Here is a 57,671-nt window from a genome sequence, read left to right on the forward strand (position 1 = left end):
CGATATATGGAATAAATAAGTAAGGAGCAACAATTTCTCCCTTCTTAGTGATCCATCGCGCCAAGACTTCGGACCCAATAATGTTACCTTGCTCGTCAACAATTGGCTGTAAATAGGGCTGAACGATGTTATTTCGAATACAGCGTGCGACCCAACACTTTTTAATATAGGCCGATAAAAGAAAAGTACACGTTATGCCGACAATGAAAAATAACAAAAGATAAACATAACGTGATGCAACAAACTCTTTAACCGCTAAAGTCGGATTAATCTCAACGAAGAATTCTGCGTCATCTAAAGTAAACTGATGTTCTTTACGGTTACTTAGCAGGCTATTTCTTAATAATTTATTATTGTCACCAATTTCAACCACGTCAAAAAGCGTAATATAACCATAACCAATATTATCAACCACGTTGAAACGAAACGGCTTAAAGTACACCTTTAAATAGGTTTCTGGGCTGACTTGCACAGTATAAGACAACGTAGGTTTATGGGTCAGTAAGCTTTTCATCTTAATGCTAAACCCTTCCTTCGCCGCTTTTTTTATTGAATACATGCGATTGCCAAAAGTGCTGTATACGTAATTATCCTTGTAGATAACTGATACACTACTTACGTCTTTGTTATCTGAAACATAACGTTTTAGCGCTCGTTGCTCAGTCAACGTTGGAAGCGTCATCTTTGAAAAATTAACAATTAACTCTTCTCGACTACTCACGACCGAATCAAACATCCTACGTTGTATTTGGTGCTCAGTTCTGACTTTTTTAGCAATAAAATGCTTATATAAAAGGGTCGATGATGTAGCGAAAAAAACCAGAAACAATGCAGAACATGCGGCTAAAGCACAAGGTTTCATATATTTAATATTCATAGAAATACAACCTGATTTCTGCCATTATTTTTTGCGTGATATAACGCCATATCCGCTCTCTCTAATACTTGTGAAAAACAATTCTGCTCTGCAATGGCAACACCAATTGAGGCTGTAATTTTCATATCAAGGGCACTTTGTTGCTCTATTGCCGAACGCAATTGCTCTGCTTTGTTTTTGACGACTTGAGCATCCTTAATATTTAAGATGAGCATAAACTCCTCTCCTCCCCATCGAATGCACTTATCCGCTTTTCTTATATTGTCTTTTAAAATTTCAGCAACAGTGGTGATCACTTGATCACCGTAATCATGACCATAGTTATCATTAATGCTTTTGAACCTATCAATATCCACCATTAAGATTGCTTGATGGTTCAGCATTTTCTTTCTAAGTTTAGGTTCAATAATGTCTCTTCGTATACATTGCGTCATATTGTCTTTTTGATAAAGATTAATAACAAAATTTAAGCTGTTAGAAATATAACCAATCACTAATGTCAGTATCAGCGAAAAAAGTAAACTGTACTTCCAGAGCAAATCATTATTGATATACACAGATAAATGATCATTTTTGGTATAAGGCAATGCAATTTTATTCAACAACTCACTGTTTACAGGCTTTTCAGTAGTAAAAACCGTAAATTGTTTATCGTTAAAATTCTCAGTCCACGCTTGATACAAGCTAGATTTAACATCTAACAGTAATAGAGCTTGTAACTTCCTATCAATATAAATTGGATAGTAAATACTTCTTACATATTGGTGATTAAAACTTTCTTTATAAGCTTCAGTTTGTCTAAATAGGCCATACTCTAATGATTCTTCATAAGTCGATGGTAATTTTTCTGTATTCAAAATGTGATTAAAAAAGTCAAAGTCACTATTTAGAAAAATCTGAATATGTGTCACCCTTAATGGTGAAAAATAAATAGTATTTGTTTTAGACTTATTGTTATCAATAATACCTAAACTCCATAATTCATCACCAATTAAATCCTTTAAGTTTTTTGATAGTGAATCAACACCTTTAGATAAAGCTTTAACATCACCTTTTTTAGGCGTATAAACACCTACATTATTAATATAATGCAAACCACAATCTAAAGTGACCGTTTCAGCATTGGCATAAAAAGATGAAACCAGTTCAAGGTTATCAAAAATATGATAGAGGTTAACTCTAATATATTCTTCTAACTCCTTATGCTTAATTTTATTATAGCTATAGTACAAACTATAAGTTAGCGTAAACACTAAGGCATTCATCAATAAAAAAATAGCCAACCGTTTTAAAATCATAATCATAAATAATGACTCTTATTGCGACCTAACTGTTTAGCTTGATATAACGCCATATCGGCACGGTAAATTGTTTGATGTATATGCTCTTGCTGCTTTTGCTCGCTCACACCTAAAGAGATAGTTACTTTTCTATCCTTTAACAAAGGCATTTCTTCTACAGCAACACGAAGAGTCTCAGCATAGCTCAACAAAGCTTGCTTATTGGTTTTAGGTAATAAAACTAAAAACTCTTCACCACCCCAACGAAAATACAAATGGTGCTTTTTCGCTTGCTGTTGGAGCATTTTACCCATAGCAATAATGACCTTATCTCCCACCGCGTGACCAAAATTATCATTAATGAATTTGAAATGGTCGATATCAAATAGAATGACTGAACGTGAATTCAATGTTTTATATTTCATATCAAACACATTACGCCTTAGACAGTGAGTCATCGAATCATACATAATCCTTTGATAAAAGAATAAATAAACACGATGAAATATTTGATAAATACATTCAATAACAATATATAGCTTCAGCACACAAATAATTATACAAAAGAAACTTAACCCTATATAAATATTCTCATCTTTCGTATAAGGTATCTTTATTTTTTGTGTTAATAACCCATTATTATTTCCCACCTCATAATGTGTCATCATTTCGTTATTATAGTTATCTACATATCTATCAATGTTACTAATATCAATATCAACGATAAAAATAGCTTCAATAAAACGCTTAATATAAATTGGCAATATAATAGATTGATTCTTTACATTTCCTTTATCATGATTTTTTATTGTAATATCGTCATCTCTAAATGCATTAAAACTTGAGCGAATATTTTCTTTTTTTATAATATCCTCAAGTTGGTTATGATTAATCACATAATTTTCACTATCAAATGGCAATACATATTGAGCATTAGGCATAATTAGAGATAATGACTTTACATAATCTTTAGGAAGAACATCTATTATCTTATGGTATGTATCACTTAAATCATTTGATATCTTAGAATAAGTACCATCTTTTAAGATAATAACACCACTATTACTTGTACCAGAAATAGGATAAGTACCTATTTTATAACTTTCATATTCTGCATTTAAATATCTATGATGAAAATGTCGAGTAATCGATATTATTTTTTCATAATTATTAGTTATTTTATAATCTAACGTATTAATGTTTATATAATTATAAATGATAACTAAAATTAATAATGTTATATTTAATAAAAAAGCTCTGATAATAAACGTTTTTTTCATTATATTTATATCTAAGTACGATTACATTTAATCAAATTTTTTTCTCACAACAAGAAAACTATCGAATTATAGTCAATATTTTGTGTGATCTTAATCACAATTAATCCCTTGGTAACAAAAATAAAAACACTGTTTTATCAAGGTATTACTAGAGTTATAGCTCTACAATGGCGCTAATAGAAACATATTGTTACAAATAACACCCCCAAGAAATGGTTAATGTTTGGTTATTTTTATTTCGTAAAATGGCGTTATAGCTTTGCTTTTGTTGATTTTTTGTTGGTTAGACTAACAACATCAACTATAGCAGAAGGGAAATATAAGAAAAATTTTTATTAACTTGTAAATTAAGAGATAAATAATGTTTTAAATAACCATTTTGTAATAAGCAGTGCTTTACTTATCGATATAATAAATAAGTAAAGCAGTCATATAGATAACAAAAATAACTAGCACTTTGTTGCTTGGATAAACAAAAAATTAGGCTTAGTGGTAAGGTATTGATAAGTCTTTTCACAAATCGCTTTAGCTTCTTCCAATACATCACCTTCACTTAATGCTGTAATGACAAAGCCATGAGCCGTTAACGCCTGAGTGATTTCCGCCAGTGAACGACGATAAAACACCACTTCGACAGGCTCTCCTACCGTGTCCCATGTTTCACGAATAAACTCACGCTCGAAGTAGTTACCAGAGTGTGAACATTCAAAATCAGCGAACGGATGATGGGTTGAAAAAACAAACTCTCCATCTTGCTTGAGTACCCGATGGACTTCTTGGCAAAGTGCAGCTAAATCTTCAAGATAATGGATCATCAATGCACTGACGACCAAGTCTGCACTTTGATCGGCAACGAAAGGCAGACCTTCAGCTACATTGTGCGTGTAAGCATTCACCCTATTACCCAGCTTGTTTTTCACTAATTCGATCATCTCTGCAGAATAATCAATACAGGTTACTTGCCCTGCTTGCTGCTGAACAAAGTAGTTGGCGTAAACCCCAGATCCACAACCAAGATCGATAATATCTTTGCCTTTCACCTCACCAATTAGTGTCTTCATCGTGGGAAAGTCATACATGGCATTGTAGATGTTTGCTTGGATCACCTGATCGTACTTAACGGCATGTTTTGAATAAAGTTCTGACATTGGGTAATACTCTTTAATAAATAAAAGAACAAGGCTGCCACTTGGGTATATAAACAACAAAGCCGACTTTATCAGTCGGCTTTACAAAAACACATTCAATGATGGTAACAAACAATTACTGAGCCTGATCGGACTCTTTGTCACAAAACATCGTCGCTGCAAGGCGAGCCAAGTTATACGCATCCACATAACCTGAATGCTGACGCCCTTCCCACTCAACACCTGCAATTTCCATCGCAGCACGTTGACCTAAACGCTTATTGGTTACATGGCGCTGCAGTTTAAATAAGGTTGCTAAGTTCAAATACTCTCGAAACGGCACTTTTAAATCTTTCGCTAAGCACTCTTTTTTCAAAATACGATCATCATGTCCCCATGCGGCATAAATTTTATGGCGACCACCAAATTTCTGCTCGATCGATTTTAAGATCACGGAAAGCGGTTTACCGTTCTTTTCCACAATCTCAGGCTTAATGCCGGTTAGCTCAGTACAAAACGGGGAGATTTCATCTTTGGCAGGTCTCACATAATGCTGTGCCCTGCGAACGATTTTTCCTGTGTTGAGATCCAGCTCGGCAACTCCAATCTCGATGATTTCACAGGTTCTGGATGTGCGGCCATCATTCCAACAACACATTTCGAGGTCGAAACACACAATACGGTCAAAATTCATTACTAATCCAAGTATCACAGGCAAAATAGCCGATAATCATACCACTATGCACCAATCTGTTCATCCGTTTAGCAGCAAGACTGTCTCATTCTTTTTATTTAACAATAAACTAAATATGAACCAGACTTACATTTGATCCCATACGGTATTGCAAGCACACGAAATATTTCAACAGGCTTAATCATCCATCCCAAAACAACACATACTGCTATTAAGTCACTTGGATCTTGCTTGTTTTCACTATAAAGCTGAAGCATTTTTTTGGCATGCATAGGAAGCATTACACTATGACCCAACAGCAAGCCTCATTATCCCCACTCAAGCGCGCTAATCCGTCTGATAGCGACGCTCTTATCCACTGTATTTATGACAGCAGCCATGAACTGATGCAGTTTATGTTTGGCGATAAAGCCACAGCATTAGCGGTATTGCGAAAACTCTATTCACATTCTAGTGGTTTGTTTAGTTATCGCTTTGGTTGGACGTATTCACAACACAGCGAAATCAAAGGCGCGGTGCTTGGCTATTCTCGCCACCAGCTTAAACAACAAGAATTTATGGGCGCCATCCAGCTATTGATAGCAGTGCCACTAACATTGAAAGCTCATCTGCTCACAACCGTACGTAACGCGCTAGAAGGCTATGTACCTTTACCCTCAGAAGGAGCGTTTTATATCAATAATATTGCGGTGTGTGAGTCCGCCCGGGGGCAAGGGATCGGTACGGCGATCCTTGATACTCTTTGCCTGCAATTAAAACAACAAGGTTACCGTTATATCGAGTTAGATGTAACAGAGTGCAATCAAGGTGCTATTCGCTTCTATAACGATTACGGCTTTACGCAAGTGTCACAATCAGGCTCTGAAGCGCTCAATCAACAGCATGGCTTACCTATCTTGCTGAGAATGCGTTATGTCTTAGGCGATAAAGCTCACGCAGGCCAGCAGCCTAGCTATACCAATGTCATCAAAGAAGTTTCACGGCTTTACCCGATTGCGGTGGATGAGGTTTATAGTCCAGGGACAATAGAGCAGCTACAAATAATGTTAAACACCACCACTAAACCCATATCCATTGGTGGTGGACGTTATAGTATGGGGGGACAAATCGCCCATGAAGGTTCTTTGCATATAGATATGCGAGGTTTAAATCGCATTCTTGATCTTAATGTCGAAGCCAAAACAATCCGTGTTCAAGCTGGGGCTCGTTGGCGAGATATACAAGCGGCAATTAAAGATGATGGGCTGGCGGTCAAGATCATGCAGACCTATGCTAATTTCACGGTGGGCGGTTCACTCAGCGTCAATTGTCATGGTCGCTATGTTGGTTTAGGACCCTTGGTTTTATCGGTTAATGAAGTCCTACTGTTATTAGAAGATGGCACCGCCGTTGTTGCCTCTCCCACTCAGCACAGTGAGCTATTCTATGGCGCCATTGGTGGTTACGGTGCGATTGGGATCATTGTTGAAGTCGAGTTATCGCTCACCACTGATAGTCATATAGAGCGGTTACATACTAAAATGCCGCTTTCTCAATATCCTGCTTTCTTTAATCGTAATATTAAAACCAACTCGGATGCTGTTTTTCATAACGCTGATATGCTGCCGCCTCATTTTGATAAGGTGCAAGCGATCACATGGGAAAGCACTGATAAAGCTGTTAATGCTGCACCAAGAAAAGCCCATAAGCTGTATTTAGCAGAGAAATATATGCTATGGACCATCACAGAAGCGCCCTTTGGTTACTGGCTGCGAGAATACATTTATGAGCCTTTGCTGTATTGGCGTAACAAGATCACGACTCGCAATGATGAAGCCAATTATGATGTGGCAGAGTTAGAGCCAATCTCGCGAGAGAAAACCACCTACGTCTTGCAAGAGTATTTTATTCCAGTCGGTAATATTGAAAAGTTTACCCCTGCCATGACGGAGATCTTAAAGCGCTATGCGGTAAACACAGTCAATATTTCAATTCGTCATGCCAAACAAGATCCGGGAACCCTGCTTGCATGGGCAAGAGAAGAGATGTTTGCCTTTGTGCTTTACTACAAACAAGGGGCAAGCCCTGCCGATCAAACCCGTGTTGCGATTTGGACCCGAGAACTTATTGAAGCCGCTATTCATGCTGGTGGTTGTTATTATCTGCCTTATCAACCCCATGCTCGGTTTGATCAGTTTCATCGCGCTTACCCTAATGCCACAGCACTGTTTGCGCTAAAAGACAAATGGGATCCCAACTATCGCTTTCGTCATTGCTTATGGGAGAAATACTATCGCCAGAGTGACGATCAGAGATTATTTAGCCCTGACGAGATTAATCAGTCTGAATTTCGTCAAGTCTATAACACGATTTCAGGTCGAGATAATTTCTATCTGTTTTTGCAAAATATCTATCACTTATATCCAGAGCATCAATTCCACCAGCTGATCCTCGATACATGTCAGCAATTTAATAACGATGAAGCTATCTATGAAGAACTTCAATATGCGCTAGTTGATATTAAACCAGCACTGGGCGATATACGTTATGCGCTGCCAGCTTTAGCTAAACAAAAACGGGAAATGATCAAACAAACCCAAGCGATATTACCAACCAAGCGTCATCTTGAGGGGTATTTAGAAATCGGTACAACAGGTCGTTATGTTAATGGATTAAAGAAAGCACTGAAGCTCTCAGGCAAGGTCTTAATCTCTAATGATGTAACGCCCGATCATTCATTAGCAGAGATCGCTGAGCGTGGCAGTATTAAGCCTGTTGGGGAGTTTTTCTCTCTCGATGATTATGAGCCTATCCCTGACAATATCATTGCAGATAATAGTTTAGATCTGATCACCTGTTACATTGGACTTCATCACTGCCCGCCAGATAAACTCGATGTTTATATTGCTTCGATTTGCCGGGTACTCAAACCCGATGGTTATTTTATCTTACGGGATCACGATGCGGGTACAACACAGCAACGCACGTTTTGTTCGTTAGTGCATACCATGTTTAATGCCGGGATCAATGTCAGTTGGCAAGACAACCAAACAGAACTGAGAAACTTTCAAGGCATTGATTATTGGATAGCTGCATTAGAAAAACACGGGCTTTGTGATAGCAAACAGTACTTATTGCAAGACCACGATCCGTCGTTAAATACATTGATGTGTTTTCGCAAAACATTTAAAGGGAAGTAGATAGAGTAAAAAGTCCAAACGTAAAAAAGCCCGCAATTGCTTGCGGGCTTTTCTATTTGGCTCCTCCTGCTGGACTTGAACCAGCGACATACGGATTAACAGTCCGCCGTTCTACCGACTGAACTAAGGAGGAATTGTAATGGTGGTGGGGGAAGGATTCGAACCTTCGAAGGCAGTGCAAGCAGATTTACAATCTGCTCCCTTTGACCACTCGGGAACCCCACCGAAATAATGGTGCCGACTACCGGAGTCGAACTGGTGACCTACTGATTACAAGTCAGTTGCTCTACCTACTGAGCTAAGTCGGCACAAAATTTCGTATATTTAACGTTGCCGTTAAATCTCAATGTTGGCGGAGCGGACGGGACTCGAACCCGCGACCCCCGGCGTGACAGGTCTGTATTCTAACCAACTGAACTACCGCTCCAATTCTTTAACGAAACCCGATAGCATCGAATCTCTAGAATATGGCGGAGAGATAGGGATTTGAACCCTAGATACGCTATTAACGTATGCTAGTTTTCAAGACCTATGCTTTCAACCACTCAGCCATCTCTCCGTAAGTGCGGCGAATATTACCGACACATTGAGAAGCTGTAAAGCCTAAATTTACAAAAAAATGATCGCTAGATTAACAAATGTGCACTTTGTTATTAATTGTTGCAAAACTGATATTTATTAAGCGGTTATCGCTAGTTTCAATAAAATAGATAATACAAATAAAGCCCATGAACTCGTTCAGTCAAACTCATAGAGCACAACAAATGAAACTCAGTGAAAAGCAAAAACATGCATTTCAATTACAGAGGATACGACAAGAAAATCCAAAGAAAGATAAGTAAGTAGGTAAATTTCAGCGCAATCTTAGACAGTCCAAATGTAAAAAAGCCCGCAATTGCTTGCGGGCTTTTCTATTTGGCTCCTCCTGCTGGACTTGAACCAGCGACATACGGATTAACAGTCCGCCGTTCTACCGACTGAACTAAGGAGGAATTGTAATGGTGGTGGGGGAAGGATTCGAACCTTCGAAGGCAGTGTCGGCAGATTTACAATCTGCTCCCTTTTACCACTCGGGAACCCCACCGAAATTATGGTGCCGACTACCGGAGTCGAACTGGTGACCTACTGATTACAAGTCAGTTGCTCTACCTACTGAGCTAAGTCGGCACAAAATTTCGTGTATTTAACGTTTCCGTTAAATCTCAATGTTGGCGGAGCGGACGGGACTCGAACCCGCGACCCCCGGCGTGACAGGCCGGTATTCTAACCAACTGAACTACCGCTCCAATTCTTTAATGAAACCCGATATTCATCGAATCTCTAGAATATGGCGGAGAGATAGGGATTTGAACCCTAGATACGCTATTAACGTATGCTGGCTTTCAAGACCGGTGCTTTCAACCACTCAGCCATCTCTCCGTAAGTGCGGCGAATATTACCGACACATTGAAAAGCTGTAAAGCCTAAATTTGCAAAAAAACGATCGCTCGACTAACAAATGATCAGAGTGTTTATCTCTTTAACATGTTAGCGATAAATTACGCATTATCGTGCCCAATGATAACGATCTGATTGCTTATGGCGACTTATCACTACCTATCTCTTAAAGCTTGCATATACTGAAAAGAAGTGAGGTCAACGATATTACGTTTACGATCACAAGGATGCTGTATGCCAAAGTTTATAATAACGCTACCACTGCTCTTATGCTCCGCTAGCTGCGTAGTCATGTATCCCGCACAATGGGGAGCCATTACGGTTGTAGATGAATTAACAGGTGAGCAAACTTGTCGGGTTCGTGCGTTATCGCCAATGCAAACCCACAGTAGCTTTTATCCCATGGTTGATATGGCAAATGGTCATATTCGTGTTGGTATGCACAGCCCTGATGAAAACCCGCTTCCGGTCAGTGATATTCAATTACAGATAGATAACCATTATCGTTTTTTGATCAAGCAAGCCGATATGCCTTATTACTTACAACAGCAAATCAATATCACCCCACAAATATTGGCAGGTCACGGTCCTTATTTAAATCACAGTAAACGAGCGCAGCGGGAACAACTGCAATTAAGCTTTAGCACTGCAACAGCGAAAGCAATAGCCAGTCGCTCCCCTTACACAGTAGCCACGGGCAATAATGCAAAATATCTTTTTGATCTCATGCTAATGGGCGATTTCTTAGAATATAAAATCTTAGCAACAGACCTACATGCATCTACCTCAGGGCGTTATCCCTTAAATCGCGATTTTCTTAACTCATTGCAACAATGTGGGATCAGCTGGCATCAGTTGCACATCTATACCCAAGTGACTTCAAGATGCCTGATTTAGAGCGAGGTCACTGAGTTGAATTCAAGGAAGGCAACGAAGCGGAATAGCGAGCTCTTTCCAAGTTGTCTGACGCAAGAAGTCGGCTCAGTGACACGCTCCCAAAGGGCTAGCGTCCTTAGCTCTCAGACTTTGTTAACAATTCTCAATGTAGAACCACCATATCTACGAATCGTTACCGCGCCTGAGAACTAAGGTCATCTCGCTGAACATAGCATCTTGAAGTTACTTGGGTATAGACCTAGCCGATCTTATAAAAAACTGCGTATACTGCATCACGTCTTAGCGCAATACAGTCACAGCTTATGAAAAACGTCTACCAACCATTATTTGATGATAATAATCCACCCAGTGAGATTTTCTTTGGTCATACGATTTTCTTACCCAATACAGGCACAGAAAAACATCGCCACCCTTGGGGACAACTACAGCTGATCAGTGGCGGTATTATCGAACTGGCAGCCGAGAACAAACATTTTCTTGCGCCGCCTCAGTACGCATTATGGGTACCACCAGAAATTGAGCACCAAAGCTATATTCGTCGCAGTTTAAATTACTGTTCGATGAATATCACCAAGCCACTCGCGAATGCATTACCAAGCTATGCCTGTTTATTGGAAGTCAGTCCTTTGATGCAAGCCATGGTACAAGATCTGCGAGAGCGACGTATTGTTATTCCAGAAACGCCACAAGATAAGCGTTTAGTGAAGGTGTTGTTTGATCAAGTCTTGATGAGTAAGGAGCATGAGCAATACCTACCGACCACGGATGATAAACTGCTGCAATCCATGCTGATTGAATTGGAAAAAAATCCAACCAATAATCGCAGCTTGGCACAATGGGCAAAACAGCTACACACCACAGAGCGAACACTCGCTCGTCACTTTAAAGATAAATTAGGCATGAGTTTTACCGAGTGGCGACAACGACGTAAGTTTATTTACTCGCTGCATCTGTTACGCAGTGGTTTATCGGTAAAAGAAATCGCACTGACACTGGGCTACCATCAAGCCTCTCCTTTCATCACTGCGTTTAAAAAGCAATCTGGCAGTACGCCTGATCAATATCGCCAACGTTTAGGTGATGAAGCCATGCCTCCAAAACTATAAACGTTATTTATTCCAGCCTAAAAATAGCAACTTACTTAATAAACTAATGCTTGTATTGCATTCGCCGTCATGAACATAGTCGGACTGAAAATCTGCAATACTATTTTGTGCTAGGCTTTTAACGTATTGTTTATTATCGACTATAACAATTTTGGTAAAACCACGAGAATATGGTGACACATCGTGCTTTAAAAATTGTAGTGCTCTTTTTGGATCATGTGTGGTGGTAATAATATCCGGATGGCGTGATAGCCCATGGGTAATTTTTAACTTGAAAAAAGCCATGTTCAGTTATCCATAACAAGAATTTTTGCCATGGTAAGCAGCTTATATTGTTGGCGCAATCAATAACATTAGGCTATTCATTCCCTGTTACAGTTCATTACGCCTATTGATGATTGAGACATGTTTCGATACAGCTGTTTTTAAGATGTTAAACCAGCTTACATCGATATTAAGACAAATCAATATGCAGTCCGCCCTATTATTGCAATGACAAAATTTATTAGATTGGAGATACCTAGCACACAGGAGTAAATACTCATCCTTACCGATACTATCGGTGGTATATGGCTCACCTATCGAAAAAAAACACCCTAAGTCTGACGACCTAGGGTGGGCAAAGCATATAGTTAATTCAGCAAATTGCATGCTGATTTAGAATATTCATTCAAGCTCTGACATACAGGTTACAAATGAAGGCTGATTGTTTGCTCCTCTATAATTAATGTCGAGACTAACAGTATGGTGATAGTTGTATTCACCGCCAGCACTGGTACTTGAATAATAGCTAAATTTCAAAGGCCAATCACGTGTTGTGTACATGTTCTCGAATTTAGGGAAGGTAATAGCGTTATTGTCAGCAAATTGTTCTAACTCATCCTTTGTAGGTAAGCGCCAATTATCTCTACCGTTGATTTTGATTGAGCTGTAAGTATCGCACAATGTGTTTGCTGCTTCAGGACTAAACATGGCATATTCACCATCAAGTCCATGTGATGTGAATTCTGAAAATGCTGTAGATGTAAGTACAGAATTGTCAACAGTCGTTTGCCAAGTTGCTAGATCTGGATCGATGTTATCAACATATATTTTTGACGGAGAACTGGTAAATAAAGTTCCATTACCTGCATCGAAGATATCAATACAGGTGTCCGCAAGTGAACATACATCGATGACGATCGGTTCGCTTTCAATACCATCCATCTGAGCTGTAACAGTGGTTGTACCTACTTGATTTGCAGTAATCTCCCCCATCATCGATAGTGTTGCTACAGACTGGTCAAGTGATACCCACAAAGCAGAATCTGTAACCGGAGAGGTACTATCATCTGTATATGTCGCTATCGCACTCAACTGATGACTATTCCTTTCTGTTTTACCTTTAACTAGTTCAAGTGAGTTAGGCTTTACTTCAATTTTAGTAATTAACGCAGGCGTAACGTCGACGTTCACTATCTTTCTAACATTATCTATTTGAACTGTAACAGTCGCTTCGCCTTCTTGAAGGCCTTTAATTTCACCCGCTTCTGATACAGATATAATATCTTTGTCATTTGAAGTCCAAGTCACAGAGTCTGATACTGATCCATCGCTATAGGTAGCTGTTGCACTCAGATTTTGTGTAAGACCTTTAGGTACAGAAACATAAGTGCTTGAAACATTAATTTCTTTGACCACAGGTTCGATTGTGATGTTCAACTTATTACTGGTGACACCAAACTTCCTGACAAAGATAACGACTTCTCCAGAAGCATTACCGCCAGTCAAGATGCCAGGTTTATTGAAATAACCTTTGTTATCGTCGCTAGTTTTCCAGTTATTCAAAGTTAGATCAGCATCAGTCAATACTCTCGAAGAGCCGTCGGGTAAATAGCCAACAGCAACAAATGCTTGTTCATTACCTGAGGATAACGTTAATTTAGGTGTTGTAGGTGAAGCTGGTCTAATCTCGATTCGCTCTAACCGACAACCAGTCAACAGAATAATTATGGGGACAAAAATCACTAAGAATAGGTTTCGTACAGATAAAATCATATTGACACCTTTATTAATTGTCGTGATAACACTTGTAATTTAGTAGTTATATTTAATATTCGCCAATTTAATTCTTAATATTGAGAAATTTGTTAGAAAAATGATACCACCTATAAAAAATATAATGCTCTTTCTAAAAAAATTATTTATTCAATGACTTATATGATTTTATTTATACTTATAACATCAGAAATACTTAGTTATCTTCTCCTTGAAATAGAGTTCAACATTTGAACGTAAAATATTAATTCTATTAGTTTTTAATTTTAATTAAAGGTTAAATTAAAGACGAGAGTAAACCGTTTTATAATCTTAAAATATTTTCGGTAAGTGTTAACCCATTTACTTTCAGTACTATAGTAATAGGCAAAAGTAGTTGCTTTATAGGATAATTAACCGCAAAATAATGTGGTAATTTTCTAGACCATAAGCTTGAATAATCTTTATTATATTCAATTCATTAGCTACATTTAAGCAATCTCTATAACTTGTCGAAGAGTTGATAACAATACGAGATATTGTATCAACTATCACTAACGGCTTGGTTATTGTTACCATCAACAATCACGAATTGAAAAAGAGCTATCTCCACCGCTAACTTTGCTAATCAAGATAGTTAACTAATAAATATCTGAATTATCTTTCATGGTTCACATCAAATTATCACTATATTATTATTTAATAGATGGCATAAATTTGACATTGTGAGTATGGAGAAAGAGATTTATTTGTCATTTTAAATACAAATAAACTTTTATAAAGTTCGTCATATATTTATGATTAATAAAATCAAATAAGATTTTTATTAAAAAAAAGCGAGCATAAAGCTCGCTAAAAAATTATTCGATACAAAATGTCATTAATATTCAATATCCTTACTGAAACTATTAATAACCTGCTCGAAAAGACAAAGGTTATATCGCAAATGATTTTGTCACACTGATAGATATATTTGTCATGTGAATGTAAATAGATGATTTATTTTCATTCCCGGTTTCAGATAATAAGTGCGACACTTATGGAAAGGAATAGAATAGGAAGCCAACTGCTGAAAGTGGTACGCTCTTCTCGCCAAAGAAACAAGCAGTACTACCATGAGTTATCAGCAGTTGACCGAGGGGAGAAGATACCAGATTTCTACCCTTTTGGAACTGGGAATTTCAATCTCTGAAATTGCCCTAAAAGTGAAGTGCCATCGTGCAACGGCTTATCGTGAGTTAAAAAGAAACCGAATACATAACCAATATTGTCCCACACATGCTCACGCGTCTTCCGTTAGCAGGCGTAAGACCGCTCATAAATATCGGATACCTGTTGAGCATGTTGAATTTGCCCGTCTATTAATCAGCATAGATTGGAGTCCTGAGCAGATTTCGAGTGTTCTAACTAAGGCAGGAGCATCAATCAGCCATGAATGGATTTATCGCTATGTTGCTCAAGATAAACGTCAAGGTGGCAAGCTCTATCGCCACTTGAGGCAAGGACATAAGCGATACCGTAAAGGACTGAAAGAGAAGGCTCCAACGATTAAAAATGCAGTATCGATTGATGAGCGTCCATCGATTGTCGATAACCGAGAACGGTTTGGAGACTGGGAAATTGACACTGTATTAGGCAAGCACGGCACTGGCGCAATCGTCACCATCTTAGAGCGAAAGAGTCGATTCTATTTAGCTAAGAAAGTAGCGTCCAAATCGGCTGCTGAGGTAACGAAAGCAACGATAGATATGCTCATGCCATATAAGGATTACGTACATACGATTACCGCCGACAACGGCAGAGAGTTCGCAGGTCATCAGGAGACGCAGAGGCGATGGATGCAGATTTGTATTTTGCTCACCCGTATAGCTCGTGGGAGCGAATGAAAATGCTAATGGTCTACTAAGACAATATGTGAAGAAAGGGACGGACTTGAGAACGGTGACGGATGACGATATTCAGTTTGCTCAATCAAGGATTAACAATCGTCCTAAAAAGTGTCTAGGGTTCAAGCAACCAGCCGTTATTTTCAAAGAAATGGCAATGGCTGCTTGATATTAGAGAGTGTCGCACTTCGAAGTTGAATTCGGGGGTAATATACCTAGCCTTTTATGTATTCTTCCGCTACCAGCGACCACCTAAAGAGAGGTAAAACGCGCTTTGTCCACCTTCCGCTAAGCCATAGCTAAGGTAAACAGGTCCCAAAATAGAATCGACCGCAACATAAACACTGCCAGCTGAGATAGAAGAGCTCCAAGACACATTAGAAGATTTATCCCAAACACCACCTTGTTCAATAGAGCCCCCAGCATAAACAGGCAGCTTAAACGCACCGAAGTTATTATCAAGTAAACGATAACGGTATATCATGCTCGCAAAAGCGCTATAACGGCCATTCAGCTCATAACGATGGTAACCCGATAAATTAAACATTCCCCCTAATGCCTGCGCATAAATCGGTAGCATTTCTTCAGAATCAGAGCCTGCAACCTTTGCGGTAAATGCAATCGTATGGCGATCAAAACTGAATGGTTTTTTCACTTCCAAATCATAGAAATAGGTCTCACCATCTACCTTGCCACGCTGGTGGAACTCACTCGTGGTTTGGTTATAACCCACTTTCGCATTGGCATAGAGCCCTGATGATGGAAAGAAGAAGTTATCGAGATCATCATAGGTCATATTGATATAAGGACCATGTAAGAAATAATCCTCTTTCTGCTCCATGGAAAGTACGTTTATCGATCCTTTTTGAGCGTTATAACCTAAGCTAATTTTTGCTGCTGATTCAAAATTCCAGCCAATAGCCGCATACACATTAGTATGTTTATATTCGGTTTCAATATTATGGAATGTATTTGTCTCATTATTGATGTAATCAAAATTGAAACGATCAAATTTACGTATCTCATTGTTAATGCTGACACCAAATTCTGTGAAATATGTCTGCTCATAATCCAACGGAAAGTAAAATTCGGTACTAACATTTTTCCAACTGCCTAATGAAAATTCAGTTAGCCACTCACCGCCTTTATCTGTTAAATCGGTATATAGGTACTGTGCACCAAAAGAAAAATTAGAGCGGTTGACGAAATCATCTTCAAACGCAAGGGTAAAGTTTAAATAGCCCGGTCCCCATGATTTTTCATTGATATCCATATCAAGGATATTTTTACCGTCAACTTGATCGATTTTATAAGTAATTCGGCCATAAATATCTTCACTTTGTAAACGCTTCACCGCCAGTTCAAGTGATTCATTTGAAATCACTTGACCGATTTGTAACGCCAATTGTGCACGCAATGTTTTATCTGGAAGGCGAGTATTATTTCTGATCTTAATTTCATCAATGTAGTAAGCCGTTGCTGATGATAACTGGCTACGGCGACTCTGCTTTTCCTTCACATAAGCCTGATAATCCGCTTTAGATAACTGAAAACGAAGTAACTGTGGTAAAGCATCCTCAGCGACTTTCTTACCCGCTTCATAGGCTTTGGTCATCTGATCAAAATCTGCTGCTGTCATAAAGGACACGTCAGGCTGTAAATAAACATCGCCTTTTTTCATCAGGCCTTTTTGCTCATCAGCACTGGCATTGGTCATGTAAGTGGTCAGCTGAGCGACAATGTTTAATGCGCTATCTAAGTCTTTACTTGGCATCAAGTTATCACGCAAATCGACCGCAATGATATTCTCTGCACCTAAGACTTGGGCAACATTCACTGGCATATTATTAACCACACCACCGTCGACTAATAATTTGCCTTTTAAGTGAACTGGTTTTAGTGCACCAGGAACGGTCATCGATGCTTGCATCGCTGTAGCTAAATGCCCAGAGTTTAAAATCACAGGTTTGAGCTTCGCAATATCTGTAGCCACACTACGATAAGGGATCGCTAATTGATCGAACGATTTCAGTGACGGTAAATTATCAGTAACTTGACGTAACAGCTTAGCAAAACCTTGACCTTGGAATGCCCCTGAGCGAGCTTTGAACTCACCATTGAGATCAAGGCCGATATCGGTATGAAGCTGATAGTTATCATTTTGCTGTTTGCGGCGTAGGGTTAAATCATTGCGATTAACACGATCAAGGTAGCCTTCCTGCCAATTAACATTAAACGTGCGACGTTTCACTTCCTTGGCACTAAATCCCATCGCATACATGCCTCCCACATAGGCGCCCATACTGGTCCCCGTGACGATATCGACAGGAATACGGTTTTTCTCTAAGACCTCAAGCACACCAATATGTGCCGCACCTTTGGCGCCACCACCACTTAAAACTAACCCGACCCGTTTGCGATCAACCTGTGGGCGATCATCTGCGCTAGCATAAACGGTTAACGTTTGTACACTTAACGTAAAACACAATAACGTTTTGAATAATTTATGCTTTTTAAACACCTTTACCATCCCACAATCAATCCATTGGCAATTAAACCGTTAACACCTTAGCGCTAACGTAAACATTCAGCTTAGTTATAGATAGCTTTATCAAAATACACTATTTTGACTTTATTCCGTTAACAAAATGAAAAAAGAGCATAGAAATCTACACTCTTTGTTTTGAAATTATATCAAGTTATATGCCCTTTGCGACATCATCGAGCGCTTTGAGTACCTGCTCGTTAATATGCCCTTGATGAACTAACTGACAGACCTTTCGCCGTACCGCGAGTCCTGAAATTAAACGTTCAATCGATAAGTGGCGCTCATCTTGGCGGCTATTGTACAGCTCAACAGTTTTACTTAACGTCTCATAGCTAACTTTCTCACAAGCAACATATAACCAATCGAGCTTCTCTAAATACCCCTTACACTCTTCTGTTATTACAGATGAAGAATGTCCTGTCATCGCCGATAACGCTGTGATGCTGCGTTGTAGCGCCTCTGGAGAGGTATATTTAGATAAAACTATCGTTAGTTCATCGGCATTAATTTCAACTAAGTGCTTTCTCAACTTAATACGACGCCCTAATCGCCCTTTCGGTCGTGCAGGTTTACGTTGGATAGGCTCAAATTCCCCATCAATGATCGCAGAGAGCTGATCAAGCTCTTGTTTTGGCAAGATCTCATTACGTAATGGGTTTGGCATCGTTGGTGCCATCGTGCGCTTACCTTCATTGTAGGTTTTCGCACGAGAAAAACGGATCACTTCATCAGCATCACACTTAATATCAATCCGATAGTCGGTATAGCGTTTGTCTAGATCTTCGGCACTGATCGTAAGATGGTAACCCCATAAATTCACGGCAAACAAGGTATCCGTAACTTTACCTTCCGCCAATTTTTTCAACTCGCGGATCAGATCAGACGAAAAACGACGCCATTCAATATTTCTAGCAAGCTTTTGATTTAGCTCACTTAAAAGCATGGAATCATTAACACGACGAGACATTCTGCTTCGGAAGAAAGTGTATAACTGGAATACCAATGTATGTTGACGCAAAATCTCTGGTGGAAATAAGAAAAAATAATCGCGCGTTAGCAGCTCATCAAAGAACGAAGGTTCCCATACTAAAATATACAGATTCGGTTTGATCCTGATCTCACCGTCTTCACCCTCTTGAGGCGCTTCTTCCGATGCTGTTATCGTGCGTGCAATAAAACGGAAACGATCACTTTTAAAACCTTCTGGCATATTTTCGCTTAACCAGCGGCCAGTTAATTCATGTAATTGAAAATCAGTAAATTCAATGCGATCAATACTTTCGCGGATAGAATCACGTGCAGGCCCACTGTCTTTCTTACCACGTAATGCCAAAATATCGGTGATATAAACCGGTGTCTTATTGGTAGTTGAACGAGCTTGGATCTCATAATCAGCAATATGGTGATCGTGGTATTGCACCGTCAACGTAAACAATGCAAACAGTGTCATCAGATCGTCAACGGTCATGATCGACTTAGAAGATCGTGTTTCAATGATCGCTTTTGTGCCACTGATCGCCACCATCGACTTTTGATAACTTTTCTTAGTTCTTGGTGGTGCTAATGCCTGATCAATGATCCCTGCCCAACTTGTTGGTGAAACCACAATTTGATCCGCCTCATCTGGCATTGATGGCGGTGTACCTAAGCCATGCTCAGTGAGTAAACGACGATTAACATGATTTTGCGCTAGCGCTTTTGAACGTTTTTGCTTTTCTTTTTCTTTAAAATGATCAGATTGTAAACTACCCGTGCCAAGTTGGGAGATCAGCAATGCTGGATTGATGAAGTGATGTAGCATGGTTTTCCCTGCCAACCCTTCTTCAAATTTAACAGGTTGTTGATTAAATAAACCGACATTAACCGCAGCGCGCAGACGTTGCTGGATCGCCGCTCGAGTTAACTGACCTTCTGTCGCTTCAACCAATTCAGTGGTTGAAACTAAGCCGTCTTGGCTTGATAGCCCACGTAACGAAATAATATTGAGTAATTCAATAATACTTTTGGTGACACCTTTAAAGTGTTGATACTGAGGAAGCCAGTCTACCAAGCTTGCTGGGATCGCAAATAAATGGCCGTCTTTGTGTGATCGTGGCGCTTCGATCAATATCTTTTCAACGGGGGTATTGTCACTATTACGGGGTGGTTTCATCTGTCATTGACCGTAGATCCATCATCTTTCCGCAAAGATTAATGGAAAAAGATCAAGAAATAAAGTTTTTTGTTTAAAGATTTTTAATACTGATCTTTATGTTTAATTCTGATCTTATTGATTAAGTGATCTTATGATCTGGTTTGGAAATTAAATATAACTATATGTTTTTTAAGTTTATTATAAAACAGGAGGCTGGAACAATGATCAAAGCGCTATCGGAAGTGTGATCAAAATATCCTCGAAAATATGATCATCATAGGGTTGGAAAGATGATCATCAGAGAACTGAAACGATGATCATCAATGGTTTGAAAGCATGATCATGAATGTTTCAATGATTATATACAGAGTTATCCACAGGGCGTGGCATAAAGTGATGGTTCACTGGCTTTAAAATCGCTTTATAAGGTCTTTTTGCCATGGAAAGATGATCATGTATTTGCATTTAGAGTGTCATTTCCTTGATATTGATGTTTTTTACATCAATTTTCTATTTATCGTTATCGTTCGCTGTTAGAGATTGAAATTACAACGCTGATGCGTGTGTCGTTATTTTGCGTTGAATCTGGACTTTATTGTACGGAAAAATGATCAAGTTAGCGTGGGTGAATTTCAATTTTCCTTTGTTTTTCCATTTCAGCATCCCCTTCGAGTGTTTTAGAGGCTTATTTTGTCATCTAAACCCTTATTGAATCTACATTCTCCGTAAATTCTCAGCTATTTATCATGCTTCCGTATATTGGCTTGGTCGGAATGATATACCACGTTTTAGCTTGATCATTTTTCCAAGAGAAGACGATCTTTTAATCCTGTAAATCAATGCTATTACAGCGATGAGATTATCTTGATCATCGTTTCAAGATCTTAGCTATTTTGGCGGAACAATGATCAAGTATAAGTCTGATCAAATAAAGCTTGTTTGTGTGAATGGGTCTAAAAGCAATGTGATTTCAGCCTTGATTTTAGTTTTAATAATGAAATGACTATGAAATTGAGTAATTTCATCATATCTTTTATTTAGCTGTGTTTTTATCCAATTTTTTCCTATGTTGATATTGAAAATACAAGCTCCGTAAATTAGACGATATTTATCATGCTTCTGGGTATTTGTAATTTACATTGTAAATAAGTGACGTTGTAACAGTTTGAATCTGGACATAATTTAGAGGCATTATCCGTTAAAAAATCACACCTCTTTTATTGGCTAATATTAAAATTGAGTGCTTTTTATTAAAAATTCGCTTTTTGACTTGAGATTGACATCACACTGAATGTTCAGCTTTTTATTGTTGAAAATTATATTTGCTGTACAATGTGAGGCAATCAATCATCATGGCGAAGAGTGATAATGAATAGGGAACAGACGATCCAAAATTTGCTCAATATTGCTGAGCAAACAAAACAAGTACAAGCGGACCGAATTGAGATTGTTTTAGAAGAGCGTCGTGAGGAATTATTCCCTCCGATGTCTAAAGCATTAATGGAAACACGTTCAGGTTTAACCCGTCGTAAATTAGATGATGCGATTTCTCGTATGGAAGCGGATGGTCACCAATTTACGAAAAACAATGCTAACCACTACTCTATTACCTTAGAAGAAGCGCATAAGCTAATGCAAGCGGCTAAAAAACCCGCTTTTTATGAGCGCGAAGGTGCTGGTCGTAAACCTTGGGTTGTGAATGTGCAAAACCAAAAAGGTGGCACGGGTAAATCAATGACAGCAGTTCACCTAGCTGCTTGTTTAGCTCTTGATTTAGATAAGCGCTATCGTATTTGTCTTATCGATCTCGATCCACAGGGTTCACTACGTTTATTCTTAAACCCTTTAATTAGTGTGGGTAAACAAGAGACGATCTATTCTGCCGTTGACGTTATGCTAGATAACGTGCCTGCAGATGTGCAGATGGACAAAAACTTTGTGATGGATAATGTGGTGATGCCAACCCAATATCCTAACTTAAAAACCATTGCCGCTTTCCCTGAAGATGCGATGTTTAATGCTGATGCATGGCAAGATCTCGCTGTAAATCAAGATCTTGATATTGTTCGATTACTGAAAGAAAAAGTGATTGATCCAATTGCTGATGAATTTGACATTATTATGATTGATACTGGTCCTCACATCGATCCATTGGTGTGGAATGCGATGTATGCATCGAACGCATTGATCATTCCGTGTGCTGCGAAGCGCTTAGACTGGGCTTCAACTGTTAACTTCTTCCAGCACTTACCAACAGTTTATGAGATGTTCCCCGAAGAGTGGCACGGTTTAGAATTTATTCGTTTAATGCCAACGATGTTTGAAGATGATAATAAAAAGCAAGTTTCAGTACTGACTGAAATGAACTATTTATTGCGTGATCAGGTAATGATGGCAACAGTACCAAGAAGCCGTGCATTTGAAACCTGTGCTGATACTTACAGTACGGTATTTGACTTAACTGCGGCAGAATTTGAAGGGGGTAAAAAGACCCTTTCAACAGCTCAAGAAGCTATTCAACGTGTTGGTTTAGAACTTGAACGTGTGATGCATAGCCATTGGGCAAACCTTAACGAGGAGTAATTAACAGATGGCAATTAAAACGACTGATCTTAATGCTCGTCTGTTTGGTAAAGCTGACAAACGTCGAGCAACCAATGTTACAGAAGCGCAAACAGCTGCACGTGATAAAGCGGCTGTGATTGAATTAGCGGTTGCGGGTGAAGAAACAGTCGCGTTTGAATTAATTAAAATCAATGCTGATGATGTAAGTACAAAAACCACGGTATTTGCAGAAAATGCTCGTGAGCAGGCGTTTTTAAATGAGCACGCACTGGCTGATATTTTATCAACCTTAAAAGATCGTGGTCAGCAATATCCAGCGGTTGGCCGCTGGTTAGATGATGGCCGTATTGAAGTGCTCGACGGTAGTCGTCGTCGCATGTCCTGTATTTTAGCTCATAAAGATTTTCTTATTTATGTCGCTAAAGGGATCAATACGGAACATGCTAAGTTTCTTTCTGATGTTGCTAACGCACATAAACCACTAAGTTTATATGAGCGTGGTAAAGAGATGCAGCATCTACTTGATAGTGGGAAAGTGGCTGATCAGAAAGAGCTTGCCCGTTACTGTCAATGTAGCGAAGCGCTAGTCAGTGGTGCATTAAAAGCAGCAAGCTTACCGATGGAGTTGTTGATGGCATACCCAAGTGTGGGTGAGTTAGGTCGTCCAACCATTGTTAAGCTCCATCGTGTATTTTTTGGTTTGGCTCCTGATCAGCAAAAGCACATGATCCAAGAGTTAAGCTCGGATAAAACCGCATTATGGAAGACCATTAACGCGCAAGGGATCAGCCGTATTACACGTGAAGTAACGGTAAAACTTGAAGAAATGGGGGATGCACTACAGCCTAAAGCTGTTGTAGAAAAGCCATCATCTCAAGAGTTGATCAAAGGTAAAGTGAGCTATACCCGTGATGGTGATAAGCTTCAGCTTCGCTTGAAAAAAATGAGTGATCGCCAAGTGAGCGATATTCTTGCTTATTTAAATGACTACTTAAAATAAGCATTCAACAAACCACGCTAACTAGCGTGGTTTTTTTTACCTTGCTCATTCCTTTCACATGTTATGATCGTAGCCAATCTGTGTTGCTTGGATCATTTTATGTTGTCTTCACTTCCTACTTTTATTTCTCAATTACGTGATAATTCTGTTCAATGCCATTGTCGACGATTAGTGATTGTCGAGGGGGCTTTAGATTGGTCAACAAAGATCGCTATACAGTTTTCTCAACACTATCCAAGCACGTTATGGGTAGGTGAAACGGCACCATCTTTATTATCCAGTTGCCGTTTTAAAAATGCTAAGCAATGGCTAGGACAAGAAACCGATTGTTTAATTATTAATGCTCACGATGGCATTGATGCGAATGTACTTGGTGCTTTGTCTGGTACGATCCGTGGCGGTGGTGTGCTGTTATTGTTGCTACCTTCCGCTTGGTTGTCACTTGAACGGTGCTCGCGATTTTCTCAACATATAGCCAATGTTTCGACTTTGGCTGATGTTATTCGGTTGAGAGAAGATCTGCCATTACCACCACTAGTGCTTCAATCTGTTTATGAACGATGCGTTGAAAGCTTTGTATCAACGGCTCCCCGCTTGTGTCTGACTGCGCAGCAAGATCAGGCCGTTGATGCTATTTTGAAAGTGAGTACTGGTCATCGTAAGCGTCCTTTAGTGCTTTCAGCTGATAGAGGTCGAGGAAAATCGTCGGCTTTGGGGATTGCAGCTGCTGAGTTAATGTCTTCTCGCAAGATTAAAATTGCGGTTACGGCTCCATCTTTTGCCTGTGCTGCGACTATTTTTGCACATGCTGCTCAACGAATAGAAGATGCTGATTGTTCTCATCCCCACCGTATTCTCGCTAGTAAAGGAAGTGAGTTAGTTTTTGTCGCAGCAGATATGATCTGTCAAACAGCGCGAGAATATGATCTTATCTTAGTTGATGAAGCGGCCGCTATTGCCGCAGATACATTATCTCAGCTGCTTGATGTTCATAATCGTTTAGTGTTTGCCACGACTATTCATGGTTATGAAGGTACTGGTCGAGGCTTTGAAATTAAATTCAAACAAGCTTTAAATTTAAAAATGCCACAATGGCGAGGGTTGCATCTTGATCAACCTATTCGCTGGGCAAATGATGATCCGCTTGAAGCCTGGGTATTTAAAGCTCTCTTACTTGATGCTGAGCATTCAACGTTGGCAAATTTACCAAAGAGTAAAATTCGATATTGTTTGATTGATAAAGCGGAGTTGACACATTCACCCAATCTACTATCTCAAGTTGTTGGCTTATTGATCCATGCCCATTATCAAACATCGCCAAATGATATTCAGCAACTGCTTAATGACGATAGCCAACAATTAATAGTGGCTTGCGTAGGAAATGATGTTGTTGGCTGCTGCTTAGTCGTTAAAGAGGGGGGCTTTGATGACGCGCTTGCATCAGATGTTGTTCAAGGAAAGCGTCGCCCTAAAGGACATTTGCTTGCACAATCGGTGGCTGCACATTTAGGTTTTAAATCGGCAGCAATGCAATCGTGTTATCGTATTTTACGTATTGCTGTTTTACCGACATTACAACATCAGGGAATTGACCAACAGTTAATTCATACTGCTGAGCAAGTTGCGAATGAACAATCTATAGACTACATTGGTACAAGTTTTGGCGCGACACAAGAGTTAGTTTCTTTTTGGAGTCGATGCCAGTTCGAAGCTATTCGTTTAGGTATAACGAAAGACAGTGCAAGTGGTCATCATTCTTTGTTGATGGTAAAGGCGCTTAACAATGCATGTCATCAGCTATGGCTTGATGATGCCAAAATGTTATTTTCAGCAACGTTTGGGGCTCAACGTGTTGAGCAGTTTTCTGACATATCACCGTTACTGTTTATCTTTCTATATCGTCACATCTCGGTTAAACCTATTAACTATTTATTATCTGCTTCATTAGTTAAGATGCAGCTAACAGGTTTTTCTAATGGCTCGTTTGGCTATGACACGGTTGTTGCTAGTTTAGAAATGAAGTTAAGTGAGTTTATATTGAATAACACAGCTTATTGTTCAGATGATTTATTGCTATGCACAGCAAAAGTATTACAAAAACAATCCTGGGCTGATATGGTGACCCGCTTCAATTTAACTGGAAGAAAGCAAGCTGAGGCTGAGCTACGTTCATTTGTACGTAAACATCTTATTCCGGATAGCATAAATACTGTTAGTTCATTAGGATGATGAGACTGTTTACAGTGTAAATCAGTTTTCTTAATCATTTACAGTGTAAATTTATTTACTGGTTTACACTGTAAATCTGACCGTTAAAATTTTTTGCTTACTGCTTACTGCTTACTGCTTACTGCTTACTGCTTACTGCTTACTGCTTACTGCTTACTGCTTACTGCTTACTGCTTACTGCTTACTGCTTACTGCTTACTGCTTACTGCTTACTGCTTACTGCTTACTGCTTACTGCTTACTGCTTACTGCTTACTGCTCAATACTCATTACTCATTACTCAATACTCATTACTCAATACTCATTACTCAATACTCAATACTCAATACTCAATACTCAATACTCTATGAGAGCTGGTGATGTCTAATCTCATCTACTAAATTACGGTTCTCGCTTCTAGCTTAGAGTAATATATATGCATGTTAGTGCTTATTTGGTTTACACTGTAAATTATTTATGAATAGAATTGTAGCTAGCTATGTGAAATGAATTTGTCTGAGGGTTTACAGTGTAAATTAATTTCAATCATGTCGTAATAGAGTTTTTTAAGGTTGCGATTTAAATAAAGTATTCGTTGATACCAGCTATCTCATAACATCATGTTATGCAGTAAGAGATTTTCAAGGCTTAATTACAAATATTGATAAGACTGCGCCTAATCGGTCGGCAATAACTCTTTGTTTGAAGATTAAAGATAGATGGTTAATGGATGCTAGTAAATTAAACTTATGTCACTTTGTTTTATTAACTTATATCTAAGTCGCTTCTAGATACAGCAAGGATGCATTACCTGGTAGATAGAGATTTTTTGAAGCTTGTACCTTCATCATATATACCCAAGCGACTTCAATATGCCTGATTCAGAGCTAAGTCACTGAGTTGAATTCAAGGAAGACAACGAAGCGGAATAGCGAGCTCTTTCCAAGTTGTCTGACGCAAGAAGTCGGCTCAGTGGCACGCTCTTAAAGGGCGAGCGTCCTTAGCTCTCAGACTTTGTTAACGATTCTCAATGTAGAACCACTATATCTTCGAATCCTTGCCGCGCCTGAGAACTAATGTCGTCTCGCTGAACACTGCATCTTGAGGTTGCTTGGGGATATCACGATTACATTTATTGTTTTACGTTAAGAACGGTCAACGTTCTTACTATTATTGTTTGAAGTGACTTGTGAAGATGATTATTTCGGGAATAAAAAAACCAGCGATATGGCTAACACCTATCACTTAAGGTGTTTGGAACGAACTGGATAACGAGTTTTATTGATACGAACGGCTCTCTGCTTGGGCCGTTTTTTTCGTTCAGGTAATATGTAACGCTTTACTTGTTTTCTCATTGCTCTCAGTTTTTGAGGAATAGAACCTGGCGAAGCGATGGCACACCACATTAATTCATCTTGAATATCTCTTAACGCCATCATAAAACTTATCCGTAATGGTGAAACATTCGCTTCTGCCGCTATTCTACTTATTTCTAAGCGAACAAGATTATAAGCTATCAATATTCCCCATATTTCTTGCTCAATACCTTCTACTGATTGACTACGCAATAATATTTCATCTTCAAGCATGTCATGTTTTATTTCACCATAACTGTTTTCTATCTCCCAACGTTCGAAATAAACATCAAGCAAAGCTTGATAGCTATAATGCTCACCAACTAAGGAAGTAAGAAGCCCTTGGATATGATTTTTTTGAGTTTTTTCTGGATAAAGCACTAATCGAGGCTTGCCATTTTTCAGGAAGGCTTGGGTCTTTAGCTCTTGCATATTTGGATACATCCATTTCTACAATCAAATCTCGTCCTGCTTCATCAAGCTGCTTAATGACGGTATATCGCGTATTTGACTTAATTGGAGTCATCCAATGACTCGAATCATGCTGACGTTGCCAATTAATCATCAACTCGGCGCCAAGATAACATAGGTCAAAAATAGTTAAAGAATCTGGCGTTATTGAGGATATAAGCTGTTTAGCATAGTTCTCTTCACCAATATTGCTGGGACCAAATGCTACGTTGTGTATTAATCGACTACGAAGGGAGCATAAAGCACATAACCTGACGATAGGGTATTCTGTATGCTGTATCTTACCGTGTTTGACATACTGAAAGTGACTCGCTAATTCTGGAGTATCATGACTTCTAAATTGAGTTCCATCGACAGAGAAAAGGCGTAAGCCTTTCCATGTGTCTCCGCTATCTTCGGCTTTCGTCCAATATTTGGCAGTGAGTGAGAAAAGTGCTTTTAGAGGCTGTGCTGTCAATCGTTTTCGTGCCTGAGGGATAGCACTTGGTGCAATAGAATCACCTTGTGATCGCGATAATTGCAAATCAAGTTTATTCAAGACATCGGTTATCGATCTATTACGATATAGGCCAATTCCAACGATTAACCAAACAACCAATTCCGCAGGTAATTTTCGTCTGCGTATACTGGCCTTATTGGTTTCATCTAATGCTTGTTGAATCCACTCAAGAGGTAAGTCTCTTTGAAATAATGAGAGTGATTCTGGTGCTGCAAACGCATCTACATCAATGAGCCAATGTGACAACATAAAAAATACCCCCAGTTTTGCAAAACTGAGGGTATTTTTAACTATCTGAAAGATCGTGCAACCAATCAATTTCTTAAGTGATAGGTGTTAAGCGATAAGGCTGGCTTTTGTTTTTAAATTTACACTGTAAATATTATACCTTTTCTAGTTGGGTATATTTTTCTGTAATAAATCCTTGGTAACCACTGACAAACAAATCAGATAGACGTTCTAACTGGGTTTCTGTTTCTACTCGAGTTGCTATCGCTTTTATGTCTAAGCTATGTGCGGTGCGGCAAATAGAAGAAAGAACAGCCGACTTTGTTTGGTCGTTCAATTGATAGGTATAAGCGTAATCAATTTTAACGTAGTCAGGATTGATCTCTTTTAGATAAGTAAGTGATTGGAAATGGCGACCGTAATTATCGATACCAACACCAAAGCGATGACGCTTGATTGTGCTACATAAAATACTGGTGGCATCAGTATTTCGAATACAGCTGATCTCTTGTAACTCAAAGAATAAGCGAGAAGCCACTTGAGTATTGTTCGCTAATAGCTTGTCTAACCAACGAATAAAACTTGGATCAGCAATACTACTATTGGTCACGTTAATGGCAAATGGACCTATGGTTCTATCAGCATTCAAGCGGTTGATAATCGTTACTATGACATGACGGTCAAACCAACTACCTATTTTTAAATCTTCAATTGCTCCAAGGAATTGATCAACAGAGTAGAAGTCTTTGTTTTTCTGTATACCAGTGAAGACTTCATAATGGTAGATACTACGATTTTCTAGCGTTGCAGGCTGAAATTTGTATTGGAATAGATCTTCATTAATGGCTTGCTCAAGCAACTGCTTCCATTGTTGTTTACCTAAGGTGTCGTGACTGGTTGGATCTTTGATTAAGGCAATTGACTCATGTGGAGTAAGCTTTGCTTGGGTTAACGCGTTGTCTAACTGAGTTAATAGTTGACTTGGCGTTAAACGCGCTTCGTTATAAACCAAACCAATGTCAGTCGTTATTGCACTGTCAATATCTGAATTACGTTCAATGTTGGTGAAAATTTTTAAAATCATTTTTCCGAGTAGAGTCAGTTTTTCAGAGGAAAGGTTAGGGATTAAAACAGCAAACTCATCACGAGATAGACGCGATATTGTGGCATCGTTATAGATGATCACTTCATTTAATCGTGCTGCAATTTGTTTAATTAATTTATCATAAGCTTGGTAGCCTTTATGCTCATAATAATCACTGATCAGTGTCGTTTGAATCAGCGCTAACCCACCTTTATGTGATTCATCGAGCCAAGAACTAATTTGATGAATAAAGAAACTACGGTTACCTAATCCTGAAATAGGATCTAAATATGCTTGCTCACGTAATTTAACCGCTTCATTTGCTTGGTTTTTGAAATTCACATCCAATTGATACGTCAGTTTATTAAACGCACGCACAATGGTTTTTATATCAGATTCTTCAGGGAGTGGCATTGGTGCCTGATTTAAATTATCTATATTCTGAGCGCGCGTTGTGAGTCGTTGTAATGATGCGAAGTGCTTTTTACTAATGATGTAAATAAGACAGCCACCCGCTAGCATTAAAAAAAGATGCGAAATAAGTGTGTTACTGAATAACTGCCAGTATTTAGTATAAGCCCAACGAGAAGATGCACTGACTTCAATAATACCTACATCATAGTTATTATTATTTACCATACGCTTTTCAATATGTTCAGGGATAGTGATTAATGATTGAAACCACTGTGGAACATTGGTAATACTACGTTGATTATCAATTCGAATAAGCGGTGTCGAATCTGCAAATAATAATGCGCTATGATTGTAGTGCTGAGCAGGAAAGAGGTAATTTAATATTTCTATTAATTCACTTTCTTGGCGGCGTGTAATAATTTGATTATCAAGAATAGATAATGTTGCAGGTAATGTGTCTAATGCGCGATTAATATCTTCACTTGTTCTAGAGATATGTTGATCGCTCACAGCGTTATAACCCGTATACAGTTGCACTCCTGTGGAAACGCCAAGTACGGAGCACATGAGTGTTGTAATACTGATTATTTGTCGTTTAAAGAGTGTCATAGTCTGAGCACCAAGGTAGAGTACTAGCCCAACATAAACGCGAAAAGAAAAGGATACTTATGCTGACTAAATCTTAATTGTTGTTCAGTTTAATTTATCAAATCTGCCTAAATGCCACTGTACTCTTTGTCATTTATTGTTGAAATTCGATAGATGTGTCTATTTCTTTTTGCAAACGAATCCTGTATTCATAAGAAAATAGTGTTTGCTTCCAAAAGGATATTGATAAGATTTAAGCATTAACAGATTTATACTATTGGAGATTGAAATGGAATTAGCTGATATTCGAAGAGAGTATGTAAAAGGAGGCTTACGTCGAGATGATTTACCCGCCGATCCTCTGGTGTTATTTGAAGCTTGGTTAAAGCAAGCAGTTGATGCTCAATTACCTGATCCAACCGCGATGACAGTGGCTACGGTTGACGAGAATGGTCAGCCATTTCAGCGTATCGTTTTACTTAAACACTTTGACGAAAAAGGTTTTGTTTTCTATACCAATTTAGGTAGTCGTAAGGCGCAGCAATTAAAACAAAACAATAAGATTAGCTTACATTTTCCTTGGCATATGATTGAACGTCAGGTGCATATTACAGGTGTTGTCGAAGAGTTATCGAAGCGTGAAGTGCTAACCTACTTTTCCTCTCGCCCGAAAGAAAGCCAAATTGCGGCATGGGCAAGTAAACAAAGTCAGCGATTAACAGCGAGACAAGCACTTGAAGGTAAATTCTTTGAATTAAAACAAAAGTTTTTAGCAGGAGAAGTACCACTGCCAACATTTTGGGGCGGCTTTAGAGTTAAAATTAATTCGATCGAATTTTGGCAAGGTGGTGAACACCGACTACATGATCGTTTTCTTTATCATGATAAAACCGAACAATGGGAAATTGATCGTTTAGCACCATAAAAATAAAAAGAGCAGGAAAATCCTGCTCTTTTTATTTTTGTTAGTCTTTTAATACAATTGAAAGTTGTGTTCTTAACATACTTTCTGGAATATTCGAACCATAGCCTAACTCTAATGCTAAATCTAAAAGTTCGCCTTTAGAATTAGCATTAAATTTTTCACGTAAGCGTAGAACATAATTCTCAATTGTTTTTACCGCGACCCCTAGTGTTTTGGCTATGTACTGGGGTTTCTTACCGTATAAAAGAAGAAATAAGACTTCTGACTCACGTGTATTTAAGCCAATATCTTCTTTTTTGATATTAATTTTTAACTGTGATGGATCTTGTTGCTCTTTTGTCAGGCCAATTGCACGGCAAAGCCAGTAGCTAACTTCTAGAACGGCGGTATCTTTTAGCTCTATGCCTGAAAATATAGTGCCAATAATATGGTTATTATGGTCGCGCCATGGTGTTTTGGTAAAAAGGTGAGCACGCCATTTCCCATCATGATATGGGTGGATATCTAGTACCCTGATAGTTCTGCCTGTTTCAACAACCATTGAATCTTGCTCAACGTATTGTTCGGCAGATTCGGCTGTTGTAGCTGGCATTTGATGATCAGTTTTCCCTATGCAATCTAAATGATTATCAAAACCGATCATTTTTGCATATTCAGGGTTTGCATAAACAAATGTCGAGTTTATGTCTTTACACCCCCAGCAACCAGGTAATTGGTCGAATATTTGGGGTGAAAAGGGGGCGTTTTTATAATTCATATATTGCCTAAAAATACAGCCAACACTGACATTTTAATAATTAAATTGATTTTGTAAATATATAGGTGTCAAGGTGCTTATATATTAGGCATAAAAGCAAAAAAAGCTTAGTCGTAAAGACAAGCAAAACAAGAATTGGCTCAAAAGAGCATAATTCTGTACGACGTGTAGAAGAGGTAATCAGAAAATATAATTGAGGGTACATATTATAATTTTCTGATTGATCCTTTCGGATAATGCTGGTTTTTCAGATGAAAACACCTGATAACCAACGCCGATAACTATAACTAAGCTTCTATTAACAAAATAGGGGGGAAATCACCTATTGACAAATACATAAAATTGAAATCTATGCTTTTGAAAAATAAATGAAGCTAATTTCTTTGCCAACTAAGCTTAAATCCAAATTTTATACGATTATCTGTCATTTTTAATTCATTTAGCGTTATTTTCCAGATTTTTGATGGGATATTTTTTGCGATAGGAAAATGTTGATTGTAGATATTTACAGCAGTTTCCTCTTCGTTATTTTCCAGTAAATCTATTTTCCCCGCAAACTGAATGCCCTGAATATCTGCGATGTTATCGGGTTCTGGTGCGATAGTACCTGATATAAATTTATTACTTATCATTAACTTACCATGTCTGCTCTCTGGCGAACTCATGATATATAACACCATGGTTTGAGCGTCGAAAACATAATAGCAATTAGCGCACCATAGCTCGTTGTTGAAGGTAGCGCATAGTGTTAGTAGGTGGTGCTGCTTAATGAATGTAGCAATGTGTGCTTGAGGATCCATACTCTGCGCGTTTCCTTAATCGTGATTTTTTGGGGTTTTATTTAAAATCGACTTTACCATTAACAGTTAATGGTATGCGATAACTGAATACTTGTGCTTTTACATGATCATGGCATTGATAGTATTAGAGCGTCATTCTTAACTTGTTGTTTTTATAACGGAACGATGATCATGAGTGACTAATTAACGGGTGATGTAAAATGGATTGGAAAGATGATCAAGGGCTGATCCATTGCTTTTTTGGCAAAAAATAGCTAAAAATCAATAGATTTTAATCAGCCATTAGATGTTATGAAGATCATTTTTACTATTATTATCGGAAGCATGATCAAGGTTAATTTTGAATAATGAGTTATATCTTATAACTATATGATTTAAATAAATCTTTAGAATAAAACATCACTGTAAAAATACGATGATCTTTCTCTTTTAACTCTATTTCTTGAAATAATGCTTCCTTGATCATTGTTCTGAGGATCTTCTTATCTATTTATTCAACATCTCACTAATGAGATACGTTCGTATGGTTAGGATAGTAAAGTAACTCGATCCTCAATGTGATTTTTTATTCTGCCTCATGTCCAGTAAGTTAGGCGGTGGCGATATTTTGTGGTCACTGAATGGCGCATTATTAGGCGGTGAATCCGGTTTAGTGGTTTATCGGGTGAAAATTAATAATTAGCCTGTTGGCTAGTTTGCAATGGTGTGAGCATCAATCACGGAACAATGATCAAGGTCTAATGCTGACAGTCAAAAGCTTTAGTTTATTGGCTGTTAGCCGATAATCATCAATAGTATTCCACCATATGATAGAGGATGTATGTCTCATCTAATTTGGCTGTTTATTATTCCGATTATCATTCTAGGGTGGTTGATTTCACGCTATTTTGTGACGCAAAAAACACAGCAAACAGAAAAGCAGCAGCAAGTTGTTAAAGATATTAAATACCGACAAGTATTGGAAAAAGCAAAACAAGCAGAGCGTGAAGAAAAGATCTATAAAGCCAGTACGGGGCATATACCTAGCCAATTATCGTTAGCAAAAGAATATGAGATCACTAACGTTAAAGAAGCATTAGTTTGGTATGAAAAAGCGGCAGAACAAGGTAATGAAATTGCACAATACGCCTTAGCACGTTTATATCGTCGCGATAGTACAGATAAGCAAGCAACACTAAAGGCTAACTATTGGCCTGTCTCTTATACACAAATCCCTAAGCCAATGCTTGGGGATTTTTTTGAACTAATTTTATGTTTCATGATCTGATCATCTAAGCAATGATAAGGATGATTATGATGACCTATATAGAACCAACTCTTTGGGCTCAAAAACAATTCGGTCAAGCCGATCTTAATGACCCAAGACGCACTCAAAGACTCGTTGCTCTAGCTACCTCTCTGGCTGAACAACCTGGTATCCCTATCTCAAAACTCATCATCTCCCCAGCCGATATGGAAGGGGCTTATCGCTTTATTCGTAATGACCAAATCAAAGCAGAAGATATTGCAGAAGCTGGATTCTATGTCACAGCACAAGAAGCTTTTGAACAACAAACACTGCTTGCATTGGAAGATACCACTTCTCTAAGTTACTCACATCACAGCATACAAGATACACTCGGGCATTCCAATCAAGGTAATCGACACCGAGCAATGTTCGTTCATTCAACGTTGCTTTTTGCTCCCGAAACTCACACTGTAGTTGGTTTAATCGAACAACAACGCTGGACCCGAGATATTGAAAAACGTGGTCAAAGACACCAGCATGCAACTCGACCATACAAAGAAAAAGAAAGTTATAAATGGGAACAAGCATCTCGCCATGTTGCAGAGCGACTAGGCGAGAAAATGTCAGAGGTTATTTCTGTATGTGATAGAGAAGCCGATTTATTCGAGTACCTCACTTACAAGCACGAGCAACAACAACGATTTATCGTTCGCTCAATGCAAAGTCGCTGTATCGAGGAGCATGATAATCGTCTTTATGACTACGCTTCCAAGTTGTTATCAGCAGGAAGCAAAGAGCTAAAAATACCGCAAAAAGGCGGTCGTAAGTCCCGCACGGCTCATCTAGACATCAAATATGCTCCCGTGACACTTAAGTCTCCCGCTAATAAAAAAGAGTTCGATAATATCTCTCTCTACTATGTTGGATGTATAGAGCAAGGTGAGAGTGACGACAAGCTCGCATGGCATTTACTGACATCAGAGCCTGTAACGAACAAAGAGGAAGCACTTAACATCGTCAGTTATTATGAGCGTCGTTGGCTGATAGAAGATTTTCACAAGGTTTGGAAAAGTGAAGGCACGCAAGTTGAACAACTGAGAATGCAAAGTAAAGATAACTTAGAAAGGCTCAGTGTTATTTTGGCATTTATTGCTACTCGTTTACTCCAGTTAAGATTTATGAACGAATCTAAAGAGTTATCTAGTAGCTGTTGTGAACGGGTGTTAAAAGGTAAAGCGTGGAAGCTTATGTGGTTAAAATTGGAGAAGAAAAAGCTGCCCAAAGAAGCACCAAATATATCGTGGGCTTACAAAAGTATTGCACGGTTAGGTGGTTGGAAAGATACCAAGCGGACGGGTCGCGCTTCTGTAAAGACATTATGGCAAGGATGGTTTAGGTTACAAACCATCCTTGAAGGATATGAACTAGCTAAGTCTCTTGAACACAATGACTTGTGATCAAGAGACAGAACTATTGGCAGGCTTTAATTGATGCGAAACAAAATACGCCTGAAACATTATTTTATTTTGGCCTGCTTTTGATCCAAGGCAAAGGGGTAGAAGCGAACAGTGAATTAGGGATTGAGAATATTTTGCAAGCAGCGGAATTTGATCACCTACCTGCCTTATTGTTTCTATCTGAATGGTACGCGGTTGAAGATACTGATCATTATTTGCCGCAACAAGCCTTTCATTGGCGATTGCGTGCTGCTAAGCAGAACGATGTTGACGGCATTATGAAAACTGCGTTTTGCTATCAAACTGGCTTAGGTGTCGACACTGATCCGCTAAAAGTTAAGTATTGGTTAGAGCGAGCCGCTGAGCATGATCACCCTGAAGCGCAATATTTAGTAGGGAAGATGCATTTAGGGGCGACAGCGAATGATGCTGCAGTCGCGTATATTTGGTTTTCGATGGCGTATGCAAGTGGCTATCAAAAAGCGAGACAAGCAAGGGATCAAGCGGCACCACATATTGGTATAGAGTCCATTCTCAATGTGCAAAATATTGCCAAAGAAGTGTATAAGGCTTTAAAGCAGCAACCTGTTCCGCCACATACCATTATTGCGCTACTTGATAGTGTTTATGCTCGTGATGGCTATCGTCCAACCATGGCTGATATTGATTTACTGTGTGAAGAAGCATTATTTATATGTCCTACGGCAGGTGCAATATTAGATAATACCGAAACCAATGTTGAAGATAATATAGAAGCAGTGAAAGAAGATGTGGACGATGAGAAAGCGTCCACTGTTGCGCCTAAACCGCTAAGTACCGATGATTGGGGCGCACAATGGTCAAGCCCATCATTAGATATTCCAAGTTCTTCTCAAACCATAAAAGAGACAGAAACAAAAACAGCCCAACCGTAGTTGAGCTGTTAGCTAATAAAAGAAGGAGCAAGGGGGAAGTGCTCCCTTCTTTTATTTAGGTATTACCAAACTTTGTAGCCTTTCTTCTTGCTACATTTGTGGTGGTAGAAATCGTGTAGCTCACAAGTGGTACCCCATTTAGTGAACTTACAAGAATTACCCGTTACGTAACCACCTTTGTTGATACAGTGCTCAACCATGCGCTGCTCACGTGTTTTACCTGATGGTTTACACTCACCACGCATAAAAGCGAACTCTTCACATGCGCTACCGTCGTTAAATACACAGTAACCCACTTGACCGTTACCACCCATAGGTGTGCGCAGTTCAACACGACCGCCATGGTGTACACAGTACTCAGACGCTGGGTTGCCATGTGCAAAAACAGAGCTTGAAAGTAATAGACCAACAACTAATAGTAACTTTTTCATGCTTACCTTCCGATATTTGTTATTCAGTAATGAAAGTGATTATTTATTGTGTCGCGCCATAAACGATGGGTGCATCTGCGCCTGCTTTACAGGTACCGCGTTTAAATGCCCATGCATCACATTGGCTTCCGTCGTGGAAACGACATAAACCAGTTTCACTTCCATCCATATTTTTTCTCGTCAAGAACTGACCGCCATGATCGACACAGTAACTAGCAGCGGGATTCGCCATATTTGCATTTGATGGAATCGGAAGCGCTTTACAGCCGATTAACGATGTTGAAGCGAGTAGAGAAAGTAATAGTAATTTCTTTTTCAAAATCAGATCCCTTAGTTAAACCGTGGCTGGGTGTTAGTAACGAGTTATTCATTGGGTGAATAAGTTGAGGGTATTCTCGTTTTAAAACACTGTTCTTTTGTCAGGAAAATGAAAGAGTATAGTTATTAAACTGTTAGAAATAGAGTGTAAAAGTGCTTAGGGGATATGGTTTTATTCTATTTATCAATAGGTTGATAAAGCAAGGTTTGAGTGTAAAACCTTGCTCTTATAATAGGTTATGCGTATTTTTTGATAAATGCAGTCAATACATCAAGGCTGTTTTCCTCATTGCGTTGCTCTGCTAACAAATAATCATAAATAGCATTTTCATGATCCGCGACAAGGGTAAAGAGGGCTTGGTGCTCGGTCGCTTCATTGGCTTGCTGTTGGTAGCGTTGTTGATAAGGAGCTACCCACGGCACCATGGTATCAACTAATTCTTTCCACGGTAGTGATAACCATTTTTCAGCATCTGCTAAGCCTTTCTCCGCCATTGCTTGATCATAGTCTGCGCAAGGGTGTCCCAGTGCTTCAAGTCCTAATTTCAGTCGCTTGGCTGTAAGCTCTTCTACTTTTATTAATGTTTGCCATTTGTCGTTATGGCTATCGTCACTATACTTTTCAGCAAAGGTTTTAAAAAAAACAATACCGTAAAGTTCACCTAAATAAGCGGTATAAAGTTGAGCAATCATTGTTATTAGATCCTAAGTGATTTTTACAACGAGATAATACGCTGTTTATTGAAATAAGAACAAAGAAGGTTTGATATGGAATCGACTATTTTTCCCTCTTGGTTAGGAGGGTACGAGATCAAACGCCACATCACTAATCCTAATATAGATGTTGGTGACTATAGTTATTATTCTGGTTATTACCATCAACACCATTTTGAAGATCAATGCGTCCATTACTTACTGGGAGATAAATCTAGTGCAGAAGTGTGGCAATCAGGGATCTTTGGTGAGGTTGATAAACTCATTATTGGTCGTTATTGCTCCATTGCTTCAGGCGTGGTGTTTATGCTGTCTGGTAATCAAGGTCATCGGCACGATTGGATTTCCACCTTTCCTTTTGATTACCAAGAATTTGGTGAGCAGGTGCAATCGGGGATCAAGCGAGCAGGTGATACCGTCGTCGGTAATGATGTATGGCTTGGTGCGGAATGTGTCATTTTACCGGGAGTGAAAATCGGTGATGGTGCGGTTATCGGAACTCGGGCTGTAGTGACGAAAGATGTTGAACCTTATGCTGTGGTGGTCGGCAATCCAGCACGTTGCGTGAAAAAACGTTTTGCAGAACCACAAATAGCGATGCTACTTGAAATGCAATGGTGGCATTGGTCTAAAACTGAGTTAAAAGGTGCAATGTCACTAATGTGTAGCGAGCAAGTCGATGCGCTTTATCAATATTACTTAACTCACATCAAAAAAAATTGAATTTAGCAAAAAATCTCACAAATATTCTATCAAGGATTAATAATTCCCTTGTGGAGCGCTCTTCTTATTCTCTTTCGTTATTATAAGTCACTAATACAATGCAAGATTACATCAAGTTACAATTCTTAGATGCTTGAAAGTGCTTTTTTATGGTTTACTCTACGGTAAATACTCAACTAAATTTGAATGATTGGTGCATTTTTATGCGGCTGAAATCAATTTCTAGTTAAAAAATTGATCTAAACCAGTAAAAAATCAATTTTTGAGTTTTTTTTAAAACAAAAGTTGAGATTTTCAAATAAAATTGAGTAAGATGGTTAGGCAAGCTTGTTGATAGATATATTTTTCGACATTTTCAGTAAGCTGGCTTCAAGGTGGATAGCAATATCCGAAATTTGCCCTTAAAAATTCTGATGAGATAACCATGAGCAATTCTTTAGTTCTTGTAATCAATTCTGGTAGTTCTTCACTTAAATTTGCTTTAATTGATACTGTCAACGGTGAAGCTACGTTAAGTGGCCTTGGTGAGTGCTTTGGCCTCCCTGAAGCAGTAGTAAGCTGGAAAGTAAACGGCGAAAAACACGAATTCAAATTAGACGGTTTAGAAAACCACCACCAACAAGCCGTTGACCGTATCGTAGCGCTTGTTGAAGAGCTAGGTCTAAAAGAAGACATCGTGGCTGTAGGTCACCGTGTAGTTCAAGGTGGTAACCTATTTGCTCACACAGTAAAAATTGATGAGCAAGTTATCGCTGATATCGAATCACTAAGCGATTTAGCACCGCTGCATAACCCAGCCCACGTTATTGGCATGCGTGCAGCAAGCAAAGCATTCCCAACATTGTCTCAATATGCGGTATTCGATACAGCATTCCACCAGACAATGCCTGAAAAAGCATATACTTACGCTATTTCTCAAGAAGTTAGCAAAGAGTACAACATCCGTCGTTACGGTTTCCACGGTACTAGCCACTACTTTGTAACGCGCGAAGCGGCAAAAGTGGTTAACAAGCCTGCTGACGCATCAAGCTTTATTTCTGTTCACCTAGGTAACGGCGCATCTGTATGTGTAGTTAAAAACGGTGAAAGTATTGATACCTCAATGGGTTTCACACCGCTAGCTGGCCTAATGATGGGTACACGTTGTGGTGATATCGACCCAAGCGTACTTGAGTACCTACTAAAGAAAGGCTGGACTAAAGAACGTCTAGAGAAAGAGCTAGTGACTAACTCTGGCTTCCTAGGTGTATCCGGCTTTACAAGCGATTGTCGCGGTATTATTGAAGCGATGGAAGATGAAAATCATCCACACCACCACGGTGCTAAGCTTGCGTTTGAGCTATTTACTTACCGCGTAGCAAAATACATTGCATCATACATGGTTGCGCTTGATGAGCTAGACGGCATCATTTTCACTGGTGGTATCGGCGAAAACGCAATGCCAATCCGTAGTGAAATTCTTCGTCTAATGAAGATCTTCGGTTACCAAGAAGATGTTGAAGGTAACGCTGCAGCACGTTTTGGCGCTCAAGGTATTATTACTAAGCCAAACACACCACTTGCAATGGTGATCCCAACAAATGAAGAGTGGGTAATTGCAAAAGAATCAATGGCATTATTGCACGCATAAACTGCAGTAACGCAATGATTTTCCGAGTGGAACGGCTCGGGTGATACTTTGGTTTGGAACCCCAAAGTATATGGAACGGAGAAACGGCTCTTTGCTTAGGCATCGAGCCGTTTTTTCGTTTTGATTATTACCAGAAAATACTATCTATCTTTTAAAAGCTATACATACCCACAGCTATACATACCCATGAGCTAAGTTATTTATGGACAAAAGCTTCTTAGATAAGTTGCTCTATTAGGGCTGGTAGGTATTAGATAAAATAAGGATAGGTATCGGCTACGTGACACTTATCCTTATTTGTTAAATGGCTGCCTAGTCGCTTAACTTAATGTCTTCGCTAATTAACTTTTCAATTTCAACTGATAAGGCTTTAGCAACCTTAACCTTATCCATCAGGTCGAAACGTTGCTCTTGAGTTATTTTGGTGGAATTCAAATCTGCAATATAAAAACATTGATCGAAATAGTTTTGTAATTTGTCAGCAATTTTCTCACAAAAATAAAAGCGAGCGTTTCGCGAGCCATAATAAAATTTATGTATGTGATCTCTTTCTGCTAAATCTTCTTCTTGCTCCATATGCATTTTCAGCTCAAAAAAAAGCATCATAAATTTCCTTTTTATGACCATGTAGACTAATTTTATTAGCCTTATGGGCTTCACTCCATGCCCAGCGAGCGTATAGTGCTGATAATGCAGCAACTAAAATCGTTGCAAAGGCAAACCAATCACTAGTATTCAAATTTAACTCCAAATCAAATATTACACATGCCATTTAACGCAAGATTATGAAACCGTCACACCAACTTTGACAGTTGCATTAGCAATTCTATTAAGATTTCTGACAACCGATCTAACTCTGGTAGATTAGGGAATATTTCAGTCAAGTAACTATGTGCGGTTACAACTAAATCTGATTCATTCAACCAACGTTCAAGGCCATCACTGACTAGATCTCGGTTGGACTCAATAAAATCCTGTATATCGTTCTTTTCACGCTTTTTAAGTTCTTCAGTAGCTTCAACAATACTAGTGAACTTCTCCAAAATCGTGACTTCTAGTTGCTCATAGTCCACTCCGTTCGTTGTCACCTCAAATCGTTCTGGCTTTTTACCTGCCTCAGTAACAACTTCGAATACCTCTACCGACTTTCTATAATACTCTTCTGCCAATGTAGCCTCCTTGTTTCATAAAAACTTATTAATAAGCATTCTTACTTTTACAGCAAATTATACTTCTAAAACTCAGTGGTTTTAATTAATTAAATTAATAATATCAGTAGCTTAATTGCATTATTTTATTTCAAAGTGTTTATTGAGAACGTTGAGAGTAAGAAATGTATTTAATCCGTCTTATTTAAAACAAAACTAATCCAAAACCACGTTAATAAAAAATGAATGAGTATTTGATCTAATGTTTTGAGGCAAAAACGAGTTAAGAAGTGCTAGTTGCATGAAAACTGAGTGGAAGGTATGCGGTAGGGCACTGATGCTTAGCGACTGTTTTAATTTTGATAAGTTATGCTCCGTAAGATACAGCTATAGAGTTTTCTCTATTAATGCCCGTTTATTTCTTTCATTTTGGGGCGCTGAGTTTTGCTCCAGCCGTCGTGATCCCATTGCTGTCGTTATTGTTATACAGTGCGCAACTTTCCATTGATAAACAGCCACACTGAATACAACTCCCTAACTGAGTTTGAAGTTGCTTTAATTCATGCATTTTTTCTTCAAGCTTCTGATGCCAAATCGTAGACAGTTGTTCCCATTGTTCTTTTTTCACATTCTCATTTAATGGGATATGAGCTAAGGCTTGTTTGATTTCTTGTAGTGTTAAACCGACATTTTGTGCTGCTTTAATTACAGCTATACGGCGCAGTACAGAGCGCTTATAGCGACGTTGATTGTTCGCCGTTCTATAACTAATAATCAGTTCTTTTTGTTCGTAAAAATGTAACGTCGAAACACTGACTCCTGCGCGTTTCGCAACTTGTCCTACACTCAATTCCATGTGTTACTCGTCTAATTCGGTTTGAAACAACTATGCCATTGTTAGGGAAAGAAAACATAAAGAAGGGGAAAATGTTTGATGTCATCAAGAAAAAGAGCCACATAATGTGTGACTCTTTAGAAAAATTATGGCGTATCCGTTTTACTTTTTGTCTCGTCTTTCACTTGTTTTATGCAACAGCCATCAATACTGTCTTTTTTCGCTTTAATGGAAAGCTGGATGTATAAAAAAACGACAAAAAACAGAAACAAAACTAGAGATATAACAACATAGAGTGGGAGTAGTTCGCTTGTGTCCATAAATACCGCCTAATTAAATGATAGTCGTTATCATTTAATATACGCGATAATGGCAAGAGTGCTATTTTGTTTTGACCTCAAAAATGCAAATAAAATAATCGCAGTATTAGCTTTTTAATATCGCAGTCAGATACATGTCTTTGGCGATTGGGATTAGGGACTGATCTTCCGTAATTTGCAAAGTAGCAAGTAACCCATTGAAAATAAGTTCGGCTTGTTTGGCCTTGTATGTTGGGTCTTTTATCCCTTCGTTCTGCAATAATTCACCTAACATTGTCAGTCGTTTTTGTTTATAGCCGCTGCAAATTTGGCCGATATTAGGATCTATTTGATTAAATTCGCTGTAAGCCAATTGAAAATAGCAGCCATGAAAAGCATGTCGATTAAACAAATCTAACAGTCCATCAAATCGGCTAGATAGCTTTTGCTCTAACGTTAGGGTGTTATCATGGTAAAGTAACTCCAGTTTTTCAATCGCTTGTTGACTAAAGATGGCTAGCGCTTCGGCTATTAAATTCTCTTTTGAATTGAAGTACTTATAAATAGTTGCTTTCGATACACCTGTTGCTGACGTGATGTTGTCCATACTGGTGCCATGAAAACCATATTTAGAACATAACTCAATGGTTTTATTGATAATATTTATTTTCTTTTGTTCTTGTTTGGACATAAATAGCTACCTCAATCGTCATTGCTTTTTATTTTATCAAACTAAACTGTTTAGTTCAAAATTGTTGACAGGTGTTAAATTAATACATAAATTAAACTAAACCGTTTAGTTTGATTTTGTTTTTGGTAGGTAAATAATATGAATAATATAAAACAGCAGTCATCGGGTTGGGTTAAGACGCCTTTAAGCTATAAAACTGGCGTTTTCGGTGTTGTTTTACTTTTACTGTGGATCGGTATTTTTAAATTCACTCCCGCAGAGGCAGCAGCAATAGAGCCATTAGTGAAAAATCATCCGTTTATGGGCTGGCTATATAGCATTTTATCTGTTCAGGGCGTTTCAAATTTAGTTGGTATCAGCGAAATCATCATTGCGTTTGGTTTGATTTACAGCTTCTTTAATCCAAAAGCTGGGGTGTTTTTCGGCGCTCTAGCGAGTGTCCTTTCAATTGTGACGTTAAGCTTTTTATTCACAACGCCTGATACATGGAAAATGGTTGATGGTGTTCCTACGACATCATTCTTTTTAGTGAAAGATATTTTATTCCTAGCGGTATCGTTACAAGTTGTTGAACAAAATAAGAAATTACTTTCTCTGTAGTTAAAAGGAAATGAGTATGAAAACTGTATTTAAAACATCAATCTTAGCGGCTTTTATTTTCTTCTTTAACTCTATGGCATTGGCTAAAGATGGTGATTTCAAAGGCAATGTTAGCTTTGATACGATGAATGAGAATCAAGTATTAAGTTATCGTTATATGGAAGGTAAAACGGCAGAACGCTCGCATTCAGGTGTGGTGTTTGAGCCTAATGCCGCTGCTTTATCATTTGAAGAAAAGTTACTGTCTGCTGCGGATAAATGATAATGAGATAAAAAAGCCGATCCGATGATCGGCTTTTATCGTGATGGATTAGTTAAAACGGGCTTTTAGCCATACCATACGATGATCTGATGAAATATCTTTGCCCTTACCTTTACCAATGCGCTTATCGTTCATCAGTAAATAGCCAGCTTCGTTCGGCGCAGGCCAATAAACACCAGAATCAACAATGTTTAGATTACTTGATGGAATAGCGTGATCCACTTGTAAACCAAACGTACTGGTTAGACGATCTGGGTGTGGGTTATCTTGGCGACATTCACCACTTGGGAAGCAGTATTCAGCACCAAAGCTTGTTGGAACATAAGCGCCATTGGTGGCTTCTTGATTCACTCGCTGATGCTTTAATAAGGTATCAATGGTTTCGATAAAGCCGTCACCTGCTTCAGGATCTGCATTCAGATCGCCCACAATCACAAACTTGGCGTTATCCGCTAGGCCGCCTTTTGTGCCTTTGTCATCGTAAATGAACTCAGCACCATCGATATAGTCAGTCCAGAATTGGATTTCATCACGGTTTTTCAGTTTGTTATTTTCAGTCACTGTATCAAATACTGGTGGTGTCGGGTGTGACATTAGAATATGTACTACTTGATCACCAGAAGGTGTTGGAATAATGATTGGCGCATCAACATGGTTTTTCGATGATAAACGTAATTGTTGCCACTCAGCATCGCTATACCAGTTATCTCCACAACTCATGCCTGCAGGGATTTTATTTTTTTCATCATCACAGTTGTTGATCACAGGCATGGTTGCTGTCGCTAAGTCTTTCCATTTGAAGGTTTGGAAAGTACGAGTGTTTTTATTATCAATTTTAAATTGAGACATGAGAGCAAACGCATATTGACCATGGTATTGACCAAAGCCCCACGCATCATTTGGGCCGCTATTTACTTTCCCGTCGTTATTAAGATCCAAGCCACTCATTAAACCTGTGTTCGTTGCATAGCTCTCGGCAAATGGATAGTGAATTGGCGATAGGGTGTCACCACCATCAATACTATTTAGGCTTTGACCTACTGATAAGTAGTTATCTTGGAAACCCTTTAAGGCGGATAAGTCATCGCCTGTACCGTCGTTATTGTATTCTGCCAGTAAAATAATATCAGGACGTTGGCTTTGAATAATGGCTGCAACGTTTCTTATTTGAATGATCTTTTGTGCTTTTGCTTTGTCATCAGCACTTAGCGTATTGGCAATAAAACCATCGACTAATGCTTGTTGTGCTGAAGGTGTTGTTTGCATCTCATCGACAAGTTGTTCAAACGTAAAGCGGTCAAATGAAAGGTTAAAGGTCGCAACGGAGACTTCGCTTACTGGGATCACATCGTTGTCGCTTTCAAATACACAGCCTGTTAATAAAGCAGATGAAATCGCAACAGCAGCAAGAGTTTTAATAAGTTTCATTCAATCATCCATATTATTGATAGAAATATCATTGGGGAGTTACCGTGCTGCATAGTAACCTTCTAGTTACAAATTAGTGTGACTTGAACACGATTTAATGCAATTAACAGCAAACGTTCGCGTTGTTTTGGTGGTTTTTTCGCTAAAGATCTCAAAAATTGATGCTATGGGCGTTAAAACCGGAACAGTCTCTTTTTTTGTTCCGTTTTTAAATGGGATAAGGCTCCTAAAATGAAGTTATTAAATGACAGGAGCTAAGACATGAAATTCTATAATCAAATTAAAGAAATTATTAATGCATCAAAATGTTATGACAAAAAAACAGGATGGCTTTCACGTTTGATATATATTAGTCCAGAGCAGCGATTAGAAAGGCTGAACATTATTTTTGGCTCAGAGCAGTTTTCTAAAGCCAAACCGTTAACGCTTAGTCAGCAAAAGAAGTTTAATGATAATTATCTAAAGTCACGCAAGGATCCTTCTGATGAGTCGACGAAAACTGGAACTATATGAAAATATATTTAATCGTGTAGGTCCTGGTAAAAGTAACGTCACTATCGTAGAGGTGGCTGCATTTCTTCATTGTAGTGAGCGTCACGCGAGAACCTTATTAAATCAAATGACGACACTTGGTTGGTTGACTTGGTCTCCAACGGTAGGGCGAGGTAACAAAGGGATCCTTAATTGTTTACTTGAGCCGATACAGGCATGCCATAAAGAGATTGATAAAGCGAACGACAACAGTAATCTCGATTTAGTTTATAAGCTGGTGGGATTTAATGGGCGAGATACGGCTGCTGGGCTGTGGCAATATTTATCACAAGCTGTGACAGAGAAACACAACACCATCCTTGCACCTTTTCATCGCTGTATGAAAACGTTACATCCACATTTTGTTACCGAGCGTACTGAGCGTCATTTTATCTCGGAAATTTATCAAACCTTAGTTGAAGAAAAAGCTAACAAGGTGGCTGGCAATTTAGCGCATTTTTGGGAAAGAAATAAAAATCATACTGTTTGGACCTTCTATCTTCGTCCTGAAACCCAGTTTCATGATTTGTCGCTATTGACGGCAGATGATGTGGTGGCAAGTTTTAAAGGACTTATTCATTCAGCGCAATGGCAGCGATTGTATGATCATATTGAGAAGGTGATTGCTGTTTCTTTTGATGTGGTTGAAATTCATTTATCTGCTCCAGATCCTTTCTTCACTCAATTATTATGTCGTGCTGAAACGGCAATCATGCCAAAGCAGTTTGTATTTGCTAATGAATCAAATTTTAAAGCCATTGGCTCAGGACCTTTCTCGTTAGCAGTCAATTCAAACAAGTTAGTACGCTTACAGCGCTTCTCACAATATAACCGTACATCAGCATTAATAGAGAAAATTGAATTTTGGATCCATGAGAATTGGGCAGAAAGAAAGAAGTGTTATCAGAACTTTTTCTTTTTAAATGACAGTTTAAAAGTATATGAAACAGCCTGTGATTATGTCGGTTCGTTTTATTGTTTAATCGCCAATAAGCAATTACAAAATCAAGATGTTAAACAAAACTTAGCAGCGGCATTTTTAGGAAATCAGACTCAAGCAGATACGCAATATTCTGTTTATACGATAAGTCATGAGAATAATCGAGAATGTCGAGAGTACGCGAAACAGTTACTGAGCTATTTTGATAATTCGCATCCCCCTCAAACTCTGAAGATGAAAGAAGTAAAGTTTGGTCAGTTTCTTGATGGGCTTGATGTGTCGATTTTAGGGGTGAGAAAGGAAGATAATAAGTACACCAGTTTGTTTGCTTTCTTAAAGTTATACCCGCACTGGGCATCGGCATTAAGCTTTACCCAGTATGATCACCTACAACAGCAGATTGCTGCGATACGGATTGAAGTGGATGCGGTACGTCAGCAAGCATTGATTAGCCACGTTATGGCATGGCTCGAACAACAACATATTTTGTTTGAAATAAAGCGTGAAGGGTTAACTCTTACTGTGCCAGAGCAAATACAAGGTGTGGAGATCAACGCGAATGGCTGGTGTAACTTTTCTAAGCTGTGGATCAAACCAAGTAAAGAAAAATCTGGAGTAACGAGTTCAATGGAAAGTTTGATCGCTAAATATTAGTGAAGACGAGGAGGGAGAACTCCTCGTTTTATATATGTAAGTAATGACTTGTTGTTAAACAAACAATAATAAACCTTCTTGACCTCAAGTTAGCTTGAGGAATTAAAGTGGCGGCATACTTTAATAACAACAAGGAAATAACGTCATGAACGGATATGTAGAACACATCAACATACAGGTGTCTCAGCCAGAAAAAACGATCCATTTTTTATTAACAGCGCTACCTGAATGGACGATTCGTGGAGAAGGAAAACTTGATGATTGGTTTGGTCAACCGATGCATTGGTATCATATTGGTGATCAAGAAAGCTACGTGGCGATATGTTCAGGGGGAGAAGGTCAGATTCCCGACTGGCAAGGAAGTGCATCAGGTATAAAGCATGTTGGTATTGTCGTTGAAAGTATTGACGCTATTATCTCTAGGCTTAACAAAATAGGTTATGAGGTTGATCATTGGAGTGGCGAGCACCCTTATCGCCGCAGTGCTTATTTTATTGATGATAATAATTTAGAGATCGAGTTTATTGAATATTTTACCGATGAGCGCGTACTTAGAAATGATTACAGCCAATAGAGTGGCATAGCATACTGACAAAAAAGGAGAGAATACCATTTCTCTCCTTTGTCTATTTCGTAAGTGGGTGCTTTATCAAGATCTAAACGAAGTTTAGGAGTAATTAACTCATTATTCTGAAGTAGAAATAACACTTGATATAATTCTTTTGAACCAGTAAAAATACTTTATCCGATATTTTAATTACACTCAGCATTTCTTGTTGAAAAGGCAAGTGTATTTTTATTATGTAATTATATGTTTGATAGATATTGAAAAATTTATTATAGATGCATAAATAAAAACAGATGCGTTAGGTGTTCAATATTTCATTTTTATAAAAAGTCGCAAAATTAATTTATAAAATTAAATTCGATGTTTTTTATAATATGTATAACCAAGAGCATATTTATGCATATTAGTTTGGAGGCAGTAAATCAATGTCAATAGATTTAATAATCTATATCAATACCAGTTCAATGGTTGAACTGGTATGAATTATACTAATTATTTTTCTAATGAAATATCTGTTTTATTGATCGAGAGAAATGGTGTGATACATTTAGTGAACTCTATCAATTGTTGATGCGGGACCTCCCCAATTTCTTGACTACTTCCATCTGTAACACTGAAATCTTTTATTGTAGTTTTACCATTTTTGACATCAAAATTGATAGCCATACGATAACTATCATTGGGCAAACTACTTGCACATTGTGTAATTGACTTCATTTGTGTATCTGTTGTTTGTGCATGACCAATGATAGGCACTAATAAAAATAATAAAGCGAGATGTTGTTTCATTGTTGTATTCCTTTTGATAACGATAAATGCGTATTTTGTGTCTTCTTGCCTTAGCTGTGACGTAATCTACTCCATTCCTATTCGTTATTGCAATAAATATTTATTGTTTTTCGATAATTTTATATTGTTAAGTAATAGTGGGAATGAAAGAGAACGTGTTAAGATTAGCTGAATAGTTAAGATGAAATTTATATCGGAAGAGTGTGCGAAAATGTTTATAAGAACAATCAGTGCGCATTTATAAAAATAGTGCTATTTAATCGTATTTTGTAAGTTGAAGAAGTGTTGGTTGTTATAGTCTGCATGAAACACTTAATTTATAGAGGTGTATTTTCCGGTAGTTAAAAATGAGTTTATGTATGACTGGGACTATAAATGTGAAATATTTGACTCAAAAAAATATGTGGAAATAAGTAATTTCACAGATAATCACGCTTTCTTTTTCTTTAATAGTATTTCAAAAAATATATTGTTTTCATATAAAAATACTTCTTATTGAGTCAATTAAACTTACAGGGAGTTATACTATGAAAATAAAGACTTTATTGTTTTGCGTTATAGTGATTTCAAGTGTAATTACACCAACTAAAGCACATTACCTTGGTTACGAGCATATCTATTCAATGTTTGATAAGTCTAACCAATATATTGAAATCGTTCGTTCAATGGATGATCTTGAACAAATACTTTATTGTTTAGACGCAGATTTGTCGACAGGAGTGCGATCAATCTCTTTATTACGTAGTGGGAAGTATGTTTATCGTAGTCATAACAACTCCAATATAACGGTGATTGAATATGATAAAGAAACGGGATATTTTTCATCTAAAACCAATGGTTATGATATATCAAAGAAAGAAAAAGTCACTATACGTCATGTTTTAGGAACTGTTGTTCGACAAGGAAATACATTGACTTTTACACATATAATTAGAGGTCATAATTTACTTCCAGTTAATAAAAAATTAATTATTGATGTCGTTGAAGGTAATTTAGCCATTAAAGATTTAGTGGGTGATAACATGAGGACTTACACAAAAGTTTTGGAATCTTCTCCGTTAAAGTAAGATTACATGTCTGCCTGACTTTTCACGACAATAATTTGAACATTATCACGTTTTTTACATAAACTCTTATTTTAGTGAAATACTTTGTGTTCATTCACGGTTCTATTTATCGATATCTCAGTTTGAAAGGAAGAAACTAAAATTAGTTAAACATAGTAAAGATGTAATGGTAACAAATGATAAGGCTCGTGAAATGTACTTCCAAATTTAGTTGTCACGTTTTGGGTTTAAGTGTCTATAGAGGAATAAAATGAAACGCCATAATGGTTTTACTTTAATTGAGATGATCATCGTTATAGTCATTTTAGGGATATTGTCGATTGCGGCAGCGCCTCGTTTTTTTGATATCATCAGTCAAGCTCGGATAGCAACACTTCAGGGAATAAAGGGGTCTATGCAAGGAGCCGCTGATATTGCAAATGCTAAATCACTTATAGAGAATATAACTGATGGATTTCTGAGCAATGGGGTTAAGATCGTGCATGGTTATCCAACGGCAGATCCTGATGGCATAATTCTAGCCGTTGATGTTGATGGTGATTTGTTCAAACTTATGATTAAGCCTAGCGATGCTGATATTGCATGGGGGTTCAGCCCAACAGCAACAACTTGCTATGTTGGATACAGTGCTCCTAGCGCGCCTGGTGAAACTGCAACAACAATTGTTAATACTGATTGTTAAAGTAAAGAAACTGATATTATAAATAGATTCCAGAATTGGATTATCGTGATTTCACAACAGTTATAAATTGTAGATTTTTACAGTTTCTCTCAGTGTCTATTTGATCGTAATAGAATTATTAGATAATGGTTACAAATAACCACCGCAATATCGCGGTGGTCTTGTGAGTTAACTTACTTTAGATATAAAAACTAGCGAATAAGATAATACTTTTCAAAGATCTTATTGGCTTTTCCGCTGATAAGATACTCATAGAATCTGTTTGTCTCTTCCGATACATCATTTCTTTTTGTAATGGTTATAGCTCTATAGATCCTTCTACTTGGTTCTATATTTACGACATCTATTTTTTGAGAATGACTAGCATACCATTCAGGCCAAGAGATCCATGCGTCGGCATAGGTTTTATCAAAATATTTAAACGCGTCGCCGCTTCCTTGTCCCTGATAAATGATCTTCTTTCTAAACTTATGAATATCGTCAAGTTTACCTTCTCTTCCAGCAATATCTTCCCAAATACCAGTCCCTGAAGTCAGTGTATTTAAAGTTTGGTTATTGACTACAACCTTATTTATATCGTCTCTATTAATCAGATCAGAAAAGCTCTCTATCTTATTTGGGTTACCTTTTTGCACTATGATAACCGCTGGTCTTAGATAAATCGCAGATGTACTTTTATTATTAAAGCCATAGTCTTTAAATTGCTCCATCAATGTAAAAGTCACATGTTCTGATGTGCCCCATAAGATATCAGCACCTTTTTGCTGACAATCCGTGCTAATACTTTTCGCGCATTCTTCCCATTTCTTTAGTGGTCCATAAATGATGTTTATTTTCACATCTCTATTTTCATCAAGAGACATGAATGCAGCCGCAGCCTCTTCAAATGCATGATGCGGACCTCCCGCGCCATATACATTAATAGTACCTGCATATGAAGATAAACTTACCGTTGCTATTAGTGCTGTCATCAATATCCGAGAAACCATTAATTACTCCTTTCTCTCAGCTTGTTATAAAGGCTGAGGTAAATGACCGAGTAATGTTATCTCTCATTTCATTGGAATAAGGAAATATATATAGTTTAAAACTAGCTTTATTGAGCTTGAGTGAATTATTTTTAGGGAACACAAGTACCAGCGAGTTCACATGGTGGTAAACCACAATCTTGTGCGTCTTCTGGGCATGTAAGTGTTGATGTACTACAAGCTGTAATAGCAATGGTAAAAAATAGTAGAGCTATAAAGTTTTTTATAATATGTAGCATAATTAGAAATTCTTATAGAGGTTGAATAAAAAGTATTTTTCGTGATGCCGTAGATATGCATCGTACTCTTAGTATTCCTTTTTCGTTAACCAGCTCAAAAAGACCATTCCGTTACATTTATCCCCAATTTGAGTATTGACTTGGTTATGGGGTTCACCTGTGCGATTAAAAAAGAAGTTAACTTCAAATAAGTAGTTTTCGTCTTGTATTTTTTTACATCGTAAGGATACGTTATTAGGTAGAAGTGAATATATGCGACTCACATTAATAGGCGATAATTTATTTTCTTCTATTAGGTTTTTTAATTTTATTATATGGGGAGATATTTTAGGTAAATAGGTATTTGCTTGTGCAAAATATTCTTTTTGATTCAGCCCCGAGCATGTTCCATGTTTTTTCCATTCATGAGACCAAAGTGCGACGCTATTGGGGTAGGCGCGTTGCATCGCTGGATCTTCTTTAAGGTATGAAATTGTTTCTGTTGAAATCTTACAATCTTTAGAAAATGAACATCCTTTGGAATGGTAGCAATGAGATGGATGATAATTTAATACCTTATCATTATCATTGCTGGCTATGTAATAAGGCCAGATACCATGTAGCTTAAATTCATTACTACAAATTTCATTATTACTTACATTATTCGCATGACAGAATGTAGGCATCCAAGTCATTGCTACTACATTGGTGTCGAAACGTCCGCTAGGGGCATGCTCGACAGATACTTCCCATGGGTCGGCTGCATGGGAAGATTGTGCAAAGAGAAAAATAAACGTAACCAAGAATGAATTAATAAGATTGAACACTGGTAAATCTCCATGAATTATTTCTTAGTTGAAAACATATGAAGTAATAATAGGTTGCCTATGGCAACCTATTATCTTATTCATATTTAAATAATTTATTTGTTTAACCCATCAAACATAACAGGTTTTTGCCCCTGAACGATTAATGACCAAGCATTTTGAACGCCATCATAGGTAAAATTCTTTGTGCTGCTGTCTTTAAACCAATAATAAACAGGAAGATCAAAATATGTTAACTGTAACATTTTAATATCTTCATTATAGACGGCGCCAAAATTACTATCGGAAGCCATAATATCTTCTATATTTTCTTGACTAACGACAGCTGCTGGCCAGCGAGCTAAACATGAGCCCAGAGGCCCCTGATCTTCTAATGTCGTGCATTGAGGTTTGGTTGGTGAATTAAGATCTTTTTTGAATGTATAGAGCCCTAACTTTTTATGTCCAACTAAAAGATTACCTCTGTCTGTAGATTCAAAAACGGGATTAGTTTCAAAGTATAATTCATTCGCTAAACTGTTTACGGATGTAATCATTAACAATGAACCTAAAGAAAAAATAATTTTATTCATCATATGACTTTACCTTTCTAAGATTTAATATTTTTATGTTGTAGTCAGACTCAAATATGAAGAATGACTGACACAAGACCGTCTAACGTCCTATCCTGTTGCAGTTCAATATGTAAAAATTTGTTTCAATCAGAAAGAATTCATCTTTTATTTATAAGTAAGGGCACTCATAACAAGATTACGCCATTGTACTTTTGTTAATTGGTTTTATTCGAATGCAGCTCTGCTGTTATTTGATACTTGAATCTATGACTCTTTTTATTTCATCTCCGGCATACTTGTCCATAGAAAACCTTTCTTCAGTATTTCGCCCTGGAATTTGGCCAAACTCGTCGCTAGGAATGAAGTAACCATAAGAGGCATTGGACAATCCAATGAATAAATGATATTTACCGCGCATGTTATATTTAATTGGTAATCCTAATCGTGTTAAGGCTTCGCCAGGAAAGGTTAATAAACTGGTGTATCTACCAATCTGTACATATTTCAAATCAACACTAATTTGGTTTTTATCATCTAAATTAATATCTAGTGCGCCACTCTGTTGTAATTGAAGTATGGCGGTATTACTAACAGGGTGGGTGAATGTAATGGTCGATACGTTGAGTGTTCCCATTACTCTTTGTTTTGCTTTTTCCGATTCAAGAATGGTATTTGCAACAAGCTTTCCAATTTCGTTGGCTTTCTCTATCGTTCTTTCTGTTGTGCTAAATTGTGCATCACCTAAGATACCATTGACAAAGATAACCATACCGCCTCGTTCACGCTCAATATTAGTTCTTAAGCTATCAATGTAGTCACTACTATATTGAATGTTATTGCCATCCAATATAGTCGGATGAGCGCTTAAGTTAACAAGTGTTGCTATCGGTTGATCGGTTTTTCGATTATCAAAAAACAGTGTCGTGACACTATCATCGACGATACCCCAGCCTCTACGATTGGAAACCGGAACTTGTGTTTGTGCGGCAAATATTTTTACGCCTTGAGCGGTTGATTGTGCTTGGATAATCGCTCTTGCTGCTATATCAACAATTCGGTTGCGATATTCAATGCCTATACCTCCCCATATCCCTTGGTAATCAAGTCCGGCGTGGGTATGTGTCGCAGCAATTACCAGATTATCTACATCTACTTTGTTCGTAAGCATGCTTACGCGTTGTCTAATATCGTTAATAAGGGCGTCACCAACCCCTGTTGTATCAAAAACTATCAATGAAAATTGAGTATCGTTATTCGCCATATAAAGTGCGCGTAAAGAAAGATAATCATGCGCATCTGTTATGTCACATCGAGGGTTTGTTAAGGGTAAACTATACCCCCCCATACAGCTTGTAGAGCGTTCAGATACTGTGGGGGTTATATTTTCTTTCCATACTCCGATTTTTAATGCCGCGAATGCCAATTGTGGTGTGCAAAGAAGAACAAAGATAAAACTAAGTGTTTTCATCGAACTTTCTCATATGAATAAAAAGAGAGGGATTAAATGCTCTTGATAAGAGCCTCCTGATAATGACAGAGGTGAGTAATTTGATGCCTAGTTACAATATGGTCGATCTTACTTCTCCTTTAACCATTTGTAGGATGTATGTTGGTTCATGGTTAAGAATAATGGTTATTATTTTTATTTATGCCAGTATTATTAGCTGATTATGTGACTTAGGTATTTTTTAGGGTGCTATCTGGTGTACTGAATTTAGAAAAGTGCCTTATGAATGACAACAAGGTAGGTAGCACAGCACAGAGTGGTTAGATTAGATCTGTTATGTAGATGATTAATTCTTAGCAAAAGTCTGTGTATAGATGCATCAATGAGTGCCGATTTTTCGTAACTGTTTGTTATTTAATATTTAAATAAAAAGAGGTGTTATGCGTATTTATAGTCAATTAATGCCAATTCGCGCCCTGACTTTCGATCTTGATGATACGTTATATGATAATCGTCCAGTCATTTCGCGTGTTGAACAAGCCGTGATTTTATGGTTATCAAAGATCTTGCCATCACACTTAACGCTTGATGTTTATTCGTGGCTGAAGCTACAACAGCAACTAGCGACGATTGATCCTATGTTAAAGCATAATGGTAGAGAGTGGCGGCGCAAGACGCTGAAGATCGGTTTGATGCAATTAGGCTTTCGTTTAAATGAAGCCAAGGTATTAGCTCAACAGGGGCTAGATGTGGCGACTAAAATACGCAATCAAATCGATATACCAGATGAAACCCATATTGTACTAAAAGAGCTAAGTGCACATTTTCCTCTGATAGGTTTAACCAACGGTGATGTGGATGTAGATAAAATTGGATTATCGCAATATTTTGTTGAGGTCTATTACGCAGGGCGTGATGGCTTATCTAAGCCAGAGCCTGATTTATTCAACTTAGCGAAACAAAAATTCCAGTTGCCCGCTGAGAATATTCTCCATGTTGGCGATCATTTGAAAGCAGATGTTCATGGCGCAAAGCAATGTGGTTTTCAAGCTTGTTGGTTTAACGATCAAAAACAACAAATTCCACAAGAGCCGAAAGCGAATACTATGCCTGATGTAGAAATTACGCAGCTATCGCAATTACTTGAAATGGTCGGTATTGAGCGGTCGACGGACATTAAGGCGTATTCATAATATTTATAAACAAGGAGAGCATGGTTAGCTCTCCTTGTTCATATTAGGAATTTAATAGGCTTATAAGTAAACCTTGCCACGTAGATACAACACCGCGGATCCAGAAATAATAATCCGATCATCTTCGATCATTTTACAGTGTAAAACGCCACCACGTTGTGAAGCTTGGTAAGCGGTTAATTCACGTTTATCGAGCTGCTGTGCCCAATACGGAGCAAGTGCAGTATGAATAGATCCGGTTACAGGATCTTCATAACCACCATTAGCAGGCCAGAAATAACGAGATACAAAATCGTATTGTGACGATTGTGCGGTAACTACAATATCGTGAGGCGCTAACTGTTTAAGTTGTTCTGCATCACAGACAATATCGTGTACTGCTTGTTCATTGGGGAGCACTGCAATGTAGGCTTGGCGGTTTTTTAGCACCTTGATAGGCGTAATAGATAATCCCTTGAGTAAGGTGGCTGGTGGTTCAACTTCTTCACCGGGCTGGCAAGGAAAATTCATTTCAATATTGCCATTGGTGGCTTGTTTTACTGTCAGTGTACCGACTTGCTCTGTGGTAAAGGTGATCTCGCCTTTAAGCTGATAAAACTGATACAGAACAAAGGCAGAAGCAAGCGTAGCATGACCACAAAAGTCAATTTCAGTGAGAGGAGAAAACCAACGTATTGCATAGGTGTTATCGCCCGTTGGTTTAATAAAAGCTGTTTCAGACAGATTATTTTCAGCAGCAATACGCTGCATTAATGAGGCATCTGGAAATGTAGTAACTGGCATGATTGCCGCAGAGTTACCTTTGAAATGTTGGTCGGTAAAAGCATCAATAACGAAAATATCCATATCGTATTTGTCCCTGAAATTGTTCACGAATTGACGAGTATATCGTGGCGAATTAATTTTTTGTTTAGTTTGGATAAAAGATCGCGCTCTTCATCGCTTAATGGGGCGAAGAAATCGTGATTGATATTGGTGATACATTGCGTTGCCTTTTGTGCGATGTCTTGACCTTTTTCAGTGATCACCAGATAGCGTGCTTTCTTATTTTGCTCTGATTTCTTTACGGTAATTAACTCACGTTTAATGCAGTTATCGATTAAGCGTTTGGTGACTGAGCGTTCACGATGGAGCGCATCGG

General features: G+C 38.2%; 49 protein-coding genes, 10 tRNA genes and 2 pseudogenes (2 of these 61 cut by a window edge). 22 read left to right on the forward strand and 39 right to left on the reverse strand.

Annotated elements, in window-relative coordinates:
- The 5 genes from Q7674_RS00545 to Q7674_RS00565 all read right to left on the reverse strand — a co-directional run.
- A protein-coding gene (locus tag Q7674_RS00545; protein ID WP_237156761.1) for an EAL domain-containing protein crosses the window boundary here: on the reverse strand, positions 1 to 721 show its 5' portion. 563 nt of this gene lie to the left of the window's left edge; the window shows 721 of its 1,284 coding nt (coding positions 1-721); its start codon is at positions 719 to 721; its stop codon lies off the left edge, out of view.
- 152 nt (positions 722 to 873) lie between these two features.
- Positions 874 to 2,181, reverse strand: coding sequence for a GGDEF domain-containing protein (locus Q7674_RS00550; protein WP_045064989.1), 1,308 nt, complete (start codon positions 2,179 to 2,181; stop codon positions 874 to 876).
- Positions 2,178 to 3,437 carry a GGDEF domain-containing protein gene (locus Q7674_RS00555; protein WP_107229633.1) on the reverse strand — a complete coding sequence of 420 codons (1,260 nt, stop codon included), beginning with the start codon at positions 3,435 to 3,437 and terminating at the stop codon, positions 2,178 to 2,180. Before Q7674_RS00555 ends, Q7674_RS00550 begins: the two co-directional genes overlap by 4 nt.
- A gap of 449 nt (positions 3,438 to 3,886) precedes the next feature.
- Positions 3,887 to 4,585 carry a class I SAM-dependent methyltransferase gene (locus tag Q7674_RS00560; protein ID WP_023934987.1) on the reverse strand — a complete coding sequence of 233 codons (699 nt, stop codon included), beginning with the start codon at positions 4,583 to 4,585 and terminating at the stop codon, positions 3,887 to 3,889.
- Positions 4,586 to 4,700: 115 nt separating this feature from the next.
- Positions 4,701 to 5,258, reverse strand: coding sequence for a 3'-5' exonuclease (locus tag Q7674_RS00565; protein WP_305422224.1), 558 nt, complete (start codon positions 5,256 to 5,258; stop codon positions 4,701 to 4,703).
- A 287-nt stretch (positions 5,259 to 5,545) separates the two neighbouring features.
- Between Q7674_RS00565 and Q7674_RS00570 the strand changes: the two genes are divergently transcribed.
- The gene (locus tag Q7674_RS00570) at positions 5,546 to 8,437 is read left to right on the forward strand and encodes a GNAT family N-acetyltransferase (RefSeq protein ID WP_045064992.1); all 2,892 of its coding nucleotides are present in this window, start codon (positions 5,546 to 5,548) and stop codon (positions 8,435 to 8,437) included.
- A gap of 57 nt (positions 8,438 to 8,494) precedes the next feature.
- Here Q7674_RS00570 and Q7674_RS00575 read toward each other — a convergent pair.
- From Q7674_RS00575 to Q7674_RS00620, 10 genes are all read right to left on the reverse strand, one after another.
- Positions 8,495 to 8,570, reverse strand: a tRNA-Asn gene (locus Q7674_RS00575).
- Between the two features lie 7 nt (positions 8,571 to 8,577).
- A tRNA-Tyr gene (locus Q7674_RS00580) sits at positions 8,578 to 8,662 on the reverse strand.
- Between the two features lie 7 nt (positions 8,663 to 8,669).
- Positions 8,670 to 8,745: transfer RNA gene (locus Q7674_RS00585), tRNA-Thr, on the reverse strand.
- 42 nt (positions 8,746 to 8,787) lie between these two features.
- Positions 8,788 to 8,864 (reverse strand) — tRNA-Asp (locus tag Q7674_RS00590).
- Between the two features lie 41 nt (positions 8,865 to 8,905).
- A tRNA-Ser gene (locus tag Q7674_RS00595) sits at positions 8,906 to 8,996 on the reverse strand.
- Between the two features lie 357 nt (positions 8,997 to 9,353).
- Positions 9,354 to 9,429 (reverse strand) — tRNA-Asn (locus Q7674_RS00600).
- Positions 9,430 to 9,436: 7 nt separating this feature from the next.
- A tRNA-Tyr gene (locus Q7674_RS00605) sits at positions 9,437 to 9,521 on the reverse strand.
- A 7-nt stretch (positions 9,522 to 9,528) separates the two neighbouring features.
- Positions 9,529 to 9,604: transfer RNA gene (locus Q7674_RS00610), tRNA-Thr, on the reverse strand.
- A gap of 42 nt (positions 9,605 to 9,646) precedes the next feature.
- Positions 9,647 to 9,723, reverse strand: a tRNA-Asp gene (locus Q7674_RS00615).
- Between the two features lie 42 nt (positions 9,724 to 9,765).
- Positions 9,766 to 9,856: transfer RNA gene (locus tag Q7674_RS00620), tRNA-Ser, on the reverse strand.
- Positions 9,857 to 10,108: 252 nt separating this feature from the next.
- Between Q7674_RS00620 and Q7674_RS00625 the strand changes: the two genes are divergently transcribed.
- Both Q7674_RS00625 and Q7674_RS00630 read left to right on the forward strand, forming a co-directional pair.
- The gene (locus Q7674_RS00625) at positions 10,109 to 10,771 is read left to right on the forward strand and encodes a hypothetical protein (protein WP_045066452.1); all 663 of its coding nucleotides are present in this window, start codon (positions 10,109 to 10,111) and stop codon (positions 10,769 to 10,771) included.
- 302 nt (positions 10,772 to 11,073) lie between these two features.
- Complete coding sequence (locus Q7674_RS00630) at positions 11,074 to 11,877, forward strand: AraC family transcriptional regulator (RefSeq protein WP_008988563.1); 804 nt, start codon at positions 11,074 to 11,076, stop codon at positions 11,875 to 11,877.
- 3 nt (positions 11,878 to 11,880) lie between these two features.
- Here Q7674_RS00630 and Q7674_RS00635 read toward each other — a convergent pair whose 3' ends face one another.
- Positions 11,881 to 12,162 (reverse strand): hypothetical protein, encoded by a 282-nt coding sequence (locus Q7674_RS00635; RefSeq protein ID WP_023934981.1) that lies wholly within the window; start codon positions 12,160 to 12,162, stop codon positions 11,881 to 11,883.
- Positions 12,163 to 12,543: 381 nt separating this feature from the next.
- Positions 12,544 to 13,914: an Ig-like domain-containing protein gene (locus Q7674_RS00640; RefSeq protein WP_045066450.1), complete on the reverse strand. Its 1,371-nt coding sequence runs from the start codon at positions 13,912 to 13,914 to the stop codon at positions 12,544 to 12,546.
- A 1,094-nt stretch (positions 13,915 to 15,008) separates the two neighbouring features.
- Here Q7674_RS00640 and Q7674_RS00645 point away from each other — a divergent pair.
- Positions 15,009 to 15,948, forward strand: a pseudogene (locus Q7674_RS00645) (IS30 family transposase).
- 69 nt (positions 15,949 to 16,017) lie between these two features.
- Here the strand turns inward: Q7674_RS00645 and Q7674_RS00650 are convergent.
- Both Q7674_RS00650 and Q7674_RS00655 read right to left on the reverse strand, forming a co-directional pair.
- Positions 16,018 to 18,309, reverse strand: coding sequence for a patatin-like phospholipase family protein (locus Q7674_RS00650; RefSeq protein ID WP_305422230.1), 2,292 nt, complete (start codon positions 18,307 to 18,309; stop codon positions 16,018 to 16,020).
- A gap of 169 nt (positions 18,310 to 18,478) precedes the next feature.
- Positions 18,479 to 20,479 (reverse strand): replication initiator protein RctB domain-containing protein, encoded by a 2,001-nt coding sequence (locus tag Q7674_RS00655; RefSeq protein ID WP_305422232.1) that lies wholly within the window; start codon positions 20,477 to 20,479, stop codon positions 18,479 to 18,481.
- A gap of 1,350 nt (positions 20,480 to 21,829) precedes the next feature.
- Between Q7674_RS00655 and Q7674_RS00660 the strand changes: the two genes are divergently transcribed.
- From Q7674_RS00660 to Q7674_RS00675, 4 genes are all read left to right on the forward strand, one after another.
- Entirely contained in the window at positions 21,830 to 23,044 is a 1,215-nt protein-coding gene (locus Q7674_RS00660; RefSeq protein WP_008988568.1) for an AAA family ATPase, read from the forward strand.
- 7 nt (positions 23,045 to 23,051) lie between these two features.
- Entirely contained in the window at positions 23,052 to 24,026 is a 975-nt protein-coding gene (locus tag Q7674_RS00665) for a ParB/RepB/Spo0J family partition protein (protein WP_045066330.1), read from the forward strand.
- 99 nt (positions 24,027 to 24,125) lie between these two features.
- The gene (locus tag Q7674_RS00670; RefSeq protein WP_305422234.1) at positions 24,126 to 26,255 is read left to right on the forward strand and encodes a tRNA(Met) cytidine acetyltransferase TmcA; all 2,130 of its coding nucleotides are present in this window, start codon (positions 24,126 to 24,128) and stop codon (positions 26,253 to 26,255) included.
- 93 nt (positions 26,256 to 26,348) lie between these two features.
- Positions 26,349 to 26,621, forward strand: a complete 273-nt coding sequence (locus Q7674_RS00675; RefSeq protein WP_305422236.1) for a hypothetical protein — start codon at positions 26,349 to 26,351, stop codon at positions 26,619 to 26,621.
- A gap of 853 nt (positions 26,622 to 27,474) precedes the next feature.
- Here Q7674_RS00675 and Q7674_RS00680 read toward each other — a convergent pair.
- Positions 27,475 to 28,807, reverse strand: a pseudogene (locus Q7674_RS00680) (IS4 family transposase).
- Positions 28,808 to 28,940: 133 nt separating this feature from the next.
- Positions 28,941 to 30,821 carry a bifunctional diguanylate cyclase/phosphodiesterase gene (locus Q7674_RS00685; protein WP_305422238.1) on the reverse strand — a complete coding sequence of 627 codons (1,881 nt, stop codon included), beginning with the start codon at positions 30,819 to 30,821 and terminating at the stop codon, positions 28,941 to 28,943.
- A gap of 340 nt (positions 30,822 to 31,161) precedes the next feature.
- On the opposite strand from Q7674_RS00685, the gene pdxH reads away from it, so the two are divergent.
- Positions 31,162 to 31,797 carry a pyridoxamine 5'-phosphate oxidase gene (gene pdxH, locus Q7674_RS00690; RefSeq protein ID WP_008988572.1) on the forward strand — a complete coding sequence of 212 codons (636 nt, stop codon included), beginning with the start codon at positions 31,162 to 31,164 and terminating at the stop codon, positions 31,795 to 31,797.
- A 40-nt stretch (positions 31,798 to 31,837) separates the two neighbouring features.
- On the opposite strand, the gene Q7674_RS00695 is transcribed toward pdxH, so the two are convergent.
- Positions 31,838 to 32,554: a helix-turn-helix transcriptional regulator gene (locus tag Q7674_RS00695; RefSeq protein ID WP_305422240.1), complete on the reverse strand. Its 717-nt coding sequence runs from the start codon at positions 32,552 to 32,554 to the stop codon at positions 31,838 to 31,840.
- Positions 32,555 to 32,928: 374 nt separating this feature from the next.
- Positions 32,929 to 33,354: a PNPOx family protein gene (locus tag Q7674_RS00700; protein ID WP_045066459.1), complete on the reverse strand. Its 426-nt coding sequence runs from the start codon at positions 33,352 to 33,354 to the stop codon at positions 32,929 to 32,931.
- Positions 33,355 to 34,174: 820 nt separating this feature from the next.
- On the opposite strand from Q7674_RS00700, the gene Q7674_RS00705 reads away from it, so the two are divergent.
- From Q7674_RS00705 to Q7674_RS00715, 3 genes are read left to right on the forward strand one after another with little or no spacing between them, the layout of a single operon-like run.
- Positions 34,175 to 34,621 (forward strand): SEL1-like repeat protein, encoded by a 447-nt coding sequence (locus Q7674_RS00705; protein WP_237156811.1) that lies wholly within the window; start codon positions 34,175 to 34,177, stop codon positions 34,619 to 34,621.
- Between the two features lie 29 nt (positions 34,622 to 34,650).
- Positions 34,651 to 36,039 carry an IS4 family transposase gene (locus tag Q7674_RS00710; RefSeq protein WP_305422587.1) on the forward strand — a complete coding sequence of 463 codons (1,389 nt, stop codon included), beginning with the start codon at positions 34,651 to 34,653 and terminating at the stop codon, positions 36,037 to 36,039.
- Positions 36,036 to 36,953: a tetratricopeptide repeat protein gene (locus Q7674_RS00715; RefSeq protein WP_237156772.1), complete on the forward strand. Its 918-nt coding sequence runs from the start codon at positions 36,036 to 36,038 to the stop codon at positions 36,951 to 36,953. Before Q7674_RS00710 ends, Q7674_RS00715 begins: the two co-directional genes overlap by 4 nt.
- 62 nt (positions 36,954 to 37,015) lie before the next feature.
- Here Q7674_RS00715 and Q7674_RS00720 read toward each other — a convergent pair whose 3' ends face one another.
- The 3 genes from Q7674_RS00720 to Q7674_RS00730 all read right to left on the reverse strand — a co-directional run bounded on the left by Q7674_RS00720 (position 37,016) and on the right by Q7674_RS00730 (position 38,395).
- The gene (locus tag Q7674_RS00720; protein ID WP_023934964.1) at positions 37,016 to 37,384 is read right to left on the reverse strand and encodes a DUF333 domain-containing protein; all 369 of its coding nucleotides are present in this window, start codon (positions 37,382 to 37,384) and stop codon (positions 37,016 to 37,018) included.
- A gap of 43 nt (positions 37,385 to 37,427) precedes the next feature.
- Positions 37,428 to 37,703: a putative hemolysin gene (locus Q7674_RS00725; RefSeq protein ID WP_043129502.1), complete on the reverse strand. Its 276-nt coding sequence runs from the start codon at positions 37,701 to 37,703 to the stop codon at positions 37,428 to 37,430.
- 236 nt (positions 37,704 to 37,939) lie between these two features.
- Positions 37,940 to 38,395 (reverse strand): hypothetical protein, encoded by a 456-nt coding sequence (locus tag Q7674_RS00730; protein WP_023934961.1) that lies wholly within the window; start codon positions 38,393 to 38,395, stop codon positions 37,940 to 37,942.
- Positions 38,396 to 38,470: 75 nt separating this feature from the next.
- Between Q7674_RS00730 and Q7674_RS00735 the strand changes: the two genes are divergently transcribed.
- Together Q7674_RS00735 and Q7674_RS00740 are read left to right on the forward strand one after the other, a co-directional pair.
- On the forward strand, positions 38,471 to 39,139 hold the full coding sequence (locus Q7674_RS00735) for a CatB-related O-acetyltransferase (protein ID WP_045065810.1): 669 nt from the start codon (positions 38,471 to 38,473) through the stop codon (positions 39,137 to 39,139).
- Positions 39,140 to 39,563: 424 nt separating this feature from the next.
- Positions 39,564 to 40,769: an acetate/propionate family kinase gene (locus Q7674_RS00740; RefSeq protein ID WP_045065808.1), complete on the forward strand. Its 1,206-nt coding sequence runs from the start codon at positions 39,564 to 39,566 to the stop codon at positions 40,767 to 40,769.
- Between the two features lie 312 nt (positions 40,770 to 41,081).
- Here the strand turns inward: Q7674_RS00740 and Q7674_RS00745 are convergent, their stop codons facing one another.
- The 5 genes from Q7674_RS00745 to Q7674_RS00765 form a co-directional block, all read right to left on the reverse strand.
- Positions 41,082 to 41,375, reverse strand: coding sequence for a hypothetical protein (locus Q7674_RS00745; RefSeq protein ID WP_146146575.1), 294 nt, complete (start codon positions 41,373 to 41,375; stop codon positions 41,082 to 41,084).
- Positions 41,359 to 41,508, reverse strand: coding sequence for a hypothetical protein (locus Q7674_RS00750; RefSeq protein ID WP_155395158.1), 150 nt, complete (start codon positions 41,506 to 41,508; stop codon positions 41,359 to 41,361). The genes Q7674_RS00745 and Q7674_RS00750 overlap by 17 nt, the downstream gene beginning before the upstream one ends.
- A 55-nt stretch (positions 41,509 to 41,563) precedes the next feature.
- Positions 41,564 to 41,938 carry a hypothetical protein gene (locus tag Q7674_RS00755; protein WP_045065804.1) on the reverse strand — a complete coding sequence of 125 codons (375 nt, stop codon included), beginning with the start codon at positions 41,936 to 41,938 and terminating at the stop codon, positions 41,564 to 41,566.
- Positions 41,939 to 42,341: 403 nt separating this feature from the next.
- Positions 42,342 to 42,773 (reverse strand): redox-sensitive transcriptional activator SoxR, encoded by a 432-nt coding sequence (soxR, locus tag Q7674_RS00760; RefSeq protein WP_045065803.1) that lies wholly within the window; start codon positions 42,771 to 42,773, stop codon positions 42,342 to 42,344.
- A 405-nt stretch (positions 42,774 to 43,178) separates the two neighbouring features.
- Entirely contained in the window at positions 43,179 to 43,742 is a 564-nt protein-coding gene (locus tag Q7674_RS00765) for a TetR/AcrR family transcriptional regulator (RefSeq protein WP_045065801.1), read from the reverse strand.
- 138 nt (positions 43,743 to 43,880) lie between these two features.
- Here Q7674_RS00765 and Q7674_RS00770 point away from each other — a divergent pair, with 138 nt between their 5' ends.
- A complete protein-coding gene (locus Q7674_RS00770; RefSeq protein ID WP_045065800.1) occupies positions 43,881 to 44,342 on the forward strand; it encodes a DUF417 family protein in 462 nt (153 codons plus the stop codon).
- Positions 44,343 to 44,358: 16 nt separating this feature from the next.
- The gene (locus tag Q7674_RS00775) at positions 44,359 to 44,604 is read left to right on the forward strand and encodes a hypothetical protein (RefSeq protein WP_045065797.1); all 246 of its coding nucleotides are present in this window, start codon (positions 44,359 to 44,361) and stop codon (positions 44,602 to 44,604) included.
- A gap of 48 nt (positions 44,605 to 44,652) precedes the next feature.
- Here the strand turns inward: Q7674_RS00775 and Q7674_RS00780 are convergent, their stop codons facing one another.
- Positions 44,653 to 46,032: an endonuclease/exonuclease/phosphatase family protein gene (locus tag Q7674_RS00780; protein WP_045065796.1), complete on the reverse strand. Its 1,380-nt coding sequence runs from the start codon at positions 46,030 to 46,032 to the stop codon at positions 44,653 to 44,655.
- 261 nt (positions 46,033 to 46,293) lie between these two features.
- Between Q7674_RS00780 and Q7674_RS00785 the strand changes: the two genes are divergently transcribed.
- The 3 genes from Q7674_RS00785 (at position 46,294) to Q7674_RS00795 (ending at position 48,731) form a co-directional block, all read left to right on the forward strand.
- Complete coding sequence (locus Q7674_RS00785) at positions 46,294 to 46,545, forward strand: hypothetical protein (protein WP_045065794.1); 252 nt, start codon at positions 46,294 to 46,296, stop codon at positions 46,543 to 46,545.
- Entirely contained in the window at positions 46,517 to 48,157 is a 1,641-nt protein-coding gene (locus Q7674_RS00790; RefSeq protein ID WP_045065793.1) for an SgrR family transcriptional regulator, read from the forward strand. Before Q7674_RS00785 ends, Q7674_RS00790 begins: the two co-directional genes overlap by 29 nt.
- A gap of 145 nt (positions 48,158 to 48,302) precedes the next feature.
- A complete protein-coding gene (locus Q7674_RS00795; RefSeq protein ID WP_045065791.1) occupies positions 48,303 to 48,731 on the forward strand; it encodes a VOC family protein in 429 nt (142 codons plus the stop codon).
- A gap of 486 nt (positions 48,732 to 49,217) precedes the next feature.
- Here the strand turns inward: Q7674_RS00795 and Q7674_RS00800 are convergent, their stop codons facing one another.
- Positions 49,218 to 49,514: a hypothetical protein gene (locus Q7674_RS00800; protein ID WP_023934930.1), complete on the reverse strand. Its 297-nt coding sequence runs from the start codon at positions 49,512 to 49,514 to the stop codon at positions 49,218 to 49,220.
- Positions 49,515 to 50,041: 527 nt separating this feature from the next.
- Here Q7674_RS00800 and Q7674_RS00805 point away from each other — a divergent pair.
- Together Q7674_RS00805 and Q7674_RS00810 are read left to right on the forward strand one after the other, a co-directional pair.
- Positions 50,042 to 50,581, forward strand: coding sequence for a hypothetical protein (locus Q7674_RS00805; RefSeq protein WP_023934928.1), 540 nt, complete (start codon positions 50,042 to 50,044; stop codon positions 50,579 to 50,581).
- A 250-nt stretch (positions 50,582 to 50,831) separates the two neighbouring features.
- Positions 50,832 to 51,263: a prepilin-type N-terminal cleavage/methylation domain-containing protein gene (locus Q7674_RS00810; RefSeq protein ID WP_023934926.1), complete on the forward strand. Its 432-nt coding sequence runs from the start codon at positions 50,832 to 50,834 to the stop codon at positions 51,261 to 51,263.
- A 191-nt stretch (positions 51,264 to 51,454) separates the two neighbouring features.
- On the opposite strand, the gene Q7674_RS00815 is transcribed toward Q7674_RS00810, so the two are convergent.
- The 4 genes from Q7674_RS00815 to Q7674_RS00830 all read right to left on the reverse strand — a co-directional run bounded on the left by Q7674_RS00815 (position 51,455) and on the right by Q7674_RS00830 (position 55,358).
- Positions 51,455 to 52,252: a substrate-binding domain-containing protein gene (locus Q7674_RS00815; protein ID WP_045065789.1), complete on the reverse strand. Its 798-nt coding sequence runs from the start codon at positions 52,250 to 52,252 to the stop codon at positions 51,455 to 51,457.
- 346 nt (positions 52,253 to 52,598) lie between these two features.
- On the reverse strand, positions 52,599 to 53,336 hold the full coding sequence (locus Q7674_RS00820; protein WP_023934923.1) for a ribonuclease T2 family protein: 738 nt from the start codon (positions 53,334 to 53,336) through the stop codon (positions 52,599 to 52,601).
- 95 nt (positions 53,337 to 53,431) lie between these two features.
- Positions 53,432 to 53,911: a COG4315 family predicted lipoprotein gene (locus Q7674_RS00825; protein ID WP_305422253.1), complete on the reverse strand. Its 480-nt coding sequence runs from the start codon at positions 53,909 to 53,911 to the stop codon at positions 53,432 to 53,434.
- A gap of 226 nt (positions 53,912 to 54,137) precedes the next feature.
- A complete protein-coding gene (locus tag Q7674_RS00830) occupies positions 54,138 to 55,358 on the reverse strand; it encodes a hypothetical protein (protein ID WP_305422255.1) in 1,221 nt (406 codons plus the stop codon).
- A 419-nt stretch (positions 55,359 to 55,777) separates the two neighbouring features.
- Here Q7674_RS00830 and Q7674_RS00835 point away from each other — a divergent pair, with 419 nt between their 5' ends.
- Positions 55,778 to 56,530 (forward strand): HAD-IA family hydrolase, encoded by a 753-nt coding sequence (locus tag Q7674_RS00835; RefSeq protein WP_045065783.1) that lies wholly within the window; start codon positions 55,778 to 55,780, stop codon positions 56,528 to 56,530.
- A gap of 60 nt (positions 56,531 to 56,590) precedes the next feature.
- On the opposite strand, the gene Q7674_RS00840 is transcribed toward Q7674_RS00835, so the two are convergent.
- Positions 56,591 to 57,376 (reverse strand): PhzF family phenazine biosynthesis protein, encoded by a 786-nt coding sequence (locus Q7674_RS00840; RefSeq protein WP_045065781.1) that lies wholly within the window; start codon positions 57,374 to 57,376, stop codon positions 56,591 to 56,593.
- 23 nt (positions 57,377 to 57,399) lie between these two features.
- Positions 57,400 to 57,671: the 3' portion of a MarR family winged helix-turn-helix transcriptional regulator gene (locus tag Q7674_RS00845; protein ID WP_008988600.1), read on the reverse strand. Its footprint extends 187 nt past the window's final position; only the last 272 of its 459 coding nucleotides appear in the window; its start codon lies beyond the right edge, outside the window; its stop codon occupies positions 57,400 to 57,402.

This window comes from Photobacterium leiognathi (assembly GCF_030685535.1).
GTDB classification, from domain to species: Bacteria; Pseudomonadota; Gammaproteobacteria; order Enterobacterales; family Vibrionaceae; genus Photobacterium; species Photobacterium leiognathi.

What these genes read in the sequence shown, in the direction of transcription:
- Q7674_RS00550 (WP_045064989.1), bottom strand. Translation starts at nt 2,181, where the DNA reads ATGATTATGATTTTAAAACGGTTGGCTATTTTTTTATTGATGAATGCC.
- Q7674_RS00555 (WP_107229633.1), bottom strand. Translation starts at nt 3,437, where the DNA reads ATGAAAAAAACGTTTATTATCAGAGCTTTTTTATTAAATATAACATTA.
- Q7674_RS00560 (WP_023934987.1), bottom strand. Translation starts at nt 4,585, where the DNA reads ATGTCAGAACTTTATTCAAAACATGCCGTTAAGTACGATCAGGTGATC.
- Q7674_RS00565 (WP_305422224.1), bottom strand. Translation starts at nt 5,258, where the DNA reads ATGAATTTTGACCGTATTGTGTGTTTCGACCTCGAAATGTGTTGTTGG.
- Q7674_RS00570 (WP_045064992.1), top strand. Translation starts at nt 5,546, where the DNA reads ATGACCCAACAGCAAGCCTCATTATCCCCACTCAAGCGCGCTAATCCG.
- Q7674_RS00625 (WP_045066452.1), top strand. Translation starts at nt 10,109, where the DNA reads ATGCCAAAGTTTATAATAACGCTACCACTGCTCTTATGCTCCGCTAGC.
- Q7674_RS00630 (WP_008988563.1), top strand. Translation starts at nt 11,074, where the DNA reads ATGAAAAACGTCTACCAACCATTATTTGATGATAATAATCCACCCAGT.
- Q7674_RS00635 (WP_023934981.1), bottom strand. Translation starts at nt 12,162, where the DNA reads ATGGCTTTTTTCAAGTTAAAAATTACCCATGGGCTATCACGCCATCCG.
- Q7674_RS00640 (WP_045066450.1), bottom strand. Translation starts at nt 13,914, where the DNA reads ATGATTTTATCTGTACGAAACCTATTCTTAGTGATTTTTGTCCCCATA.
- Q7674_RS00650 (WP_305422230.1), bottom strand. Translation starts at nt 18,309, where the DNA reads ATGGTAAAGGTGTTTAAAAAGCATAAATTATTCAAAACGTTATTGTGT.
- Q7674_RS00655 (WP_305422232.1), bottom strand. Translation starts at nt 20,479, where the DNA reads ATGAAACCACCCCGTAATAGTGACAATACCCCCGTTGAAAAGATATTG.
- Q7674_RS00660 (WP_008988568.1), top strand. Translation starts at nt 21,830, where the DNA reads ATGAATAGGGAACAGACGATCCAAAATTTGCTCAATATTGCTGAGCAA.
- Q7674_RS00665 (WP_045066330.1), top strand. Translation starts at nt 23,052, where the DNA reads ATGGCAATTAAAACGACTGATCTTAATGCTCGTCTGTTTGGTAAAGCT.
- Q7674_RS00670 (WP_305422234.1), top strand. Translation starts at nt 24,126, where the DNA reads ATGTTGTCTTCACTTCCTACTTTTATTTCTCAATTACGTGATAATTCT.
- pdxH (WP_008988572.1), top strand. Translation starts at nt 31,162, where the DNA reads ATGGAATTAGCTGATATTCGAAGAGAGTATGTAAAAGGAGGCTTACGT.
- Q7674_RS00695 (WP_305422240.1), bottom strand. Translation starts at nt 32,554, where the DNA reads ATGAATTATAAAAACGCCCCCTTTTCACCCCAAATATTCGACCAATTA.
- Q7674_RS00700 (WP_045066459.1), bottom strand. Translation starts at nt 33,354, where the DNA reads ATGGATCCTCAAGCACACATTGCTACATTCATTAAGCAGCACCACCTA.
- Q7674_RS00705 (WP_237156811.1), top strand. Translation starts at nt 34,175, where the DNA reads ATGTCTCATCTAATTTGGCTGTTTATTATTCCGATTATCATTCTAGGG.
- Q7674_RS00710 (WP_305422587.1), top strand. Translation starts at nt 34,651, where the DNA reads ATGACCTATATAGAACCAACTCTTTGGGCTCAAAAACAATTCGGTCAA.
- Q7674_RS00720 (WP_023934964.1), bottom strand. Translation starts at nt 37,384, where the DNA reads ATGAAAAAGTTACTATTAGTTGTTGGTCTATTACTTTCAAGCTCTGTT.
- Q7674_RS00730 (WP_023934961.1), bottom strand. Translation starts at nt 38,395, where the DNA reads ATGATTGCTCAACTTTATACCGCTTATTTAGGTGAACTTTACGGTATT.
- Q7674_RS00735 (WP_045065810.1), top strand. Translation starts at nt 38,471, where the DNA reads ATGGAATCGACTATTTTTCCCTCTTGGTTAGGAGGGTACGAGATCAAA.
- Q7674_RS00740 (WP_045065808.1), top strand. Translation starts at nt 39,564, where the DNA reads ATGAGCAATTCTTTAGTTCTTGTAATCAATTCTGGTAGTTCTTCACTT.
- Q7674_RS00745 (WP_146146575.1), bottom strand. Translation starts at nt 41,375, where the DNA reads ATGATGCTTTTTTTTGAGCTGAAAATGCATATGGAGCAAGAAGAAGAT.
- soxR (WP_045065803.1), bottom strand. Translation starts at nt 42,773, where the DNA reads ATGGAATTGAGTGTAGGACAAGTTGCGAAACGCGCAGGAGTCAGTGTT.
- Q7674_RS00765 (WP_045065801.1), bottom strand. Translation starts at nt 43,742, where the DNA reads ATGTCCAAACAAGAACAAAAGAAAATAAATATTATCAATAAAACCATT.
- Q7674_RS00770 (WP_045065800.1), top strand. Translation starts at nt 43,881, where the DNA reads ATGAATAATATAAAACAGCAGTCATCGGGTTGGGTTAAGACGCCTTTA.
- Q7674_RS00775 (WP_045065797.1), top strand. Translation starts at nt 44,359, where the DNA reads ATGAAAACTGTATTTAAAACATCAATCTTAGCGGCTTTTATTTTCTTC.
- Q7674_RS00780 (WP_045065796.1), bottom strand. Translation starts at nt 46,032, where the DNA reads ATGAAACTTATTAAAACTCTTGCTGCTGTTGCGATTTCATCTGCTTTA.
- Q7674_RS00785 (WP_045065794.1), top strand. Translation starts at nt 46,294, where the DNA reads ATGAAATTCTATAATCAAATTAAAGAAATTATTAATGCATCAAAATGT.
- Q7674_RS00790 (WP_045065793.1), top strand. Translation starts at nt 46,517, where the DNA reads ATGAGTCGACGAAAACTGGAACTATATGAAAATATATTTAATCGTGTA.
- Q7674_RS00795 (WP_045065791.1), top strand. Translation starts at nt 48,303, where the DNA reads ATGAACGGATATGTAGAACACATCAACATACAGGTGTCTCAGCCAGAA.
- Q7674_RS00800 (WP_023934930.1), bottom strand. Translation starts at nt 49,514, where the DNA reads ATGAAACAACATCTCGCTTTATTATTTTTATTAGTGCCTATCATTGGT.
- Q7674_RS00805 (WP_023934928.1), top strand. Translation starts at nt 50,042, where the DNA reads ATGAAAATAAAGACTTTATTGTTTTGCGTTATAGTGATTTCAAGTGTA.
- Q7674_RS00810 (WP_023934926.1), top strand. Translation starts at nt 50,832, where the DNA reads ATGAAACGCCATAATGGTTTTACTTTAATTGAGATGATCATCGTTATA.
- Q7674_RS00815 (WP_045065789.1), bottom strand. Translation starts at nt 52,252, where the DNA reads ATGGTTTCTCGGATATTGATGACAGCACTAATAGCAACGGTAAGTTTA.
- Q7674_RS00825 (WP_305422253.1), bottom strand. Translation starts at nt 53,911, where the DNA reads ATGATGAATAAAATTATTTTTTCTTTAGGTTCATTGTTAATGATTACA.
- Q7674_RS00830 (WP_305422255.1), bottom strand. Translation starts at nt 55,358, where the DNA reads ATGAAAACACTTAGTTTTATCTTTGTTCTTCTTTGCACACCACAATTG.
- Q7674_RS00835 (WP_045065783.1), top strand. Translation starts at nt 55,778, where the DNA reads ATGCGTATTTATAGTCAATTAATGCCAATTCGCGCCCTGACTTTCGAT.
- Q7674_RS00840 (WP_045065781.1), bottom strand. Translation starts at nt 57,376, where the DNA reads ATGGATATTTTCGTTATTGATGCTTTTACCGACCAACATTTCAAAGGT.